50 protein-coding genes, 1 tRNA gene and 2 pseudogenes (2 of these 53 only partly in view) are annotated in these 57,671 nt (G+C 60.8%); 35 read left to right on the top strand and 18 right to left on the bottom strand.

The window, feature by feature from the left end; translation table 11 throughout:
- Together lplT and OKW37_RS16335 are read right to left on the bottom strand one after the other, a co-directional pair.
- Positions 1-402, bottom strand: partial view of a lysophospholipid transporter LplT gene (gene lplT, locus OKW37_RS16340; RefSeq protein ID WP_429405259.1) — the 5' portion only. 897 nt of this gene lie to the left of the window's left edge; the window shows 402 of its 1,299 coding nt (coding positions 1-402); it begins with the start codon at positions 400-402; the stop codon falls past the left edge of the window.
- Positions 403-615: 213 nt separating this feature from the next.
- The gene (locus OKW37_RS16335) at positions 616-1,419 is read right to left on the bottom strand and encodes an inositol monophosphatase family protein (RefSeq protein ID WP_184057275.1); all 804 of its coding nucleotides are present in this window, start codon (positions 1,417-1,419) and stop codon (positions 616-618) included.
- A gap of 409 nt (positions 1,420-1,828) precedes the next feature.
- Here OKW37_RS16335 and OKW37_RS16330 point away from each other — a divergent pair, with 409 nt between their 5' ends.
- Entirely contained in the window at positions 1,829-2,659 is an 831-nt protein-coding gene (locus tag OKW37_RS16330; RefSeq protein ID WP_429405262.1) for an RNA methyltransferase, read from the top strand.
- A gap of 253 nt (positions 2,660-2,912) precedes the next feature.
- Positions 2,913-3,749: a serine O-acetyltransferase gene (cysE, locus tag OKW37_RS16325; protein WP_184057273.1), complete on the top strand. Its 837-nt coding sequence runs from the start codon at positions 2,913-2,915 to the stop codon at positions 3,747-3,749.
- A 45-nt stretch (positions 3,750-3,794) separates the two neighbouring features.
- Here the strand turns inward: cysE and OKW37_RS16320 are convergent, their stop codons facing one another.
- The 4 genes from OKW37_RS16320 to OKW37_RS16305 all read right to left on the bottom strand — a co-directional run bounded on the left by OKW37_RS16320 (position 3,795) and on the right by OKW37_RS16305 (position 6,700).
- Positions 3,795-4,592 (bottom strand): UDP-2,3-diacylglucosamine diphosphatase, encoded by a 798-nt coding sequence (locus OKW37_RS16320; RefSeq protein WP_184057271.1) that lies wholly within the window; start codon positions 4,590-4,592, stop codon positions 3,795-3,797.
- 63 nt (positions 4,593-4,655) lie between these two features.
- Positions 4,656-5,150 (bottom strand): peptidylprolyl isomerase, encoded by a 495-nt coding sequence (locus OKW37_RS16315; RefSeq protein WP_090800697.1) that lies wholly within the window; start codon positions 5,148-5,150, stop codon positions 4,656-4,658.
- Between the two features lie 126 nt (positions 5,151-5,276).
- Complete coding sequence (locus tag OKW37_RS16310; RefSeq protein WP_429405265.1) at positions 5,277-5,858, bottom strand: peptidylprolyl isomerase; 582 nt, start codon at positions 5,856-5,858, stop codon at positions 5,277-5,279.
- Between the two features lie 50 nt (positions 5,859-5,908).
- Entirely contained in the window at positions 5,909-6,700 is a 792-nt protein-coding gene (locus OKW37_RS16305; protein ID WP_184057269.1) for a tetratricopeptide repeat protein, read from the bottom strand.
- 238 nt (positions 6,701-6,938) lie between these two features.
- On the opposite strand from OKW37_RS16305, the gene cysS reads away from it, so the two are divergent.
- The 9 genes from cysS (at position 6,939) to ilvC (ending at position 19,519) form a co-directional block, all read left to right on the top strand.
- Positions 6,939-8,336 carry a cysteine--tRNA ligase gene (gene cysS, locus OKW37_RS16300; RefSeq protein WP_429405267.1) on the top strand — a complete coding sequence of 466 codons (1,398 nt, stop codon included), beginning with the start codon at positions 6,939-6,941 and terminating at the stop codon, positions 8,334-8,336.
- A gap of 47 nt (positions 8,337-8,383) precedes the next feature.
- On the top strand, positions 8,384-9,493 hold the full coding sequence (locus OKW37_RS16295) for a DNA-3-methyladenine glycosylase family protein (protein WP_184057265.1): 1,110 nt from the start codon (positions 8,384-8,386) through the stop codon (positions 9,491-9,493).
- Positions 9,494-9,621: 128 nt separating this feature from the next.
- Positions 9,622-10,593, top strand: a complete 972-nt coding sequence (locus tag OKW37_RS16290) for an acetyl-CoA carboxylase carboxyltransferase subunit alpha (protein WP_184057263.1) — start codon at positions 9,622-9,624, stop codon at positions 10,591-10,593.
- A 53-nt stretch (positions 10,594-10,646) separates the two neighbouring features.
- Positions 10,647-12,122, top strand: coding sequence for a tRNA lysidine(34) synthetase TilS (tilS, locus tag OKW37_RS16285; protein ID WP_429405270.1), 1,476 nt, complete (start codon positions 10,647-10,649; stop codon positions 12,120-12,122).
- Between the two features lie 415 nt (positions 12,123-12,537).
- A complete protein-coding gene (locus OKW37_RS16280) occupies positions 12,538-13,788 on the top strand; it encodes an aspartate kinase (protein ID WP_090800687.1) in 1,251 nt (416 codons plus the stop codon).
- A gap of 180 nt (positions 13,789-13,968) precedes the next feature.
- Positions 13,969-14,062: transfer RNA gene (locus OKW37_RS16275), tRNA-Ser, on the top strand.
- Positions 14,063-15,838: 1,776 nt separating this feature from the next.
- Positions 15,839-17,380, top strand: a complete 1,542-nt coding sequence (locus OKW37_RS16270) for a Rieske 2Fe-2S domain-containing protein (RefSeq protein ID WP_429405272.1) — start codon at positions 15,839-15,841, stop codon at positions 17,378-17,380.
- Between the two features lie 67 nt (positions 17,381-17,447).
- Positions 17,448-18,446: a PDR/VanB family oxidoreductase gene (locus OKW37_RS16265; RefSeq protein ID WP_429405274.1), complete on the top strand. Its 999-nt coding sequence runs from the start codon at positions 17,448-17,450 to the stop codon at positions 18,444-18,446.
- Positions 18,447-18,505: 59 nt separating this feature from the next.
- Positions 18,506-19,519, top strand: coding sequence for a ketol-acid reductoisomerase (gene ilvC, locus OKW37_RS16260; RefSeq protein WP_429408381.1), 1,014 nt, complete (start codon positions 18,506-18,508; stop codon positions 19,517-19,519).
- Between the two features lie 54 nt (positions 19,520-19,573).
- Here the strand turns inward: ilvC and OKW37_RS16255 are convergent, their stop codons facing one another.
- Positions 19,574-20,248 carry a GntR family transcriptional regulator gene (locus tag OKW37_RS16255; protein WP_429405276.1) on the bottom strand — a complete coding sequence of 225 codons (675 nt, stop codon included), beginning with the start codon at positions 20,246-20,248 and terminating at the stop codon, positions 19,574-19,576.
- Positions 20,249-20,304: 56 nt separating this feature from the next.
- Positions 20,305-21,219, bottom strand: a complete 915-nt coding sequence (locus OKW37_RS16250; RefSeq protein WP_429405278.1) for a LysR substrate-binding domain-containing protein — start codon at positions 21,217-21,219, stop codon at positions 20,305-20,307.
- 164 nt (positions 21,220-21,383) lie between these two features.
- Here OKW37_RS16250 and OKW37_RS16245 point away from each other — a divergent pair, with 164 nt between their 5' ends.
- Both OKW37_RS16245 and OKW37_RS16240 read left to right on the top strand, forming a co-directional pair.
- On the top strand, positions 21,384-22,229 hold the full coding sequence (locus OKW37_RS16245) for a class II aldolase/adducin family protein (RefSeq protein ID WP_429405280.1): 846 nt from the start codon (positions 21,384-21,386) through the stop codon (positions 22,227-22,229).
- A 211-nt stretch (positions 22,230-22,440) separates the two neighbouring features.
- The gene (locus OKW37_RS16240; RefSeq protein WP_429405282.1) at positions 22,441-23,751 is read left to right on the top strand and encodes an MFS transporter; all 1,311 of its coding nucleotides are present in this window, start codon (positions 22,441-22,443) and stop codon (positions 23,749-23,751) included.
- 58 nt (positions 23,752-23,809) lie between these two features.
- Here OKW37_RS16240 and OKW37_RS16235 read toward each other — a convergent pair whose 3' ends face one another.
- Together OKW37_RS16235 and OKW37_RS16230 are read right to left on the bottom strand one after the other, a co-directional pair.
- The gene (locus OKW37_RS16235; RefSeq protein WP_429405284.1) at positions 23,810-24,478 is read right to left on the bottom strand and encodes a GntR family transcriptional regulator; all 669 of its coding nucleotides are present in this window, start codon (positions 24,476-24,478) and stop codon (positions 23,810-23,812) included.
- 329 nt (positions 24,479-24,807) lie between these two features.
- The gene (locus OKW37_RS16230) at positions 24,808-24,981 is read right to left on the bottom strand and encodes a hypothetical protein (RefSeq protein WP_429509879.1); all 174 of its coding nucleotides are present in this window, start codon (positions 24,979-24,981) and stop codon (positions 24,808-24,810) included.
- A gap of 989 nt (positions 24,982-25,970) precedes the next feature.
- Here OKW37_RS16230 and OKW37_RS16225 point away from each other — a divergent pair.
- From OKW37_RS16225 to OKW37_RS16200, 6 genes are all read left to right on the top strand, one after another.
- Positions 25,971-26,408, top strand: coding sequence for an acyl-CoA thioesterase (locus OKW37_RS16225; protein ID WP_429405287.1), 438 nt, complete (start codon positions 25,971-25,973; stop codon positions 26,406-26,408).
- Between the two features lie 186 nt (positions 26,409-26,594).
- On the top strand, positions 26,595-28,673 hold the full coding sequence (locus tag OKW37_RS16220; RefSeq protein ID WP_429405289.1) for a 3-hydroxyacyl-CoA dehydrogenase NAD-binding domain-containing protein: 2,079 nt from the start codon (positions 26,595-26,597) through the stop codon (positions 28,671-28,673).
- A 191-nt stretch (positions 28,674-28,864) separates the two neighbouring features.
- The gene (locus OKW37_RS16215) at positions 28,865-30,040 is read left to right on the top strand and encodes an acetyl-CoA C-acyltransferase (RefSeq protein ID WP_429405291.1); all 1,176 of its coding nucleotides are present in this window, start codon (positions 28,865-28,867) and stop codon (positions 30,038-30,040) included.
- Between the two features lie 223 nt (positions 30,041-30,263).
- Positions 30,264-30,527: a putative quinol monooxygenase gene (locus OKW37_RS16210; RefSeq protein WP_429405293.1), complete on the top strand. Its 264-nt coding sequence runs from the start codon at positions 30,264-30,266 to the stop codon at positions 30,525-30,527.
- Between the two features lie 155 nt (positions 30,528-30,682).
- Positions 30,683-31,450 (top strand): enoyl-CoA hydratase-related protein, encoded by a 768-nt coding sequence (locus OKW37_RS16205; protein ID WP_429405294.1) that lies wholly within the window; start codon positions 30,683-30,685, stop codon positions 31,448-31,450.
- Positions 31,451-31,562: 112 nt separating this feature from the next.
- Complete coding sequence (locus OKW37_RS16200; RefSeq protein WP_429408383.1) at positions 31,563-32,069, top strand: MarR family winged helix-turn-helix transcriptional regulator; 507 nt, start codon at positions 31,563-31,565, stop codon at positions 32,067-32,069.
- Between the two features lie 61 nt (positions 32,070-32,130).
- On the opposite strand, the gene OKW37_RS16195 is transcribed toward OKW37_RS16200, so the two are convergent.
- Positions 32,131-32,889 carry an SDR family oxidoreductase gene (locus OKW37_RS16195; RefSeq protein WP_429405296.1) on the bottom strand — a complete coding sequence of 253 codons (759 nt, stop codon included), beginning with the start codon at positions 32,887-32,889 and terminating at the stop codon, positions 32,131-32,133.
- Between the two features lie 182 nt (positions 32,890-33,071).
- A complete protein-coding gene (locus OKW37_RS16190) occupies positions 33,072-34,085 on the bottom strand; it encodes a LacI family DNA-binding transcriptional regulator (RefSeq protein WP_429405299.1) in 1,014 nt (337 codons plus the stop codon).
- A gap of 232 nt (positions 34,086-34,317) precedes the next feature.
- On the opposite strand from OKW37_RS16190, the gene hisD reads away from it, so the two are divergent.
- The 3 genes from hisD (at position 34,318) to OKW37_RS16175 (ending at position 37,476) form a co-directional block, all read left to right on the top strand.
- Entirely contained in the window at positions 34,318-35,631 is a 1,314-nt protein-coding gene (gene hisD / locus OKW37_RS16185; protein ID WP_429405302.1) for a histidinol dehydrogenase, read from the top strand.
- Positions 35,632-35,644: 13 nt separating this feature from the next.
- Positions 35,645-36,406 (top strand): SDR family NAD(P)-dependent oxidoreductase, encoded by a 762-nt coding sequence (locus OKW37_RS16180; protein WP_429405304.1) that lies wholly within the window; start codon positions 35,645-35,647, stop codon positions 36,404-36,406.
- Between the two features lie 110 nt (positions 36,407-36,516).
- Entirely contained in the window at positions 36,517-37,476 is a 960-nt protein-coding gene (locus OKW37_RS16175; protein WP_429509877.1) for a 3-hydroxyacyl-CoA dehydrogenase, read from the top strand.
- Positions 37,477-37,622: 146 nt separating this feature from the next.
- Here the strand turns inward: OKW37_RS16175 and OKW37_RS16170 are convergent, their stop codons facing one another.
- From OKW37_RS16170 to OKW37_RS16160, 3 genes are all read right to left on the bottom strand, one after another.
- Positions 37,623-38,555, bottom strand: coding sequence for a 3-keto-5-aminohexanoate cleavage protein (locus tag OKW37_RS16170; RefSeq protein WP_429408385.1), 933 nt, complete (start codon positions 38,553-38,555; stop codon positions 37,623-37,625).
- A 159-nt stretch (positions 38,556-38,714) separates the two neighbouring features.
- The gene (locus OKW37_RS16165) at positions 38,715-39,620 is read right to left on the bottom strand and encodes an alpha/beta fold hydrolase (RefSeq protein ID WP_429405308.1); all 906 of its coding nucleotides are present in this window, start codon (positions 39,618-39,620) and stop codon (positions 38,715-38,717) included.
- Positions 39,621-39,727: 107 nt separating this feature from the next.
- Entirely contained in the window at positions 39,728-40,759 is a 1,032-nt protein-coding gene (locus tag OKW37_RS16160) for an NAD(P)H-binding protein (protein WP_429509875.1), read from the bottom strand.
- A gap of 208 nt (positions 40,760-40,967) precedes the next feature.
- Here OKW37_RS16160 and OKW37_RS16155 point away from each other — a divergent pair, with 208 nt between their 5' ends.
- The 12 genes and pseudogenes from OKW37_RS16155 to OKW37_RS16100 all read left to right on the top strand — a co-directional run.
- Positions 40,968-41,801, top strand: coding sequence for an enoyl-CoA hydratase/isomerase family protein (locus OKW37_RS16155; protein ID WP_429405312.1), 834 nt, complete (start codon positions 40,968-40,970; stop codon positions 41,799-41,801).
- 2 nt (positions 41,802-41,803) lie between these two features.
- Complete coding sequence (locus tag OKW37_RS16150) at positions 41,804-43,090, top strand: CaiB/BaiF CoA transferase family protein (protein ID WP_429509873.1); 1,287 nt, start codon at positions 41,804-41,806, stop codon at positions 43,088-43,090.
- A gap of 18 nt (positions 43,091-43,108) precedes the next feature.
- Positions 43,109-44,434, top strand: a complete 1,326-nt coding sequence (fahA, locus tag OKW37_RS16145; RefSeq protein ID WP_429405318.1) for a fumarylacetoacetase — start codon at positions 43,109-43,111, stop codon at positions 44,432-44,434.
- On the top strand, positions 44,431-44,940 hold the full coding sequence (locus tag OKW37_RS16140) for a (2Fe-2S)-binding protein (protein WP_429405320.1): 510 nt from the start codon (positions 44,431-44,433) through the stop codon (positions 44,938-44,940). Before fahA ends, OKW37_RS16140 begins: the two co-directional genes overlap by 4 nt.
- A complete protein-coding gene (locus OKW37_RS16135; RefSeq protein ID WP_429405322.1) occupies positions 44,940-47,327 on the top strand; it encodes a xanthine dehydrogenase family protein molybdopterin-binding subunit in 2,388 nt (795 codons plus the stop codon). Before OKW37_RS16140 ends, OKW37_RS16135 begins: the two co-directional genes overlap by 1 nt.
- Entirely contained in the window at positions 47,324-48,190 is an 867-nt protein-coding gene (locus tag OKW37_RS16130; RefSeq protein ID WP_429405324.1) for an FAD binding domain-containing protein, read from the top strand. Before OKW37_RS16135 ends, OKW37_RS16130 begins: the two co-directional genes overlap by 4 nt.
- A 19-nt stretch (positions 48,191-48,209) precedes the next feature.
- Positions 48,210-48,464, top strand: a complete 255-nt coding sequence (locus tag OKW37_RS16125) for a hypothetical protein (RefSeq protein ID WP_429405326.1) — start codon at positions 48,210-48,212, stop codon at positions 48,462-48,464.
- On the top strand, positions 48,440-49,708 hold the full coding sequence (locus tag OKW37_RS16120) for a CoxG family protein (RefSeq protein WP_429405328.1): 1,269 nt from the start codon (positions 48,440-48,442) through the stop codon (positions 49,706-49,708). The genes OKW37_RS16125 and OKW37_RS16120 overlap by 25 nt, the downstream gene beginning before the upstream one ends.
- 474 nt (positions 49,709-50,182) lie before the next feature.
- Positions 50,183-50,905, top strand: a complete 723-nt coding sequence (locus OKW37_RS16115) for an OmpW/AlkL family protein (RefSeq protein WP_429405330.1) — start codon at positions 50,183-50,185, stop codon at positions 50,903-50,905.
- 70 nt (positions 50,906-50,975) lie between these two features.
- Positions 50,976-52,160 carry a thiolase family protein gene (locus OKW37_RS16110; protein ID WP_429405332.1) on the top strand — a complete coding sequence of 395 codons (1,185 nt, stop codon included), beginning with the start codon at positions 50,976-50,978 and terminating at the stop codon, positions 52,158-52,160.
- A 76-nt stretch (positions 52,161-52,236) separates the two neighbouring features.
- Complete coding sequence (locus OKW37_RS16105) at positions 52,237-53,271, top strand: XdhC family protein (RefSeq protein ID WP_429405334.1); 1,035 nt, start codon at positions 52,237-52,239, stop codon at positions 53,269-53,271.
- A gap of 160 nt (positions 53,272-53,431) precedes the next feature.
- Positions 53,432-53,596: pseudogene (locus tag OKW37_RS16100) on the top strand (IS5/IS1182 family transposase); the annotation flags it as partial.
- A gap of 10 nt (positions 53,597-53,606) precedes the next feature.
- On the opposite strand, the gene OKW37_RS16095 reads toward OKW37_RS16100, so the two are convergent.
- From OKW37_RS16095 to OKW37_RS16085, 3 genes are all read right to left on the bottom strand, one after another.
- Positions 53,607-53,975, bottom strand: coding sequence for a DUF1330 domain-containing protein (locus OKW37_RS16095; RefSeq protein ID WP_429405336.1), 369 nt, complete (start codon positions 53,973-53,975; stop codon positions 53,607-53,609).
- Between the two features lie 939 nt (positions 53,976-54,914).
- Complete coding sequence (locus OKW37_RS16090; RefSeq protein WP_429405338.1) at positions 54,915-55,583, bottom strand: TetR/AcrR family transcriptional regulator; 669 nt, start codon at positions 55,581-55,583, stop codon at positions 54,915-54,917.
- A gap of 217 nt (positions 55,584-55,800) precedes the next feature.
- Positions 55,801-56,553 carry an MFS transporter gene (locus OKW37_RS16085; protein ID WP_429405340.1) on the bottom strand — a complete coding sequence of 251 codons (753 nt, stop codon included), beginning with the start codon at positions 56,551-56,553 and terminating at the stop codon, positions 55,801-55,803.
- A 401-nt stretch (positions 56,554-56,954) separates the two neighbouring features.
- Between OKW37_RS16085 and OKW37_RS16080 the strand changes: the two are divergent.
- Positions 56,955-57,671: pseudogene (locus OKW37_RS16080) on the top strand (LysR family transcriptional regulator) (it continues 197 nt past the right edge of the window).

The following is a 57,671-nucleotide window of genomic DNA, read 5'->3' as shown; positions in this document are numbered from 1 at the left end:
CACCGTCGCCGATTCGAGCCACGCGTTCGCCTGCACGAGCTTTTCGGCGGGCAGCAGCTCGGTGAGGATGCCGTACTTGGCGGGCGAATACGCGGCTGCGCCGAAGCCGACCACGCCGTAGGCGATCATCGGATGAACGCCCAGAATCATCATCAGGCAGCCGCTCGCTTTCAGCGCGTTGGAGATGAACATCACGTGACGCTTCTGCATCGAATCGGCGAACGCGCCGACGAACGGCGCGAGCAGCACGTACGAGATCGTGAAAAAAATCTGCAGCAGCGGCGTAACCCACGCGGCCGAGCGCATCACGGAAAGCAGGGCGATGGCGGCGATCAACAGCGCATTGTCGGCCAGCGACGAAATGAACTGTGCCGCGATGATCGTATGGAAGCCTTTTTTCATGGGGCAGATTGGAGGCTGCGCCCGGGGCGAAAGTCGGGCAGGGTCAAAGCGGCATGGAGCAGGGAACGGTCCCGGCCGAGTACCGCCCCGAATGACTTCCCGCTTTTTAGCACGACGCTCCGGACACTGGAGCGCCGCCAACAGAAAAGCGGCCGAAGCCGCTTTTCTCTGCAACCGTTATGCGTTGCCGCGGACCGGCCGCGGCGGCGCGCCTTACGCCGACTGCTGACGCGTGCGGCTGTAGCGCGACAGGATTGGAACCATCTGCGCGTAGACCTTCGGGTTGCCCGCGACGACTTCGCCGACGTGCAGGAACTCCGAATCACCGGTGTAGTTGCCGACCAGGCCGCCGGCTTCGGTGATCAGCAGGCTGCCCGCCGCGACGTCCCATGCGTTCAGGCCCTGCTCGAAGAAGCCGTCCATGTGGCCGGCCGCGACGTTGGCCAGATCGAGCGCGGCGGCGCCCGGACGGCGCAGGCCGGCGCAGGCTTCGGTCATCTCGGCGAACTGACGGCCGTACGATTCGAGGCTGTCCTGCGCGCGGAACGGAAAGCCGGTGCCGATCAGGCAGTCGGCCAGGCGGTCACGCTTGGCGACGCGGATGCGGCGATCGTTGAGAAACGCGCCACGGCCGCGCGATGCGGTGAACAGATCGTTGCGGGTCGGATCGTAGACGACGGCCTGCGTGACGACGCCCTTGTGCGCGAGCGCGATCGACACGCAGTAGTAAGGGAAGCCGTGGATGAAGTTGGTGGTGCCGTCGAGCGGATCGATGATCCACTGGTATTCGGAATCGTGGTCCGACTTGCCCGACTCTTCGGCGAGGATGGCGTGATCGGGATAGGCGGTCTTCAGCGTTTCGATGATCGCCGCTTCGGACGCTTTGTCGACTTCCGTGACGAAATCGTTGTGCTGCTTTTTGCTGACCTGAATCAGGTCGAGATCGAGCGATGCGCGGTTGATGATCTGAGCTGCGCGGCGCGCGGCCTTCACAGCGATATTGAGCATGGGATGCATAAACTGATCCTTGTGCCGGGGCAGCACGGCTGCCGGCCGGTAAATAAGCGCGAAACTGCGCTGACGGGCGCCGCAACGACGCAAAAACAGCACGGAACAGCAGACCGGCTATCAAACCGGAGAGCATTCCGTCGACGGAGACGAATTGAATAAGAACGGTGCGACCGGTTCGACGCAAGCTTCAGCCAACGTCGGCGCCGGACGCGAAAAGCGGTATTTTACCTGAGTCCGGGCGCCCTCGCGCAGGTGCTCGCTCACGTGCGGCTGATGTACCGCACAGGCGCCCGCCGGTGCCGGTCCGATGCTGCGCCCTCGTCCGCGCGCGTGGCTCGCGCGTGCGCCTGATTCGGCATAAGTGCCCGTTGGCGCTACCATACGCGTCTTGAGTCCTAGCCAGCCGAGTTTCATCGTGGATCACACCCACCATTCCTCCGACCCCGCCGTGGCCGATTTGCGCGGCGGCTTCACGTCGACGCGTTTCGTGCTGGTCGAGCCCAGCCATCCGGGCAATGTCGGCGCCGCGGCGCGCGCGCTGAAAACCATGGGCTTTTCGCGGCTCGTGCTCGTGTCGCCGCGCGTGCCGAACGTGCAGAACGACCCCGAAGCGATCGCGATGGCGAGCGGCGCCGATGACGTACTCGCCTCCGTGCACGTGGTGCCGTCGCTCCCCGATGCACTGACTGGCGTGCACTGGTCGATTGCGCTGACCGCGCGGCTGCGCGAATACGGTCCGCCGCAATGGACGCCGCGTGCGGCTGCTGCCGCCGCGCACGCAGAGGCGATGCACGGTGAGATCGCGCTGGTGTTCGGCAACGAGCGCACGGGCTTGTCGAACGAGGACGTCGAGCGATGCAGCGCGATCGCGCATATTCCGGCCAATCCGGCCTATAGCTCGCTCAATCTCGCGCAGGCGGTGCAGGTGCTCGCCTACGAGCTACGCACCGCGTACCTCGGCGCCGACGAAGCGAGCGACGGCGCATCCACCGCGGGAGCACACGCGGCGCCGGCCGAATCCGCCGCTCAACGCGCGCAGATGGCGGCCAGCGACGAGATCGAGAGCATGTTCGCGCATCTGGAAAGCGCACTGGTCGCGCTCGAGTTTCTCGATCCGGCCAATCCGAAGAAGCTGATGTCACGGCTGCGGCGGCTCTTCGCGCGCTCGGGCCTCGAGCGCGAGGAGGTCAACATCGTGCGCGGCATCGCCAAGCACATCCTGCTCAAGACCAGGCGGACCGGCTGACGGTCCGTTGACCAGCCCGTGACGGCGCACCTGATGCGCCGCCTTCGTCTGACGACAACCTTGCAGGTGACGGGGACTTCCGGCAGGTTTCGCGCAATCGCCCTACAATCCACGAAACGTTAGAAGCAAAGCTGCCGCCGTGCTAAGCGGCAGCGATGCCGTTAGCTATGGCGCGAAACGCAGAGTCCCGCATGCGCAAACCGCGCGGATTCGCTCACGCAGACGGTTTTCCCCCAACAATACAGTCCCTGCCATGTTCACGAGACTTCGCGAAGATGTTGCCACCATCCGCGAGCGCGATCCCGCCGCCCGCAGCGCATGGGAAGTGCTCACGTGTTATCCGGGGCTGCACGCGCTCGTGCTGCATCGGATCGCTCACGCGTGCTGGCGCGCGAAGCGCCGCTGGCTCGCGCGTTTCGTGTCCCAGATGGCGCGCTTCATGACCGGCATCGAGATTCATCCGGGCGCGAGCGTCGGGCGGCGCGTGTTCATCGATCACGGCATGGGCGTCGTGATCGGCGAGACCGCGCAGATCGGCGACGACTGCACGATCTACCAGGGTGTGACGCTCGGTGGCACGTCGCTCACGCGCGGCGCGAAGCGGCATCCGACGCTCGAGCGTGGTGTGATCGTCGGTGCGGGCGCGAAGGTGCTCGGCGGCTTCACCGTCGGCGCGGACGCGAAGATCGGATCGAACGCGGTCGTGACGAAGCCGGTGCCCGCGCGTGGCACGGCGCTCGGCAATCCGGCGCGGATCATCGTGCCGGCCGCGGCGGCTGCGAACGGTGCGAACGGTGCGAACCCGAATGCGAACAACGCCGCGCGTGACGCGAAGCGCGGCAGCGAAATCAGCGCGTTTTGCGCATACGGCATCACGCCCAACGCGGACGATCCGGTTTCGCTCGCGATTCACGGTCTGATCGACCATGCGGCTACTCAGGCGCGACGTATCGATGAAATCGTCGATGCGCTCGAGCGGCTCGGCACGAGCCTCGAAGGTCTGCAAGGCGCGGATGCGGCGTTGCTCGATTTGCGGCGGCTATCGGCGGCGATCGCGGGGAAGGTGGAGGGGCTGGCGGGGGAGCGCTAGGTATCGGCGCCTCGGCAGCGCGAAGCGCACGCCGTACCCACGAGGTCAATCCAGCGGCAACGCTCGAATCCCGTCGGCATCGATCTTCAGATAGCCGCCCCGGCGCTCGCCGTGATCGAGATCCCAGTCGGGCAGAACCCAGCGCGTGCCGCCCGGCTCGCGATGCCGCGCGGGCAGATGGGTATGCCCATGAATGATCGTCGCGGTCTTCGATTTCCTGAACAGCGCGGCGACACCTTGCGGGGTCACGTCATACTTGATCGGCATCGGCCGCGTGCGGCCATGCTCGCTCTTCGAGCGCATGTTCTCGGCGAGCTTGCGACGCCAACGAAACGGCCACGCGAGAAACAGAATCTGCGCGAGTCGATTGCGCGCGAAACACCTGAACAACTGATAGCCGCGATCCGCGGTGCACAGACCATCGCCATGGGCGAGCGCAATGCGCGTGCCGAACGCGGTAATCACGAACGGATCGGGCAGCCAGATCGCGCCGGCCGCTTTCATGAAGCGCTTGCCCAGCAGAAAGTCGCGGTTGCCGTGCATGATGTAAAGCGCGATGCCGCGCTCGGACAGCGTGTGCAGCAGCGCCGCAATATGGGCGACGAACGGCTCGCTCAGCATGTCGTCGCCGACCCAGTACTCGAACAGGTCGCCGAGGATGAACACCGAGTCGGCCGCTTCCGCGCTCACGCCGATGAAATGCTCGAACGCGGCGACCGTGCGCGGAATCGCCTCGCTCAGATGCAGATCGGAGAGGAAGAAAAAAGGGCGCGCGGCGTGCGGGCGTTGGCCCTCGCCTGGCACGCCCGCGGCGACGCTTCGCAGCGGCGTCTCTTGCAGCATTGAAGGTGCTTGATTTCAGTTCAAAGGAGTCGACGCCCGCATGAGGCGCGACTCACTCACGGTTTAGCCGACGACGACAGCTTTTTCGATCACGACATCATCGACCGGCACGTCCTGATGGAAGCCCTTCGAACCGGTCTTGACCTTCTTGATCTTCTCGACCACGTCCATGCCTTCGACGACCTTGCCGAACACCGCATAGCCCCAGCCTTGCGGCGTCGGCGACGAGTGGTTCAGGAAGTCGTTGTCGTTCACGTTGATGAAGAATTGCGCGGTCGCCGAATGAGGGTCGTTGGTACGCGCCATCGCGATCGAGCCGTTCTCGTTCTTCAGACCGTTGTTCGCCTCGTTGGTGATCGGCTCGGCCGTCGGCTTCTGCTTCATACCGGGTTCGAAGCCGCCGCCCTGGATCATGAAGCCGTCGATCACGCGGTGAAACACCGTGTTGTCGTAGTGGCCGGCCTTCACGTAGTTCAGGAAGTTCTCGACCGACTTCGGCGCCTTTTCGGCATTCAGCTCGAGTTTGATGAGGCCGTGGTTCGTATGCAGTTCAACCATGATGGAATCCTTTGATGAACAGGTGGATAAAAGGCGCGGCGCGTCGTCATGTGCTGACGACCGGCCGCGCCGGGGCGTTGGTTGGGGCCGGACTTCGGCCGCGCGGGTTCGCTTGCCCGTTCGTTTTTACTTGCTCACCACCGTCGCCGACTGGATCACGACCGGCTTCTGCGGCACATCGCTCATCGGGCCGCGCGTGGTGGTGGGCGTGGCTTCGATGCGTTTCACGACGTCCATGCCGCTCGTGACCTTGCCGAATACCGCGTAGCCGTTGCCGTCCGGCTTCGGGTAGTCGAGATTGGCATTGTCCACCGTGTTGATGAAGAACTGCGCGGTGGCCGAATTCGGGTCGCTGGTGCGCGCCATCGCGATCGTGCCAGCGGTGTTCTTCAGACCGGTGCGGCTCTCGAGCGGAATCGGCGCGCGCGTCGGCTTCTCGACGAAGCTCTGCGTATAGCCGCCGCCCTGGATCATGAAGCCCGGAATCACGCGATGGAAGATCGTGCCGCTATATTGGCCGGCTTTCACGTAGTCGAGGAAATTGGCGACCGTCTTTGGCGCTTTCTCGGGATACAGCTCGACGCGGATGTCACCCTCCGACGTCTTCAGCAGCACGGAAGGATGAGCGGCCTGCGAACCGGACTGCGCAAAGGCGGGTGCGTTTGCGATCAGGGCGGCGCTGCCGAGCGCCAACATCAACCATTTCATGAAAGTCCTCGGGGTTGGAGAAAACTTGCGGCAGGCAACGAGCCCGGCGCTCAGCGCGACGGCGCCATGTACGGCGGCATGGCGAGCGAGCCATTCGGGCCGCCGAACTGGAAGCTCGGGCTGTCCGTGATGTTCGACGTGGGGTGCGCAGCGGGCACGGTCGTCTGCTCGGCGGCAGGCTGTGACGCCGCGGCAGCGGGCGTTGCCGGCGACACGACCTTCTGGATATCCGCGAGACGCTGCGCGGTCCTCGGGCTCGCCTTGCCGAGGCTCTCCGCGCGACGGTACGCGGCATCGGCGAGGCGCAGATAGAGGTCACCGAGGTTCTCGAACGCGAGGCCGTAGTTCGGATTGACCTGGGTGGCCATCTCGAGCGCCGCGCGCGCTTCGGTCAGACGGCCTTGTCTCGCGAAGAGTGTGGCGAGGTTGTTGTACGGCTCGGGCAACTCGGGATACAGCTGCGTGAGTTCGGTGAACGCCGTGATCGCTTCGTCGTCGCGATTCAGATGCACGAGCACGTTTGCGCGTTTGAACTTCGCTTGTGCGTCGCGCGGATTCGCGGCGACGCGCGCATCGAGTTGGGTCAGCGCGGCTTGCCAGTTTTTCTGCGCGATCGACGCGTCGATTTCCGGCGTATTGTCACGCACGGCGGGGCCTTGCGGCATCACCGCGGTCTTCTGCGCATAAGCGCTCGCGACCGGCACCGCGGCAAGTGCGGCAACGACGGTGACGCGCCACGCGAGGGCACGCGCCGCTTCGAAAGTAACGCCACCGACAACGTTGCCAAACGCAGTCGCGGCGAGGGTCGCAGCGCTGTGCGCGCGGCCGCTTGAGTGTTTCATAGGCTCAGGTCTGGATGTTATACTCCGAGCCATTCTAACAAAAGGTCTGCGCGTTCCGTCGAACCGCCGACTGTCTTTTCGCCACTCGTGGCCGTCTCCGCCCGGTTCGCAGCCTGATCGCCGCACGAGGTGCGCCGGTTTCAGCTGTATGCGATGCACCCGTTATCCTGTTCGTTTCGCGGGTCGCGGCGCGCATGAAGCACAATGCGGACTTCTTTCGGCCCACGCACCGCTCTCTATGGAATCTCTGCGCATTTACAACACGCTCGCGCGTGACAAACAGACTTTCGTGCCGCTGCGCGAAGGTGTCGTGCGGATGTACGTCTGCGGGATGACCGTGTACGACTATTGTCACGTCGGTCATGCGCGCGTGATGGTCGTGTTCGACATCGTGCAGCGCTGGTTGCGTGCGCTTGGCTACAACGTGACTTACGTGCGCAACATTACCGATATCGACGACAAGATCATCAAGCGCGCAGTCGAGAACGGTGAAACCATCAAATCGCTGACCGATCGCTTCATCGCCGCGCTGCATGAAGACGCGGACGCGCTCGGCATCGAGCGTCCGGACATCGAGCCGCGCGCGACCGACTTCATTCCGCAGATGCTCGGCATGATCGAGACGCTCGAGAAAAACGGCTACGCCTACCAGGCGAGCGACGGCGACGTCAACTACGCGGTACGCAAATTCGCAGGCTACGGCAAGCTGTCGGGCAAGTCGCTCGAAGACCTGCGCGCTGGCGAACGCGTGGCGGCCAACGACGCGAAACAGGACCCGCTCGACTTCGTGCTGTGGAAGCAGGCGAAGCCCGAGGAACCGGCCGACAGCGGCTGGGATTCGAAGTACGGGCGCGGTCGTCCCGGCTGGCACATCGAGTGCTCGGCGATGGGCTGCACGCTGCTCGGTGAACAGTTCGACATTCACGGTGGCGGCCAGGATCTGCAGTTTCCGCACCACGAAAACGAGATCGCGCAAAGTGAGGCCGCGACCGGACAAACATTCGTCAATTACTGGATGCACAACGGCTACGTACAGATCGACAATGAGAAGATGTCGAAGTCGTTGAACAATTTTTTTACGATTCGCGAAGTGCTCGCGCAGTACGATGCAGAGGTGGTGCGTTTCTTCATCGCGCGCGCGCATTACCGCTCGCCGTTGAACTACAGCGACGTACATATCGACGACGCGCGCAATGCACTCGCGCGTTTGTACACAGCGTTGAAAGACGTGACGCCCGATAGCGCCGTGCTCGACTGGAACGAAGCGTACGCGCAGCGTTTCCAGGCGGCAATGAACGACGACTTCAACACGCCGGTGGCCGTGTCGGTGCTGTTCGAGCTGGCCACCGAAGTGAACCGCACGCGCGACCCCGCGCTGGCCCGTCAATTGCGCGCGCTTGGCGCGGTGCTCGGGCTGCTCGGACGCGAACCGCGTGCATACCTGCAGCAGGCAGCGGGTGCTGCAGCCGAAGGCGCGCTCGAGCCCGTCGCGATCGAAGCGAAGATCGCCGCGCGCATCGCCGCCAAGCAGGCAAAGGACTATGCGGCAGCAGACCGGATCCGGGCCGAATTGCTCGATGCCGGCGTTGCCCTTGAAGACAAACCCGGCGGGTTGACCGAGTGGCGGCGCGTGTGAGCGCACCTCGTACTTCCCTCTGAACGACTCGCCAGGCAGGAGGCAGGATGGCAACGGCCACGAAGACGCCGGCTAAACGCGCGGCGTCTCAAACCAGTGCGGCAGCCGCGGCATCGGCTGCCGCAGCATCGGCTGCCGCAGCTCAGTCGACTCGTGCGGGCGGCGGCGCGGTAGACAAAGCGCCCTCGAAAGCGGGCGGGGCGGCGGCGAAAGCCGACTCGGCCGCGGCAAAGAAGAACGCGGCCAAACGCTCGCTCAATGGCGCGGGCACTGAAGCTGCGCACGCGCCTGCGAAACGCGCGAAAACGGCGTCGCGGGCGAAGGGCAACGGTGCGTTGCCGGCCAAACTCGCGGCCGAGCTCGCCGGCGACGTGCAGGAACTCGCGCGCGACAAGAACGCGGGCGAAGTCGTGCGCAAGACGCGCGTATCGGCCACCTCGGCGAGCACGGAAAGCGCGGGCGGCGAAGCGGCCGGTGTCGCATCGCTCGCGAACGAAGTCGCGGTGCCGGTGCAGATCGGCGGTCTCGCGCCTGAAGTCACGCGTCCCGCGTATTGGGACAAGGCGTGCGCGGATCTCGTCAAGCGCGATCGCATTTTGAAGAAGCTGATTCCGAAGTTCGGCCCCGTGCATTTGCTGAGTCGTGGCGATCCTTTCGTCACGCTTGCGCGCTCGGTGGTCGGCCAGCAGATCTCGGTCGCGTCGGCGCAGGCCGTGTGGGCGAGGGTCGAAGTCGCGTGTCCGAAGCTCGTGCCGCAGCAGTTCATCAAGCTCGGTCTCGAGAAGCTGACCGCGTGCGGTTTGTCGAAACGCAAGGCCGAGTACGTGCTCGATCTCGCGAGGCATTTCGTGTCGGGCGCGTTGCACGTCGGCAAGTGGACGTCGATGGACGACGAGGCGGTGATCGCCGAACTCACGCAGATTCGCGGCATCGGCCGCTGGACCGCGGAGATGTTCCTGATTTTCAACCTGTCGCGTCCCGACGTGCTACCACTCGACGACCTCGGCCTAATCCGCGCGATCAGCGTCAACTATTTCAGCGGCGAACCCGTCACGCGCAGCGAAGCGCGCGAGGTTGCCGCGAATTGGGAGCCGTGGCGCACGGTGGCGACCTGGTACATGTGGCGTAGTCTCGATCCGTTACCGGTCGACTACTAAAGAAGAACAGGAAACGAAGCCGTTTCAGAGACTATCGCGTATATGATATCGATAGTTGAGAAATGGTTTTGACATCGGCGCACGCGGTTAGAATACGCGCTGCCCGGTAAGTCCAAGGATTACAACCAATGAAGACCACGTTTCTGGATTTCGAACAGCCGATCGCTGAACTCGAAGCGAAGATCGAAGAATTGCGCTTCGTGCAGGACGACTCGGCCGTCGATATTTCGGAAGAGATCGAGCGGCTGTCCAAGAAGAGCCAGCAGCTCACCAAAGATCTGTATGCGAACCTCTCACCGTGGCAGGTTTCGCAAATCGCCCGTCATCCGCAGCGTCCGTACACGTTCGATTACGTAAGCGAGCTGTTCACCGACTTCCATGAACTGCATGGCGACCGCAACTTCGCGGACGATCTGTCGATCGTCGGCGGTCTCGCGCGATTCAACGGCCAGGCGTGCATGGTGATCGGTCATCAGAAGGGCCGCGACACCAAGGAGCGCGCGCTGCGCAACTTCGGCATGCCGCGTCCGGAAGGCTATCGCAAGGCCGAGCGGCTGATGCGCCTCGCCGAGAAGTTCGGCCTGCCGATCTTCACGTTCATCGACACGCCGGGCGCGTACCCGGGCATCGGCGCGGAAGAGCGGGGCCAGTCCGAAGCGATCGGCCGCAATCTGTACGTGATGGCCGAGCTGAAGACGCCGCTGATCGCGACGATCATCGGCGAGGGCGGCTCGGGCGGCGCACTCGCTATCGCGGTGGGCGACAGCGTGCTGATGTTGCAGTTCTCGACCTACTCGGTGATCTCGCCGGAAGGCTGCGCATCGATCCTGTGGAAAAGCGCCGCCAAGGCACCGGAAGCAGCGGAGGCGCTCGGCCTGACCGCGCATCGTCTGAAGGCGCTCGGTCTGATCGACAAGATCGTCAACGAGCCGCTCGGCGGCGCGCATCGCGATCCGAAGGGCATGGCGGCGATGCTGCGCCGTGCGCTCGCCGATTCGCTGCGCCAGTTCCAGGGTATGAGCACCAACGACCTGCGCGAACGCCGTTTCCAACGGCTGATGGCGTACGGCAAATTCAAGGAAACGACGCCGGGCGCATAAGCCCGCGCGTTGGCCTGTCTCTTTCGTCCACCGGCGCATTCCGCGCTAACGACGTGACCACCACCGCCGACTCATCCGCCGAGCGCCTCGTGACCGAGGCGCTCGGCGCCGCGCTGTCCGGGCTCGATTCGAACGCGCGCATTGCGGTGGCATTCAGCGGCGGCGTCGATTCGAGCGTGCTCCTCGATGCGGCGGTGCGCGTCGCGGGTGCGTCGCGCTGTATCGCGCTGCACGTGCATCATGGTTTGAGTCCACATGCCGATACGTGGCTCGCGCACTGCGAGGCTTTCGCGCGCGAACGTGGCGTCGAATTCGACGCGCGACGCGTGGATGTTTCGCGCGCGCCGGGCCTGAGCATCGAGTCCGCGGCACGCGACGCGCGTTATCGCGCGCTCGAAGCGATGTGCGCAACGCACGGCATTGGCACGCTATGGCTCGCGCAGCATGCGGACGATCAGGCCGAGACCGTGCTGCTGCAACTGCTGCGCGGCGCGGGGCTCGCGGGTCTCGCGGCGATGGCGCCCGGCTCGCTGCCGACAGGTGCGTCGACGACACGCGTGCGGCCGCTTTTGCATCTGCTGCGCGCGCAGCTCGAACACTATGCGAGCGCGCGCAAGCTGCGCTGGATCGACGACGAATCGAACGCGGACACGCGTTATGCGCGCAACGCCTTGCGTCATCAGGTGATGCCGGTGCTCGCGGTGCACTTCCCGGGCTATCGCGATGCGCTCGCGCGCACGGCCGCGCATTCGGCATCGGCGCAGCGATTGCTCGACACGCTCGCGCGCGCCGATATGGAAAGCGCGTCGCGCGATGAAGGACGCGCCCTCGCGCACGACGTGCTGCTCGCTCTCGACGACGATCGCGCGCTGAATCTGCTGCGCTACTGGATGCGTACGCTCGGCTTCGTCGCGGCATCGAGCGCGCGTGTCGCGGATGCACTGCGGCAGTTGCGCGAAGTGGCAGCGGGGCAGGACGGACATCGGCTGCGCATCGATCATGCGGGGCATGCGTTGCGCAGCTATCGCGGCCTCGTCTACTGGGAAGCCGGCGATAGCAGCGAACCCGCCGACGAAACCGCGCTCGTCGAGCGCGAGATCAGTGAACTCGCGTGGCAAGGGCAAGAGATCTGGCATTTGCCGCAATGGCGCGGCACGTTCGTGTTCGCGATGGTGGATGCAGCCGCTGCTTCCGACGTAGCCGACGCAACGCACGCAGCGCCACGTAACGAAGCATGCGACATGGTTCCCGTCAGCGTCCTGCAACGAGCCTCTCTAAGCGTGCGGGCGCGCCGCGGCGGAGAACGCATGCGCATCGGTGTGCCGAACACGCCCAGCCGCACGCTGAAGAACCTGTTTCAGGAGCGCGGCATTCCCGCATGGAAGCGCGACGTGCCATTGCTTTACGTTGGCGATGAACTGCTGTTCGTGCCGCTGATCGGCGTGAATCGCGGGACCGTGCGCGACGCATCTCCGGAGCGCGAAGCGTGCGTGAAAATCGTCTGGCGCGAGGATCTGCTGATCGCCTGAGCGCCGGTCGGACAGTCGCGCAAGCCGTGCGTGCAGATGTCGAAAGCGTGAAACAGGGCGCAAATCAACGATAAAACAGGCCATTGCAGGCCTGATTCGACGCATTTGAGCGCTCGTTGCGTCTTGTCTTTTTGCGCCTAATCAGGTACTTTAGCTTGTTTGCCCGACCCGATTTCGCCGTCGCTTTTGTCGCTATCGGTCGTTAGTGCCGGCAGGCGTGCGTGATCCGTCGTCGCCGTTCAATTCCGATCAGCCATTTGCGATTTCATCCCGGGCAAATCCGCGCGTGCTGCACGCGTGCTGCATCTACGCCGCCACACACTTTGCCGCCGTTCACGAGACGTTGCGCCCCTGTGCTTTCTGTGCGGTCGTCTCCAGCGCGCCAGCGCGGTTTCTCTTCCAGTTCAGAACGACAATGGCACTCATCGTACATAAATACGGCGGCACCTCGATGGGCTCGGTCGAGCGCATCAAGAACGTCGCCAGGCGCGTCGCGAAATGGCACAAGGCCGGCCATCAGATGGTCGTCGTGCCGTCGGCAATGTCCGGCGAAACCAATCGCCTGCTTGGCCTCGCGAAAGAAATCACGACTCAACCGAGCCCGCGTGAACTCGACATGATCGCCGCCACCGGCGAGCAGGTCAGCTCGGGTCTGCTCGCGATCGCGCTGCAGGAAGCCGGCGTCGAAGCGGTCAGCTACGCAGGCTGGCAGGTGCCGGTCAAGACCGATAGCGCGTTTACGAAAGCGCGCATCAGCGACATCGACGGCGAGCGCGTCATGCAAGACCTCGCAGCCGGCAAGGTGGTCGTGATCACCGGCTTCCAGGGCATTGACCCGGACGGCCACATCACGACGCTCGGCCGCGGCGGCTCGGACACGTCGGCAGTCGCGGTCGCGGCCGCGCTGAAGGCCGACGAGTGCCTGATCTACACGGACGTCGACGGTGTGTACACGACGGACCCGCGCGTCGTTGAAGAAGCGCGCCGGCTCGACCGCGTGACGTTCGAAGAAATGCTGGAAATGGCCAGCCTGGGTTCGAAGGTGCTGCAGATCCGCTCGGTGGAATTCGCCGGCAAATATCAGGTGAAAACGCGCGTGCTGTCGAGCCTGACCGATCCGCTGATGCCACTCGACGAAGAAATGAAGTCGGGCACCCTGATTACTTTTGAAGAAGACGAGACCATGGAAAAAGCAGTCATCTCGGGTATCGCGTTCCAGCGCGACGAAGCTCGTATCGCCGTGATGGGCGTGCCCGACAAGCCGGGCATCGCGTATCAGATTCTCGGCCCGGTGGCGGACGCGAATATCGATGTCGACATGATCATCCAGAACCAGAGCGTCGAGGGCAAGACGGCATTCACGTTCACGGTTGGCCGCGGCGACTATGCGCGTGCAATGGAAATCCTCACCGGCACGGTAAAGGCGCACGTCCAGGCCGAGCAGGTGCTGGGCGACCCGAAGGTGTCGAAGGTGTCGGTGGTCGGCGTCGGGATGCGCTCGCACGTCGGCATCGCCAGCAAGATGTTCCGCACGCTGTCGGAAGAGGGCATCAACATTCAGATGATCTCGACCTCGGAAATCAAGATTTCGGTGTTGATCGACGAAAAGTACATGGAGCTCGCGGTACGCGCGCTGCATAAGGCCTTCGAACTCGATCAGGCATAAGTGGCGGGAAAAACGGGGCGCTCTAGAGCGTCCTGTTTGTTTTGTGGCGTTCATGTGAATGAATTGCGTGATGAGACGCCACGTTGGCACAAATAATGTTCGTCAGACATTGACCTTATCGGCCCGGCCCGCTATGATCTTGGCTTCGTCGCACTGACTCCCTGTGCGACAGAAAGTTTGGGAGACGTGGCCGAGAGGTCGAAGGCACTCCCCTGCTAAGGGAGCATCTGGGCCAAAACCTGGATCGAGGGTTCGAATCCCTCCGTCTCCGCCAATCTGGTCTGTAAGTGCTTGATTTTAAAGCGCTTCATAAGGCGGAACATGCGGTACCCACGTTTCTACCCATGCGGGGAAATGTGGCGCAGTAAAGAAAAAAGGCCCTGTCCGTTTCGGTGGACAGGGCCTTTTTCTTTGCGCGTCGAATATGGGCGCACTCTTGTGAAAGCCCCGCCGCGAATTGATCACGGCGAGCGAAGCGCAACTGCGTGAGGGTGGCTGGCTGCAGGGAGGAAGCGTCGGGCGGAACTGCGAACTGATGAACAAGAAGCGGATCGAAAGCGTCGTCGACTAGCGCGAGCGCACAAAGCAGCGCAAAGCTCTCGAGATCGTGAGTCGTGGACCTAGATTCCGGCGGTTGCGTAGTGAAGGAGGCCGTTTAATCCTCTGGGACTTGTATCTACTGATCGGACCAGAGGGACGCGTTTTATCGAGCCACAAAACCGGTCTGTCCATGTTGGACGGTACTATTGACGCAGCGCTGCGGATCCGCGGGTCTTTGGGGCAAGAAATGATGGCTCATGGTTTCCTCTCCACTGGTCGTACTCTCATTCTAGAGCGCGTTGAGTCTGACAAGGAAATCGTTGAGCGACATCTCGGTCACGTCCGCGACGAGGAGCTCCGGGACGCATGCGATCGGACTCAATTCATCGAGCAGCGACAACGAATGAGTCCAAGGCCGGGCCGACTATCCCCCTCGCCTTGCGAGTAGCAAGGACAAACATGACGATATGTCGTCGGCCATGCGCGCTAGGGAAAGCACATTGCCGGCGGGCGTCGCGATGACTGCCGACGAGTTGCAACCAAGGCATGCGCCTATCGAGTTGGCTGCTGAGATACCGAGTACTTGGGGACGCGTTTCATTGCATGTCAGTGTCGGGTAATCATTTCTGTTTTGCCATTGAGTTTGAGAATTAATGTGGATTGCTGATTAATTTGTACCGCTTAAGCTTCGAGCAGGAGAGGACTCACATAATATTTCTATGCCATTGAAAATAAAGGAGAGTCCCAGCATAAGTGGTCACCGATGTACTCGTCAGCGTACTCAAAGGCGTTCCTCTAGAACCATTTCTCTACGTTGTCGCGAAGACGCTACTCGGTCGTAGGTGGGGAGAAGGTCGCGGTGGGATGTCTTCAGTAGGGGTATTCAAGCCGTTGGCAAAGCCGAGCACCGCGCCATTCGTACATTCGGTTCAATCTCATCACGATACGCACCGCGATACGCTCATCCGGCGGGAGCATCATGTTGATCTTGGCCTCTTTGACTGGTCGGCGATCGAAACATAAAAAATCGGCGGCCAACCACCTACCTAGCCGGAAATGGAGTTCCAAACGTTATCGCTGCAGCACAGAAACCATCAGGCTGCCTCGCGATATTTGCAGTCCCCTATGCCGCGGCTATGGGCGGCCGGGGCGCCGTCAATAAAAAAGACTTCATGCACGGTATCTCGACCGGCGAGTGCGAAAAGGATTTTTCTCTCGAGAACCGAGGCCGTGCCCCAATAGTTCGTCTGCGCCGCAGTCGGACTGGCCTTCGCGTGATGATGCCTCTTCGCCGCCGGCCGGTGATGTCCGCATGCACGACCGGCTGGGACCCTAGATCTCTAGGCCCGCCACCGATCCGACACACGTTTGCATCGGTCATCCCAGTGTTTACCCATAGAGACAACGGCCCTATAGTTTCGTACTCTGTATACAGAGTACAGAGAGCTGAACCTGAGGCCGAAATACTTAGTTCGAACAAAGCCCCTGTTAAAACACTGGAGAAATCACCATGAGCGTTAAATCTGACAAGCTGGACGGGCAGAAGAGCGGCGGTGGCGCACCGACCGTGAAGAAGTTGATTCCGTTTGGTGGTTACTACACGAGTAAAGTGCCCGGCCACGATCCGGAACTCACCGAAACGGGCCCGGGCACGCCGATGGGCGAATTCATGCGCGCGTTCTGGCATCCCGTCTGTATGTCGATAGAACTCACCGATACCCCGCGCTTTTTGAAGATCCTCGGGGAAGAACTGGTCGCGTTCCGCGACGGCAGCGGCCGCGTCGGCGTGCTGCACGCGCACTGCGTGCATCGGGGCGCATCGCTCGAATATGGCGCGATCCAAGAACGTGGGATCAAGTGCTGCTATCACGGCATGGTTTTCGACGTCGACGGCACGTGCCTTCACGTGCCCTATCCAAAGGGAGAAGAGAAAGAAGCCGAGCGCTATGCGTGCTCAATCCAGCAGGGTGCGTACAAGGCGGTGGAACGCCACGGGCTCGTATTCGCATACATGGGACCGCCCGATGCGGAGCCGCCGTTTCCCGAGTGGGAGGGCGATTTCACCGTGTTGCCGGGCGACGAACTCGTGCCGTACAGCAATTTCCAGCATTGCAACTGGCTGCAGGTCCAGGACAACGCCGCAGACAACTTCCATCCGACCGCGCTGCATGCAGCGAAGAATGTCGTGAACGGCAATTTTCAGCAGACGACCTTCGACGAAGTCGGCGCGGCTTCCATGGAAGTTGCGCCGGACATGCACTTCGTGCCGGTGCAGCAGGGCCGCAGCTTGGCTTGCGCGGGCGCGCGCCGCGTCGACAAGGACCGTCTGTTCGTGCGCGTTCAGCATCAGGTGCTCCCGAACCTGAGCCTGCATGCCTACACGTCGGAAGACGGCTCGGCGAAGAAGCTCTTCAGCCGTTTCCATATCATCCGCTGGACCGTGCCTGTCGATGACGAGAACAGCAAGATGATCGGCTGGCGCGTGATGGGCCCGGGTATCGACACGCGCGGCGTCGGCCGGAAAGATCTTGTCGGCTACGAGAGCATCGACTTTCTCGACGGCCAGGTGGCGATGCGGCGTCCCGAGCGCTTCGGGCAATACAAGCTCGAAGATCTGCCGCCCATCCCGCCGAATCATCGGGAGCGGTCGAACTATAAGAGCGCGCAATACGCACCGGGTGACTACGAGGCGATCATCAGTCAGCGCCCGATTGCTGTACATGCACTCGAAAACCCAACGAAGTTCGACGCGGGTCCCTATCAGTTCCGCAAGATGCTGCGCGACGCAGTGCGTGGAACAAACCCTGCCGCGTCGGCACGGGAGTTCGCCGAGTGGTTTCGGCAGCAGGGCGGTGCGCCGAACAGTTACTGCTCAGGCAACGTATTCGACATTCAGGAAGGGGAGACGGTCGAACAGGAAGTCGCGCAACGACGCGCAGTGACAAAGCGCATCGTCGCGATTCTCACGGAAAGCGAGAGCCTCAAGGGCAAGGAGCGCAGCGAGTTCGTGAAGGCGCGGTTCGACGAGTTGGAGCGTTCGATCAAGGGCTAACGACGACTACGGGTACATGATGCGCGGACATTGCGTGTCATGGCCCTGAATTATGCAGGAGCATGAAATGGAAACCGAAGAAGCCGTGGCCGCGCACGGCAGCCGCACGCTCGAATTGCAGGTGCGTCAGATACGGTTCGAAGGCAAGGGCATCAACTCGTATGAGTTCGTCGATGCCGAGGGCAGCGACCTGCCCGCTTTTGATGCAGGCGCACACATCGACGTTGATCTCGGCGATGGGCTGATTCGTCAATACTCGCTTTGCAACGATCCTGCCGAGCGGCATCGTTACGTGATTGCGGTACTGAAAGACGAGAACGGGCGTGGCGGGTCCAAAACGCTGCATCAGAAACTACGCGTGCAAGACACTGTGCGCGTGAGCCGGCCGCGCAACAACTTTGCACTTGTCCGAGATGCGGAGAAGGTGATTCTGCTTGCTGGCGGGATCGGCGTCACACCTCTGAAGTCGATGGCGCATGAACTGGAAAAACTTGGTATCGACTACGAATTGCACTACTGCGCGCGCGATGCGTCGTGTGCGGCATTTAGCGGCGAGTTCAAGACACTGCGCGAAGCGGGTCATCTGTACTATCACTTCGACGGCGGCGATCCCGCTGCCGGCCTCGACATTGAGCGGCTGCTGAGCAAGCCGTCGCACGGCGCGCACATTTACTACTGCGGTCCTGGCGGCTTCATGAAGGCGTGTGCGGCCGCAACCGCGCACTGGCCCGCAGGCACGGTGCACTTCGAGCATTTCAAGGCGCCAGAGCGGCCAGCCGTACCGGCGACGGGCGAAGAAATCTCGGAATGCTTCGATGTGCGCATTGCCAGTACTGGGCAGACAATCCGTGTCCGGCCGGGTCAACCGATTACGGACGCATTGCAGGAAGCGGGCGTCGCTATCGAAACATCCTGCTGTGCCGGCTTGTGCGCAACCTGCAAGGTCCGCTACCTCGAGGGCGAAGTGGATCACAACGACTTCATTCTAGGCGACGACGAGAAGACCGAATACCTGACGCCTTGCGTATCGCGGGCAGTCAGCAAACTGCTGGTGCTCGATCTCTAACGAGCAATGTCGCGCACCGTCACGGGTCGTGGACGCTAACTCAATCAACCGGAACATCAATGAAGATCTTCTACGACAAAGACGCCGATCTCTCGCTTCTGAAGAACAGGCGTGTCGCCATCATTGGCTATGGCTCGCAAGGCCACGCCCATGCCTTGAATCTAAAAGACAGCGGTATTGACGTGACCGTCGGCTTGCGCAAGGGGCCGTCGTGGATCAAGGCGGAAAAGGCGGGTCTGGCTGTGCGGCATGTTGCCGACGCCGTGAAAGATGCGGACATCGTCATGATGCTGCTGCCGGACGAGCACATCGCCGAAGTGTATCGAGCGGAAGTCGAACCTCACGCACGGCAGGGCGCGACACTCGGTTTCGCGCACGGTTTTAACATTCACTACGGTCAGGTTGTGCCGCGCCCAGATCTCGATGTTGTAATGATCGCGCCCAAGGCGCCAGGGCACACAGTTCGCAGCACTTATGCGCAAGGCGGTGGCGTGCCGCATCTGATCGCCGTCGCGCAGGACGCATCGGGCACGGCGCGCAGTGTGGCGCTCGCCTATGCGGCCGCCAACGGTGGAGGACGTGCCGGAATCATCGAAACGAGCTTCAGAGAAGAGACCGAGACAGATCTGTTCGGCGAGCAGGCGGTCTTGTGCGGCGGCACCGTGGACCTGATCAAGGCTGGCTTCGAGACACTGGTCGAGGCGGGTTACGCGCCGGAGATGGCGTATTTCGAATGCCTGCATGAAGTGAAGCTGATCGTCGATCTGATCTACGAAGGTGGCATCGTCAACATGAACTACGGCATTTCCAACAATGCCGAGTTCGGTGAATACATGGCGGGGCCACGCATTGTGACGAACGAAACGCGCAAAGCGATGAAGCGGATTCTGGGCGATATCCAGACGGGCGAATACGCGAAGAGCTTCATTCTCGAGAACCGCGCCGGAGCGCCCACATTGCAGGCCAAAAGGCGTCTGACGGCAGAGCATCCGATCGAGAAAGTCGGCGCCAAATTGCGCGCGATGATGCCGTGGATTACGAAAGGCGCGCTTGTCGATAAGTCGCGCAACTAAGGGCCACGCGTTGCTTTGCGATAGGCCGGATTGCTGAGCAATCCGGCCATCTCCTCAGGAATGCACTGTTGAGATCACGTCCTGAAGCCCTGTCCGAAGATGTTCAAAAGCACGGGCGGTATGAAACTCTGACAACTCCATCGCAATTTTCACATTGCCTTCGGCAATCGCTCTGGCGATCGACGCATGTTCCTCCCAGATGGACGCACGCTGCCCGGCTACCTGCAACATGGCGCCCATCACGCGGCGCAAATGCACCCAGTGAACACGCGCCGTCTCCGCGATGAGCGGGTTGCCCGATGCCGCATACACGGCAAAATGGAATGCGATGTCGGCGTCAATCATCGCGTGCACGTCGCCGTCGTGTGACGAATGCCGTCCACGTTCGATTAACGCCGGATTTAGCACGGCGCGGCGCTGGGCGGCAAGGCGCGCGGCAAGCGAGTCGATGCTGCCGCGAATTTGATAGATGTGAGCGAGAGAATCTTCTCCGAGCGGTGCAACGAGCACGCCTCGGCCCGGCGCATCCTTAATCAGGCCATCTTTCTTCAACAGGCGCAATGCCTGCAACACGGGCGAGCGTGAAACGGCGAGCTGATCGGCGATTTCTTCCTGCGTGATACGCACGCCCGGCGCGAGCGATCCATCGCAAATAGCATTGACGAGTGCGCCGTAGACCTCGTCGACGAAATCGGTGCGAGCCTGAATCTTCAGCAGTTTCGCAACCATGATGACGCCCTTTGTTTGTATACGGAGTTCAGCATACAGTCATGGGCGCGTGCGCGTCAACCGGCCTCCACGTCAGGGACGACGGTATTACCTGTGCGTGTGAGCAACCATTCGCGAAACAGGCGTACTTTCTCGATGTTCTTCTCGCTGGTGCGGAACGACAGAAAATGTGTGTCCCGCGCAAGCGGCCTGAACTCGGCTGCGCCGAGTTCGATCAGGTCTCCGCGCGATAGTTCGCGCTCAGCAAGCCGCACCGATTCGAGCGCGACGCCCATACCGTCGACGGCTGCGGACAGCGCGAGCGCGGCTCGATCGAAAGAAGGCCGTGGACGCGCGGGCAGCGCAAGGCCATTCAGCGCAAACCAGTCGGCCCAGGTGACTCGGCTTAATTGTGAATCGATCAACGTCAACTCACCGATCAACTGCCTAACGGGCACGCCGGCTTTAAGCAGCGATGGCGAACAAAGCGGCACGATGCGCTCCGGGCCTAACCCAAGCGTCGCGATGCCAGGACGTTCTCTCGCAAAGCCGTAGGAGATCGCGATATCGACCTCGTGCAGCTGCGTCATGTCGACCGGGTCTGGACCTGACGTGAGCCGGATCGTGATGTCCGGATGAGTCTGCATGAACTCGGGCAGGCGCGGTCCGAGCCATTTGGCCGCAAAGCTCGGTGCGGCATGAACGGCGAGTATCTGTGCATTGGGCGACAACGAGACTTCGTTGCACGCCGCTTCGATCACGTCGAACACGCGCCCAAGGCTTTCTTGCAAGCGGGAGCCTTCCGACGTGGTTTCGATACGTCGGTTGCGCCGATGAAACAGCTTGCGGCCGAAATACTCCTCCAGCTCTTTCACCTGATGGCTGATTGCCGACTGCGTGAGATGCAGTTCCTCCGCCGCAAGCGTGAAGCTCTGCAGTCGCGCCGCCGCTTCGAACGCTCTGAGCAACACGAAGTTCGGGATCCGTCTCATCGTTCCACCAAAGGATGAATGTGGTTCATCTTTCTATGAACAGTCATCGTTTGTCAATGACATCGGCGAACGCGAAGATCACTCATCAATAAGCCAATCAGCCGCGAAGAAGGTTCGTCGCCAACTTCGCCACCAATAATCCTCAACTCATCAAGGAGCATGCAATGTCAGACGCTATCATCGAAGGGCGCCAGGAGCCGATCGTGAAGCCCGGCAAGGTATCGATCTATCAGCCCGATCAGAAAGGGCTTATTTTTCCGGAACAGCCCGCGTTCGATTCGCCGTCGGCGCATCGCCAGCATTTGAAGGAGCGTCTTGTCGGCGCTTGCCGTGCATTCGCGCTGCAAGGCTTCGACTATGGTTTCGCGGGCCACCTCACGGTACGGGATCCGGAGAATCCTTCGCTGTACTGGACCAATCCCATGGCCGTTCATTTCGCGCAGGTGAAAGTGTCGAACTTGATCTGCGCGGACCACGAGGGCAATGTCGTGGAGGGCAAGTATGCAATCAATCGTGCGGGCTTCGTTCTGCATGCGGCCGTGCACGAGTTGCACCAGGACATCGTCGCGATGTGTCATGCGCACACGGTGTACGGCACCGCATTCGCGTCGCTCGGCAAAAAACTCGAACCGATTTCACAGGACGCCGCCGCGTTCTACGAAGACCATGTCGTGATCGGTGATGAAGCCGGCAAGGTCGCTGTCGAAGTGAAGGGCGGCAATCGCGTCGCGAACGCCTTTGCAGGGGTCAAGGCGGCGATCCACCAGAACCATGGACTGCTGACCGCGAGCCGTCACAGCATCGAGTCCGCCGCGTTCTGGTTCATCGCGCTCGAACGTTGCTGCCAGCAGCAACTGATGATCGAGGCGACCGGCGCGGCTCCCAAACTCGTGATACCGGAACGTGCGCGCTATAGCCGCGAACATGTCGGCAGTGACTACATCGGCTGGTTGCATTTTCAGACGATCTGGAGCGACTTGGTGGCAAGTCAGCCGGACATGTTTGACTGACGAGGCCGCGAGCGCCTGGCGTATTGCGAGGGCGTTTGACCTAAGCACGATCGACGCGGCCATGGGACACCATGTGGCAATGGCCGCTTAGAGGACGGCAGCGAGAAGAGCGCACAGCGCCAATGCTGGACTTCCACCAGCAACACCAATGTTGCATGGGACCAGAGCAAGACGCTAACGCGTCAGCTTTGGTCGTCACAGGAGACAAAACATGAGTTACTCGAGTCCCGCCGCAGTGTTTGGCAGTGAGGAAGCGTCCACCTACACGAAAGTGATGTGGCGTTTGCTGCCGTTTCTCTTTCTATGCTACTTGTGTGCATACCTCGACCGGATCAACGTTGCCTTTGCCAAGCTGCAAATGCTGAAAGATCTCGGTCTGAGCGATGCTGTCTACGGTCTGGGCGCCAGCGTCTTCTTTGTCGGCTATCTGCTGTTCGAAGTGCCTAGCAATCTGATACTTCTACGGGTCGGCGCGCGACGCTGGATCGCGCGTATCATGGTTACGTGGGGGTTGGTATCGGCAGGCATGATGTTCGTGTCGACGCCCACCAGTTTCTACGTCATGCGTTTTCTGCTTGGCGTCGCCGAAGCGGGTTTCATTCCCGCGATTCTTCTGTATCTGACCTACTGGTTCCCGGCTTCGCGCCGCAGCAAGGTCACGGCGCTATTCCTCACTGGTATCCCGATGTCCGGCGTGGTGGGTGGGCCGCTGTCTGGGCTGATCATGACGCACCTGAGCGGCGCGCATGGCCTTGCTGGCTGGCAATGGCTCTTTCTTCTCGAAGGCGTGCCGACAGCGATCTTCGGTGTGCTCGCATTCTTCTTTCTCGACGACAAGGTCGCCGACGCTAAGTGGCTCAGCGATTCACAGAAGACGATGATCGAGAGCAATCTGCGCGCAGAGAAGCCCGAACACAGCCTCCATTCGGTCAGGGACGGCCTGCTCAACCCGAAGATTCTGCTGCTAAGTGCGATCTATTTCTTTTTCACGATGGGGTTGTATGGCGTGAGTTTCTGGCTGCCGACGCTGATCAAGGCATCAGGTGTGGCCGATACGATGAATATCGGTCTATTGACTGCCGTTCCCTATGCTGCGGCCGTCGTCGCAATGGTGCTGGTGAGCCAGAGCGCGGATGCGCGCGGCGAACGCCGCTGGCATCTCGCGCTGCCGGGCGTGATCGGTGCCGCGGGCCTCTTCTTCAGTGTTGAGTTCGCTCACTCAACGCAGATCGCGATGATAGCGCTGACGATTGGCACGATGGGTGTGATGACGACGATCTCCCAGTTTTGGGTCCTTCCTCCCGCCATTTGCAGTGGCGCTGCAGCCGCGGCCGGGCTCGCGCTTGCCAATTCTGTCGGAAGCATTTCCGGCGTGGTCAGTCCATCCGTGATCGGATTCCTGCAGACGATCACCGGATCGACGGCCAGTGGTGTGCTGGGTCTGGCGGTGAGTCTGCTGATCGGAAGCGCCATGGTGTTCGCGGTGCCGGCGAAGCTGGTGAACAGCCAGCGGCGGAGCTGAGGAATAGCGAGTGCCAGAGCACAGCCTATGGAATCAGCGGCGGCTTGCAGCCGCCGTCTTAGGCCTGCCGAGCGGCCAGCATCTCATCGATGCGCGCGACGAGATTGTGCCGCGCAAGTTGCGTATGTTGCTCGCTCAATGCCGCGGCCTTATCGGCGTCTTCATTCGCGATCGCATCGAAGATGGCAGCGTGCTCGTCCCAGATCGTTTTACGTTGCGCTGAGGCCTGAAGCACCGCACCCATTACGCGACGCAAATGAACCCAATGCAGATGTGCGGTCTCTGCAATCAGCGGGTTGCCGGACGCAGAGTAGATGGCCGAATGAAATGCGACGTCTGCTTCGATCAGTGCTTTCACGTCGCCGCTTTTCGACGCGCGCCGGCCATTCGTGATCAGGCTCTTGTCGAGCTTGACGCACCTGGTCGCCGCAAGGCGGGCGGCCAACGCATCGATAGCGCCACGAATCTCGTAGAGATTGGCAATCCACGTGGCATCGAGCGGCGCGACCAGCAGACCGCGCCCCGGTGCGTCGAGCACGAGTCCGTCTTTTTTCAACAGGCGCAGCGCCTGAAGAACAGGGGAGCGCGACACTTCCAGTTCGGCAGCGATTTCCTCCTGCGTGAGGCGGCTCCCTGGCGCCAGAGAGCCGTCGCTGATGGCGTCGAGCAGTACTTTGTACACCTCGTCTACATAGTCGGTGCGCGCCTTGAGTTTAACCAGTGACATGAATGCCTTTCACGTATACCGAATACAGTGAGATTACCGCTAGGCGCCAGGTGAAGCAAGTCGAACCGCGCCATCGGTGTTTACCTAGGACGACGTGTTCGTTATGCGAACCTACAATGGATACGGAGTTCTGAACACGATATCCCGCCTCGTCCGTTACGGAGAGCTACGCGCAATGAAGATTCCGAGGTTTCTATTGGCCTTATCCCAACCGGCCAAAACTAGCCCTGCGACGCTGATCGGCGAGACCGGATTTTCTTTCCCGATCCTCGCATGCGACCTGTAATTTCGGCTGGTTTCTCTTGACATGCACGAGTCCATGCACGCCCTTAGCAAAGCAAGCGCCAGAGTTTTTTGGGGCAATGCGGCGTATCCAGTGTGAACACGCGGCCAGGAAGCACCATCGATTCAATCAATGCCTGTGCAGCCGCGATTTCGTTGAACTTCTTCGACACTTCAACGCGGCCGAGCACAATCAGATCATTCTGATCGAAGGCTGACACCATTTGCCTCGCTGCGAGATCAGCGCACGTAAGGCGCTTCAGTTGCCGTCGATTGCGATGAACTACCGGGCGGCCGGCGGCGCGGCTACTGCGATGAGCCTAGGCAGGAGTCACGATCTCCAGTTCGTTGTCTTCTATTTCCAACAAGAACCCGTCCGAATGTCATCCAGCGTGGTGCCTTGCGCCATTTTGTATCGACCAGTTGAATCGGCTGCTCCAGCCGCTCGTCGGTAAACGCCTCGATCTTCCTAAGCGAACTCGCGCCTCATGGGGGCGCCAGTACTACAGCGCACAGCAGCGGTTCGAGTTCATATCGCTTTACCGGCGCCTCGCGACGGTCACCCAGCTCCGAAAATATGCCACCAAAAATCATCGTTCTCTTGCGTGATGATGGAATGCCGAGTTAACAGCCGTGGCATCCCAGCCACCGCCTAATGCCCGCAAGAATGCGAGTGCGCTCGGCTTAAGTTGATTGCGCAATGTACGTCGTTCGAGCCGCGCCCAAAATCATCCCCGGTCACGTCGCGCCACACGCGTCTGCCAGCGCGGGTACCGACGAGAGCTGTCGGGAATACCCTGATTGTGCGAAACTTAACTCCGATAAGATGATGGCGTAAGCGTTGCATGGCTCCATAAACGACTTGGCCTCCGGCGCGGCGAATACGGTGAGCGAATGGCGCGTCATCGGCACGGCCCTGGTCGAGCGGTTTTGTTAGGCGCCTGGCCGACTTGTACTGCGACGACGGCTATTCGAGCGGACTTGTCACGCAAGTGTGCGTGCAAGCGGTGGTGGTGCTCGTCCTGGCCATGGCGTTGCCGCTAGAAAACGTTCTTCGTCAAGAGGGGGTGTTCGTCTCTACCTCTGCGCTTCTACTGCTAGCGGCCTCCGATTGTGCCCTCGGCCACGGTATGTCGCGAGCCAACATCCGGCGCTTGCGACCAAAGACGATCATCTAACTGAACCGTTCTGACTTTCGATAGCTATTGCCATGTCTGAAAAGCCCCAACCGCGTGCACGCGATGCGTATCTGCACTTCCTGAAGATCCCAACTCGATGGATGGACAACGACGTGTATGGGCACGTGAACAACGTCGTCTACTACAGCTATTTCGACACTGTCGTCAACGAGTATCTGGTCGGTGCCGGTGTGCTCGACTTCGAGCGCGGCCGGACGATCGGTCTCGTCGTCGAGACGAAATGCAACTATTTTTCGCCGATCGCGTTTCCGCAACAGGTCGATGCGGGGCTGCGCGTCGCGCGGCTTGGGGCGTCGAGCGTGCGCTACGAGATTGGCCTGTTCGCGACCCGTGACGCGTCGCCCGCCGCGCAGGGGCATTTCGTGCACGTGTACGTCGATCGCGACACGCGACGGCCGGTGCCGTTGCTTGAGCCGATGCGCTCCGCACTTGCTGCACTCGTTGTCTGACATCGCTGTTGGCGCAGACGCAAATGGGGCACAGGCCGCGTGTTTATCTCGACGTAGCGATTGTGGGAGGCGAGCCGAGCGAGGGGACTATCCCGACCTGCGACAAACCTGTCTGATTGGCTTCAAAGGTCGCGGACGAGTTCCATTCGGTCATTCGCTACAGCTTCAAAAGGAAAAGGAAACAGCATGACAGCACAATATCAGGACCGTGGCGGCGTGGTCGTCATTACGCTAGACAATCCTCCCGTCAATGGGCTCAGTCACCGCACGCGAAAGGGAATCTTGGAGGCGATGGTTCGTGCGCTCGATGACGATGGCGTCACCGCTGTCGTCATCGCAGGCACGGGTAACGCATTCTCGGGCGGCGCGGATATCCGTGAGTTCGGTACGCCGATGGCGTTCCAAGCGCCTACCCTGCAGACGGTGATCGACACTATCGAAGCTTCGCCCAAGCCCGTCGTGGCGGCAATTCATTCGGTGGCCATGGGCGGAGGGCTCGAGTTGGCGCTTGGTTGCCATTACCGCGTTGCGGCTAAAGACGCGCTCATTGCGCTGCCGGAAGTGAAGCTAGGACTGCTGCCGGGAGCCGGCGGGACGCAGCGGCTGCCACGCGCTATCGGCCTTGAAGCAGCATTGAACATGATCGTGTCCGGTAAGACGACGACCGCCGGTGCGTTAGCAAATACTCAGCTTTTCGACCTGGTCGTCGAAGATGGTGTGCTTGAGGCTGCCGAAAAATATGCGCGCAACGTAGCTCATTCGCCGGGCGCACATCCGCGCTTGCGGGATCTTGCCGTGCAACACGAGAGCGCTGAAGCCTATCTCGGATACGCCGGAGCTACTATCGCCGCTGCGGGAAACTTGCCGGCACCACTGAAATGTGTCGAGGCCGTGGCGGCATCTCTTAAGCCGTTCGACAAAGGCATGCGGGAGGAGCGCGACGCTTTCCAGTATCTGATGTCCACACCGGAGTCGCGCGCGCTGCGGCATGCGTTCTTTGCCGAGCGAGCCGCTAGCAAGATTCCCGATGTACCCGCCGATACGCCTGCCCGCAAGATCGCTAAAGTCGCGGTGATCGGCGCAGGCCTTATGGGAAGAGGCATCGGCATGAGCTTCCTGAACGCTGGCCTGCCGGTTACGCTGCTGGAGACGAATGCCGACGCGCTCGCACGCGGCGTAGAGACCATTCGACGTGGTTACGAAGACACGGCAAAAAAAGGCAAGCTTCGTCGAGATCAGATTGCGGAACGCATGTCGCTGCTCACCACGACGCTGTCCTACGACGACATCAAAGGCTCCGACCTTGTGATCGAGGCTGTGTTCGAGGACATGAGCGCCAAGGAGGCCGTAGTCAGGAAACTCGATGAAATCATGAGGCCTGGCGCGATTTTGGCATCGAACACGTCCACGCTGGACGTCGACGTTATCGCATCGTTCACCAAGCACCCGCAGGACGTAGTCGGCATGCATTTTTTCAGTCCCGCCAACGTGATGAAGCTACTCGAGGTAGTGCGCGGGAGGAAAACGGGTCGGGACGTTCTCGCCACGGTGATGGCGCTCGCAAAGCGGATCGGGAAGACCGCGGTGGTATCGGGCGTCTGCGACGGTTTCATCGGTAACCGGATGATCGAGCAGTACAGCCGCCAAGCCGGCTTCCTGCTGGACGAAGGGGCGCTACCCGATCAGGTCGACCGCGCCGTCGAGCGATTCGGTTTTGCCATGGGGCCGTTTCGCATGATCGACATGGCCGGCAACGATATTGCATGGGAAATTCGAAAGCGCCGCGCTGTCGAAAATCCAGCGTTCAATTACTCAAAGGTCGGCGATCTACTTTGCGAGATGGGGCGCTTCGGCCAAAAGACGAGCAAGGGCTGGTACGACTACAAACCAGGTGATCGAAAGGCGTATCCCAGCAAAGAGGTGAATGACATGATTGTTCGGCATTCAGAGGATCTGGGTATCGCCCGGCGGCGAATCAGCGATGAGGAAATCGTCGAACGCCTCGTGTACGCGCTCGTCAATGAAGGTGCGCTGATTGTCGAGGAAGGCATCGCGTCAAAGGCCTCCGATATCGACACCGTCTACCTGAACGGCTACGGTTTCCCGCGGTTCCGCGGCGGTCCTATGCGTTATGCAGACGAGGTGGGACTTTACAACGTCGCGCGTTCGATCCGGCGATACGCACGGGGCTACCAGGGGCAGGCATGGCAGCTCGCACCGCTCTTGAAGAAGCTCGCCGACTCGGGCCAGGGGTTTAACGATTGAAAAGCTATGGTTGCCTGATGCCTGAATGTTGCGCCCGGCGCCACATTACGTAATTGTAAACAGAAGTAGTGAACAACGCAGTGATCATCTCCACGGCGAGGGTCGAGTCTGCGTTTGGATACCAGCGCCGCTAATCAAACGGTTGCTGGCGGAAAGCAAATCGTTTAGCTGATCGAATACAGGAAACCGAGATGAGCAACGCAGTGATCGTATCTACCGCCCGAACTCCGCTGACCAAAAGTTGGAAAGGCGCGTTCAACATGACCCATGGCGCCACCTTAGGGGGGCACGTAGTTCAACAGGCGCTGGCGCGTGCGGGCATCGACGGAGCCGAAGTCGAGGACGTGCTGATGGGCTGCTCGGCACCGGAAGGTGCCACCGGCTACAACATCGCACGCCAGAGCGCGATCAAGGCGGGGCTGCCCGTCTCCGTGCCGGGGCTAACCCTTAACCGCTTTTGCAGTTCGGGCCTGCAATCCATCGTGCTGGCCTGCCAACGTATTGGCATGGGGGAAGGCGAGGTCTATGTAGCCGGTGGAGTGGAAAGCATTTCTTGTGTGCAGAACCAATCGAATCGGCATATGTCGATCGACCCTTCGTTGGAACAGATCAAGCCTGAGATTTACTGGAGCATGCTTCAGACGGCCGAAGAGGTAGCCAAAGTGTACGGCATTGGCCGAGAGGCGATGGACGTGTTTGGCGCGGCGAGCCAGCAAAAGGCATGTGCGGCGCATGCAGCCGGGCGCTTCGAAGCTGAAATTGCGCCGATCACCGTCACGAAGGGGCTCGTCGATCCAGAGCTTGGTTTCGTGACGGGCGAGGTAGATGTCTCGCGCGATGAGGGGCTACGCGAAGGCACCACGGTGGAGAGTATTGCCGGAATCCGGCCTGCGCTGCCAGGTGGTGTCGTAAGCGCGGGTAATGCAAGCCAGTTTTCTGATGGCGCGGGTGCGTGCGTGGTCGTAAGTGAAGCCTACGCCGAGCGGCACGGCCTGGCGCCGCTAGGGCGTTTTCTTGGCTTCGCAGTGGCTGGCTGCGAGCCAGGCGTGATGGGAATCGGGCCAATCTTTGCCGTACCCAAGGTGCTAGGACGCTTGGGCTTGAATACGGACGATATCGACCTTTGGGAGCTTAACGAGGCGTTCGCGGTTCAGGTGATTTATTGCCGTGATTTCCTTGGCATTCCAGACGAGAAGTTGAACGTGAACGGAGGTGCCATCGCGATTGGCCACCCCTACGGCATGTCGGGCCAGCGCCTGACTGGCCACGCGCTGATCGAAGGCCGGCGGCGCGGAGCCAAACGCGTCGCCGTGACGATGTGCATGGCCAGTGGCATGGGGGCAGCGGCCATTTTCGAAGTGCTCTAGGGAGCCATGCAAGTCGTGATCGCCGTTTTCACCAGTACACATGCCGTACGTTTGTGAGGTCGGCTCTGTTCAAACGGGCAAGCCGCTCGCCGCATTTTCGCTCAAGGGGCCCAGGATGGAATTTCCGCTGAAAGCTGAGGAGGATGGAGCGATTCTTCTGCCACCTCTTACCTGATTCTTCTAGACAAAAACCGGTTGCATAACGCACAAAAGGATGTTTTCGATGATCGTGATCTTGGCGAACCTGAAAATCAAACTCGAGACATCCGAGGCGTTTGTCTCGACGGCCCGGCAGTTGGTCGATGCCTCGCGCGCCGAACCGGGATGCATGGGCTACGAATTGCTCAAAGGAGACGCGGAGACGTCGTACTCGTTCCTTGAGCGCTGCCGCGATGAAGAGGGCGGCGCCGCCCATCGAAAGTCTGATCACTACCGCGTTCTCGGAAGAAAGCTCGGGGACTACATCGATGGCAAACCTGAAACTTAAATTGATCGCATCATGGCTGACGCCGATGCGCTCATTCGGTACCGGTTCGGTGATCTGTTCTGATAGGCCGGTGTGCGCCGCGCTGTCGAGTGCCTGCGCCTGCGAGAGGACTTGGCTGGTTGGGCCGGCAAACACCTTATGGAGAGACGTCAATCATGTCTGAATTCATTACAAAGAGAACTGAGGATGGCGTCCTCGTCGTGACGCTTAACAGGCCTGGCAAGATGAACGCGATCACCGAGCCTATGTACGCTGCGCTGGCTGATCAGATCGATACTGCTCAGGGGGATTCGGAGGTTCACGTCGTTCTCCTCCTATCGGAAGGGGATACATTTACGGCTGGAAACGATATCTCGGCGTTCGCAGGCTGGGCGCAAGCTGAACGTAACGATCTCCCAGTTCCCGTGCACCGCTTTCTGACAGCACTTGCCACGGCGCGTAAGCCGCTCGTCGCTGGCGTGCAAGGACAAGCGATCGGCATAGGTGTGACTTTGCTGCTTCACTGTGACTTTGTCGTCGTTGCGCACGATGCGAAGCTTGTCGCCCCTTTCGTCAATCTCGCCTTGGTGCCAGAAGCTGCATCTACGTTGTTGATGGTTGCACGCGTTGGGCACGCGAGAGCGTTCGCACTTTTCGCAATGGGCAAACCCATGGATGGAGACACCGCGGTATCGTGGGGCGTTGCGAACCTGGCTGTCGAGAGGGGGAGGGTGCGCGAAGAAGCATTGTCTGCCGCAAAGCTCCTGGCGTCTCGGCCCTTGGGTGCGATGATGGCCACCAAGCTACTCATGCGGGACCGGGAGTCAATCCTTGCACAAATCACGGCGGAGAGCCAACAGTTCGCAAGGCAGCTCGGGTCCCCTGAGGCCCGCGAAGTCTTCCATGCCTTCCTTGCGCAGCGGCCACCGAAGGACCTCGATTGAACCTGTGGCCCCTGCGCCGAGATCGAGCGGACGGGGCTCTTTTAATTTTTCACGTCAGACGCCCACCTTTTCGTGCGAGTGTTGGCTTTTCACGTCAGGAATAAACGTGTATATGACCCCATGCCTGAGAGGCGCAATTATTAAGGTTGAGGACCATCTGCAAACCACGCAGGACAGCGGGGGGCGGTCGCTTGAGGGAGTTATTGAACACACTCTGGAGGAGGACTACTGCTTCGCAGTTAATCAAGCGAAGCGCTATGTTTCGAGAATCTACAACCGGCACTTGGCGCAGGCATCGGTTACCGTAGGGCAGTTAGAGATACTTATGGTATTGCGAGAACATGAATTCATGACGATGATTGACCTCGGCGAGATTCTAGTCATGGAGCGTACGACGTTAGCGCGCGCCATCAAACCCCTTATCTCCGCGAGACTACTGTTGAAAGCACGCCATGCACAGTACGGCCGACGCTGTGTACTTTCGCTAACCGAGGCCGGCCTTGACAAGGTAGAACAGGGTGAAGTGCACTTGAGGGCCGCACAACTGGAGCTTGAAAAGCTCTATGGCAGCGCGAAGGCAGCACGATTGCAGGCAGAATTGCTTTCTCTTATTCGATGACGTTCCTGTCCCGCTGGTTCGGCTTGACAGCGGACCACGATGTGCGCAGAAAAGTAAGGAGTCAGGTAGGACGAACCGACGATGACGGCCAACCCCCGTTAAAATCGATAATCGCGCCAGTAAGGAACCGTGCTTCCGTTGAAGCCAGAAACCTGATGACATCGCCGATTTCATCTGGTCGACCGAGCCTTCCAGCCGGAACGTTCTTGGTCACATAATCTTTCCCTTTCTCGTTGTCGATGAATATTGCTTTCGGATAGTAGGCTTCGCTGTACAAAAAGTTGGGAGAGACTGCGTTAACCGCGATCGCATCCGGAGCCAGCTCTACCGCCAGCGACTTTACCAGCGCGTTGGCTGCAGCCCTTGCTGCGTCAGGAATGGCGCCGCCTTGAATAGGTGCGTGCGTGCGGCACGACGTGATCATTACAATGTTCCCACCACCTTGATCCCTCAAAAGAGGAATTGCTGCCTGCAGCAATGCGAACGGATTGAGCACGAGAACTTCGAGCGTTTGTCCAAACTCGTCTAACGACGCCTTTTCGGATGAGATTTGTACCGCTGGGTAGTGGTCGTTGCAAACGATCGCGTTGATCTTCCCGGCCGTCTTCCACGCCTCGGTTACGAGTGTCGCAGGGTTGTCCGCGCAAATCACTTCTGCTGCCGGATGCACTTGGAGGAATTGGGCTATTGCTACAGGGTCCGTGAACGTCGCGTCATGTACGAAAACCCTAAATCCAGCGTCGCTCAGTGCGGTCACGGCTGGCGGTCCGGCATATCCGGCAGCGTTCGTCACAAGCGCTGTTTTCTTCTCATCTGACATAGCGGTCTCGATATAGATCGTCGGCGGTCGCATCTTAGCCTACGAGATACCCAATTGGACAGTTTGCCTTGTAGCTGTCGCGCTTGATCTGATCGCTCAGGTCGATAAGCATGGAGCGGACTGCCACATGACCGAGTCCTCCCGAGCTCGGTGCAGCTCCCCCCGCATGAACAGCAGGCCATCTACTCGAGCTCGAACGTCAAAGCGCAATTGCCTCGAGGGCCCGTGGTGTCGCGACGCACCAACTGGATCGGCAGCACATCATGTGTATACGCCCCCATTCCCCCCGCGCGGATCCGCTCAACGAGCCGGCGCGCAGCCGTGCGGGCCATTGCCTCGACGGGCTGGCGTATCGAAGTAAGCCCCACTAGTGGCGACCCCGAGAGTGGCATGTCGTCGAAACCAATGATGGAAAGTTGGTCCGGCACGCGAATGCCTTGCCGCTTCGCGGCCTCCAAGACACCCAGCGCGATCATGTCGTTCCCGGCGACGATAGCTGTAACCGGATCGGCCTCACGGAGCATCGAGATCGTGCTGGAATAGCCAGACTCGGTCGTGTAGTCGCCCCAGACGAGCGATATCGACTCCGGGGGCAAGCCAATTTCCTTCAGGCAGCTCGATACACCGATCGCACGATCACGACTCGTGGACGTGTTTTGCGGTCCCATCACGAGGCCGATTCGCCGATGACCCAGCTCGTACAGATGCTCGGCCGCGACCGCTCCAGCGTAAACATTATCGATCTCCACGGTGTCAACCATCACGTTGTCCACTGAGCGGACGACCAGCACAATTGGGATTCCTCGCCGTTGCATCTCGGCGACTACCGGTGAATCTAGCGTCGCTGTGGCGAAAATCAGACCGTCCAGATAGCCGTCTATCAGGGGCCGGAAGGCCAGGAGGTTTTCAGAGTCGTTCATCGAATCGATCATTAAGGTGATCTGAAAACCAAGTTCCTGCAACGCGTCGTGCAGATGTGTCAGCAGCACGGTCATGAATCGGTTATGAAGCGCACCGACCACAACACCGATCAACTTGGTCGCCGATTTCTTCGCTCGCCGCCCTTGTGCAGGAAACCGGTAGCCTAGTTCGGCAGCCGCCGCCTGCACTGAACCACGGGTCTCGCTGCTGATTGCGGGATGGCCTGCCAGCGAGCGTGAGACCGTCGACACTGAGATGCCCAGTTTTTCGGCCACGTCCTCGAGCCTTACTTTGACGGGTTTCGCGTCGGCAGGACGTTTTGCACTAGTTTGCATAATGAATGAATCGCTCGTCTGGAGATGGCCCAACGACAGTGCCTTTAGGGTAATCGTCTACCGTTTGCATCCCTTTGCACAAAATATTTGCGATAGATTTGCATCGATGGTAGCGCAAGCCCTCCGTCACCGGGAAGGCAAATCTGGTCAACCATCCTGACAGGAAAAGCAAATGGCAATCCAATATCTGAAGCACGGCCGCAGCGCTGAAGAATCGTCCCAGGACGCAGCAAAAGTGCGCGACACGGTCACTGACATCCTCGCCGATGTCGCCAAACGCGGAGATGCAGCGGTGGCGGAGTTGTCGAAGAAGTTCGATAACTGGTCTCCCGAAAGCTTCCGGCTCTCGGAAAGCGAAATCGCAGCTTGCGTCGGTGCTTTGTCGCAAGGCCAACTGGACGACATCAAGTTTGCGCAGGCGCAGGTGCGCAATTTTGCGCAGGCGCAGCGCGAGGCGCTCCGTGACATCGAGGTGGAGACCCTGCCGGGTGTCGTCCTCGGCCACAAGAACATGCCGGTGGACAGTGTCGCGTGCTACGTGCCCGGCGGAAAATTCCCGCTCGTTGCGTCGGCGCACATGAGTGTTGTCACTGCGAAGGTCGCCGGCGTGCCGCGCGTCATCACTGCCTCGCCCCCAGTGCACGGCAAGCCGAATCCCGCAGTGGTCGCGGCGATGCACCTCGGTGGCGCTGACGAGATTTATACGTTCGGCGGTGTGCAGGCGATCGCCGCGATGGCGCTCGGCACCCAAACAATCGATCCGGTAGCGATGGTGGTGGGGCCGGGCAACGCATTTGTTGCCGAGGCGAAGCGTCAACTGTTCGGTCGCATCGGTATCGACCTCATCGCTGGTCCGACGGAAACGCTCGTTATTGCCGACGACAGCATTGATGCCGAGATGTGCGCGACCGACCTGCTCGGTCAGGCTGAACATGGTTTCAATACGCCGGCTGTCCTCCTGACGAACTCGCTGGCGCTGGCGAAGGACACGATCGCCGAAGTCGAGCGCTTGCTGAAGATTCTGCCGACTGCAAACACCGCGGGTGCTTCATGGCGCGACTATGGCGAAGTTATCGTCGTCGACACGCTGGAAGAAATGGTGCAGGAAGCGGACCGCATCGCTTCCGAGCACGTCCAGGTGATGACTCGCGATCCGGACTATTTCCTCACCAACATGAAGAACTATGGTGCGCTCTTCCTTGGCCCGCGAACGAACGTGGCCTTCGGCGATAAGGTCATCGGCACGAACCATACGCTGCCGACTGGCAAGGCCGCACGTTATACAGGCGGTCTGTGGGTTGGCAAGTTTATCAAGACCTGCACCTATCAGAAGGTTCTGACCGACGAGGCCAGTGCGATGATTGGGGCTTACTGCTCACGACTTTGTGCCATTGAAGGCATGATTGCTCACGGCGAACAAGCGAACATTCGCGTCCGCCGGTATGGGCATCGCGATGTGCCGTATGGTTCCGCCGTGCTCGCGTGAGACGCATAAAAGAATGATACCGACGCTTCCGAGTTTCAGACTCGATGGGAAGACGGCGCTGGTAACAGGAGCCGGCAGGGGAATTGGCCTCGTCGCCGCGGCTGCCCTTGCGCAGGCCGGTGCCCGTGTCACATTGGCCGCGCGGACGGCGCAAGAGCTCGAAAAAGCATGCGAAGCGATCAACGCCGCCGGCGGCGTCAGCGACTACGTCGTGCTCGACGTTACGGATTCCGCCGCGGTGACCGATGAAGTCTTCGCGCATGGGCCGTTCAACGTGCTTGCCAACAGCGCGGGAATGAACCGGCCGATGGACCTCGTAGCAGTGAAAGACGAGGACATCGAAGCAATGATGGCGCTGAACGTGAAGGCGGCATTTTACGCGTCGCGTGCCGTGGCAAGGGGGCTGTTGGAGGCCAGGCAGGGCGGGTCGTTCATCAACGTTTCGTCGCAGATGGGGCACGTGGGAAGTCGCGGGCGCACCGTTTACTGCGCGACCAAGCATGCGATCGAAGGGATGACCAAAGCTCTCGCCTGGGAACTCGGGGCGCACGGGATCCGTGTGAACACGGTTTGTCCGACCTTCATTGAGACGGTATTTACCGAAGAGATGTTCAAGGTGCCGGGATTCCGCGATTGGGTAACGTCGAAGATTGCACTCGGCAGGGTGGGGCGGGTCGAGGAGGTCATGGGTGCCGTGGTGTTCCTTGCGAGCGAAGCCTCGTCGCTCGTGACCGGTAGCGCACTCATGCTGGATGGCGGCTGGACCGCCGCCTGACGTGTATCGGAATCACGCGATGGCGCCGGCGTGGGCATCGACGAAATACGCAACCCGGCCGGCCTCGCCCTGGTAAGTCAGACCGATCTGCTCTTGCAACAGAGGAAATGATGAAAGCTATTGGATCATTTATCGGCAAGCCGGTGGCGATCGTCGGTGCCGGACTCGTCGGTGCAGGGTGGGCCATCGCCTTCGTTCGCGCCGGAGTCACCGTCCGGCTGTTTGACGCCAATCCCCGTGTTTCAGATAAGGCGCTCGCATGGGCCGCGGAACAGTTGTCGGCGCTAGATGCCCATGGGCTTCTCAGTGAACCGCCACAGGTGGTCGTGAGCCGTCTTGTGGGCGTCAGTTCCCTGAAAGAGGCGATCGATGGTGCCGCGTATGTACAGGAGTCGGTGCTTGAGCGACTGGACGTGAAGCGCCCGTTGATGAAGGACCTCGATGCGATCGCGGATGCCGACGTCATCATCGGGAGTTCCAGTTCGGGCATCCCGGCGTCGGCGTTTGCCAACGATCTTCAAATTTCACCGCGCGTGCTGATTGCTCACCCGGTTAACCCGCCTCATCTTGTGCCCGTAGTCGAACTGGTCCCGTCTACACAAACATCCGCACACACGGTCGAATTCGTTGACCGACTGATGGTTGCAATCGGCCAGAGCGTCGTTCATGTCCGCAAAGAAGTCGAGGGATTCGTGCTCAATCGCCTTCAGGCAGCGCTGCTTCGAGAAGCATGGGCATTGCACCGCGACGGGGTAGCAAGTTGCGAGGACATTGACAAGACGGTAAGAGACGGGCTCGGATGGCGATGGTCGTTTATGGGGCCGTTCGAGACCATCGACCTCAATGCGCCGGGCGGCATTGCCGACTACGCCAACAGGTTCGGCCCGCTCTATTACTCGATCGCCCGCTCGCGGGTTAATGATGGTCCGTGGAATGCGGAGGTGATCGCGCAAGTGGAAAAAGATCGGCGACAGCATCTCTGCGCGGATGACCTCGCGGCGCGACGGGATTGGCGAGACGAAAAGCTGATGGAGTTCGCGGCGCGAAAATCTTCGATCACTGGCCAGTGAGTCAGTCAACGCGATGGTGCGACAGGCGCTCAACGCTGAACGTGCGATGCCGATCAGATCATCCGCCAGAAGAAGAAAACAGCGTCGTCGAGCGCGATCATAGCGTCATCAAGCGTTGCACCCGGCCGACGCCTTTCCTTTATGCTTTATAGTCGCGTCTTGTCCCGGCCCTTGAGGCCGATCATCTGCCGCGCTTCCGCGGGCGTCGCGATTTCAAAGCCGAATCGCGTCAAGATATCCCGAATCATCTCAACCTGTTCGGCATTCGACTTCGATAGCCGGCCCGGTCCGCTCGACAGCGAATCCTCCAGACCCACGCGGACGTGTCCGCCCATCAAGGCCGCCTGCGTGACGAGTGGCATCTGGTGCCGGCCGGCGCCGAGCACGGACCACTGATGGGTATCGCCGAAAAGCTTGTCCGCGATGCGTTTCATGTGCACGAGATTCTCCGGATCCGCGCCGATTCCGCCGAGGACGCCCAGCACGAACTGCAGGAAAAGCGGCCCTTTGATGATCCCGCGATCGACGAAGTGCTTCAGCGTGTACAGGTGGCCGACGTCGTAGCACTCGCATTCGAAGCGCGTGCCATGTGCCTCGCCGAGCCGCGTGAACACCTCTTCAATATCGGCGAATGTGTTTCGGAAGATCGTGCGGCGTGTGCCTTCGATGTGGTCGTGCTCCCACTCGTGTTTGAACGTTTTCAACTTGTCGAGCAACGGAAAGGTCCCGACGTTTAGCGACCCCATGTTGCACGAGGCCATTTCCGCGGAAACATCGATCGCCCCCGCAAGCCGTTCGTCGAGCGTCATGGCGTACGAGCCGCCCGTGGTGATATTGATCACCGCGTCGGTCGCCGCGTGAATCTGCGGCAGGAATTGCCGATAGATCGCCGGGTCGAACGCAGGCCGTCCATCTATCGGATTGCGCGCATGCAGATGCAGGATGGCGGCGCCGGCCTCGGCGGCAGCGATCGCCTCGTGCGCTATTTCGTCGGGCGTGATGGGCAGGTATGGTGACATGCTCGGCGTATGGATCGAGCCTGTCACGGCGCAGGTGATGATGACTTTTCGTGCCACGATTTGATCCTCCTATCGGGCCGGTTCGGCCACGAAGCGTTCTCGATGGGGCCCTCGCTCTCGACCGCGCATGGCGTCGCCGCAAGGGCCCAGGTTGCTTTGGTGGTTTGGATAGCGAAATAGGCAGGGGCGGCCCACGGACCCAACGTGGCCTGCCTGCAATCAGCGCCCGAGGAAACGCGCGATGCGATCCCCGATCTCGTTCGGCCGCTCGAGATGAAGGAAGTGACCCACGCCCGGGATGATCTCCCGTTCCAGGCCCTTTGGGAACAGCGGCTCCATGTCCTCGCTGAGATACGTCGCCATGCAGCCGTCTTGCTCGCCGTGTAGGTAGAGCGACGGGACGTCGATCGGCCCGTTCGCACGCGCCTCGAGATCCTGGAGCGTCGGATCCTCTGTCGGTGGCGCGAACAACTGGCGGTAAAAGCCGAACGTCTGGGTCAGGACACCAGGCTTCGCAAGCGCCTCGTTCAGCAATGCGCGCTCGCCATCGGGCAAGACGTAGTTCGGCGACCATTCGCGCCAGAGGCGGTGAATGAACGCGAAGTCATCGCGGGGTACGGCGACCTCGGCAAGGCGCGTTTGGAAGTAGAACATGTACCAGCTGCGGCGTTGTTGGTCTCCATCGGCAAGGAGGGAAGCGACAAACTTCTGCCCGTATGCCACCGCCATGCCGACCAGCTTACCGACGCGGTCCGATCCAAGGCTCGCGGCGGCATAGGCAGCTCGCGCGCCGATGTCATGTCCGATCAGGTGTGCGGTTTCACGTCCAAGAGCCGCGATTAGCGCTAACACATCCTGCCCGCTGGCCGAACTACGGTAGCGGCCGTCGGGCGCAGCACCACCCGGCCAGTATCCCCTCATCGCCGGTGCCACCGCCCAGTAACCTTCCTTGGCAAGTCGCCGGAGAATCGGAACCCAGCTACGCGCGTGGTCGGGAAAGCCGTGCAGGCAGAGTACGAGTGGGCCGTCACCCGCCTCGAGAATGGGGAATTCGAGGCCATTGGCGGCGACTGTTCGCTGCCTCACACCCTCGTCGTTCCAAAGACCTGAATTTGTCAGCAACATCCGGTTATTCCTTTTTCATAGGGTTAGGCTCGATCGCCGGTCTGCACTGATGTTGCGGCGCCTGACGCTCGAGGTGATGCTACGGGCGAGAATGACGAGGCCTTCGGTTAGCTGGCGGTGAAACGCTGTCGCTTGAAGTCCTTTAGATCCCCGTGCTGGAGCTGATTCGGCACGCCCTTCTCGAAGCGCCAGGTTTCCGCCTCGATCACCGCCTTCAGCGGGGTCGCGGGGCGCTTTAGCAAAAGCTCCACGTCGTTCCTGGCGTTCGCGACGTACTTGCCGCCGCCGTTTTGCAGGGCCAAGTTCTCGAGGTGGAGTGAGACATGCTCGGGAAGGCCCGGCGCGAGCGTCCGCAGTTGGTTACGAAAGTCGTCGATTGTCGTGGGGACATAGGTGATCTTGCGCCCGAGCGCCGCCGAGAAATCTTCGGCGAACTCGTACCAGTTCTTCCGCGTAGGGCCAGTAAGCACGTAGGACTTGTGCGCATGACCCTGAGGTGCGGCGAGGACCTCGATGCAGACGTCAGCGACGTCGGCCGTGGCTATGGGCGCGGTCTTGGCGTCGCCGAACGGAAGCCGGATCGTGTCATCTTCTTTGATCGTCGCCGCCGTCATCCACAGCGTGATCGGGTTCTCAACGAAGATCGCAGCCTGAATGTGGCAGACGGGAAGGCCGGACCAGTCGAGGGCGCGCTCTGCCGCCCAATGCACGCGCTGCTGCGGCGACCACTGCACATCGGCGCCAAGGATCGCGATGCGTTCGGCGTCGGGCCGAGACATGTTGTCGAGGGTCATATAGCTTTGCTCGACGTTCGACATATTCACAAAGATTTCGCAACTGCCTTCGCGCTTCGCCGCTGTCGCCATGAGGATGGTCGCGTCGGCATAGGAGGGGTTGGGGCTCATGCTGAAGTAGATGCGCCCCACACCCTGGACTGCACGCGTCACGTCGCGCGGATTAAACAGATCCCCGACGAAGACCTCGGCGCCCATGTCCCGTAGGTCCTGGGCCCGCCTGTCGTCGGTGCGCACGAATGCGCGGACTGGGAGCCCGCGTGCGCGAAGGCCGCGTACGATGCTTCGTCCGATGGAGCCGGTACTGCCGCCGGCGCTGGTTACAAGAATAGGGGCGTCAGACATGGTTTGTGCCTCGCTCTTTTTTGAGTATATGGGCATATGAGACTATCATTTGGTGAGCATGGAAGCAACGCTGATTTCCCTAACGTCCTTATGGGTGAAAAAAGTGCTTTTTCTAGGGGAAAGCCCGCTGTTGACCAGGGTCCGACTGGGGCATAGAGTTACTCAATCTTATCAGCGATAAAATCACCGCACAGTCAGGAGTGATCGAATGAGTGAAGACGTTGTTATCAAGGAAAAGCATGGGTATGTGACCGTGCTCTCTATGAACCATCGCCCATATAACCTTATGAATGCGACGCTGATGGACCCCTTGTTGTCGGCGATGCAAGAGGCGGTCGAAACGGGCTGCCGCGCAATTGTGCTGCGAAGCAATCTGAGACACTTTTGCGCGGGTGCGGACGTCACCCAGTTCAGCGGCCTCATGCAGGCGGCCACGGAGGTCAAGACCGATGGCGCGACTGCGAGTGCTGAGCAAGCGCCCGTTGCCGACGGACCGCGTGCATTCGCCCCCGTCGACGTACTGCGTGCGTTCGAGACGTTGCCAATCCCGATCGTAACGAGCGTACACGGTGCCTGTTTGGGTGGGGGGCTCGAACTCGCGCTCGCTTCGGACTACATCATCGCTGCGCGATCGGCGAAGATCGGCTCGGTCGAAAGTGCACTCGGGTTGCATCCGCTGATGGGGGGGATTCAGCGGCAGGTCCAGCGTATCGGCGTGGCACGTGCGAAGGAGATGTCGATGCTGGGGCGCCGCTACGACGCCGAAACACTTGAGCGATGGGGTCTCATCAATCTGGTCGTCGCGGACGAGGAGCTCGAATCGGCGACCCTCACTGTCGCTCAGGAGCTTGCAAACGGGCCGACGGTTGCACACCGGGTGACAAAGCAGATCGTGACGATTGCAGCCAACGAGGGCGTCGAAGCGGCTGACCTGGCGATGGGCGAATTGCAGAAGGCGATTTGGGCATCCGAAGATGTGGATGTCGGGCTCAAATCCTTCCTTGCGGAAGGCCCCGGCGCAGCCAAGTTCAGGGGGTGCTGATCATGGCTGGACCACTGCAAGGCCTGAAGGTCGTTGATCTTTCCCGCGTGTTGGCGGGTCCGCTGTGTGCTCGCACGCTGGCGGATCTGGGTGCGGAGGTGATCAAGGTCGAACCGCCGCGGCCGGATGTCTCTCGCTTTGCCTTCCCCAATACGGATGGCATGTCCGGCTACTACGCGCAGCAGAACGTCGGCAAGCGCAATGTCAGCATTGATCTGAATGTCGCGGGCGCGCGGGAATTGGTCCTGAAGCTCTGCAAGGATGCGGACATCTTTGTCGAGAACTTCCGTGCGGGCACACTCAAGTTCTTCGGACTTGACTACGAGGAACTTTCAAAGATCAACCCGAGGCTGATCTATGTGTCGATCTCGGGCTATGGCCAAGGGGGGCCTTGGGCTTCGCGCATGGCCTACGCACCCACGGTTCAGGCGGAGGTCGGGTTCACTCACAACACGCTGCGTCATTACGGTGACGCGCTTTCCAAGCTGAGGTCGGATCCGCTGTCGCATGCCGACGTCTATGCCGGCCTGCAGGCCGCGGTTGCGGTGCTGGCTGCGGTGCACCGGCGCCAGAGCACCGGCCGCGGCCAGTACATCGACGTTGCTATGGCCGCCGTCATCATGGCGATCAACGAGCGCGCGCACGTGGACATTGCCGGCATCGATACGGGCGCGGAACCGGCCATCATTGGTGCCGCGGACGGCTCGTTCTTCGTTGGCCCTCACGGCAAGCGCATCCTCACCCCCGCAAGCCTGGTGGGCAGCCTGACCTTCCCCTCGTATCTGCACGCCATGCGGCGCCCTGATCTGGCAGACGATCCCCGTTTCGCTACGGCTGCACTTCGGGCTCAGAACATCGATGCCCTTCATGCGATCGTCCAGACGTGGATGCTGACGTTTCGCGACATGGCAGCACTCGACGCTCAACTCGACGAGTCCAAGATCGCGATTGGGGAGATACGCACCACGCAAGAAGCGGCGCAGACCGAATGGGCCGAGTACTGGGGCGCCGTGCTGGAAGTGCCTGACAGGTTCGGCGGCACCTATCAGCTGCACGGGCGCCCGTGGCGATTCTCCGAAGACACGTTGGATGCCCCGTCCGCCCCTGCATTCCGGGGCGAGCACAACGCCGAGGTGTTCGCTGAACTGGGCATGAGCGCATCGGAGATTGGCGCCTTGATTGGGGCGCAAGCACTGGTCGAACACCCGCGCCAAAGCCCGCCCTTGGTTAGTTCGGCGTCGGATGCGACGCCGGCAGCCGAAGCGGCTGCTGGCTCAGTCACTGCATAGCGTGCAATAGGTGTCATCATGAGCGAAGCGATCGACCATACTCACGACCCGCGTGCACGCAGTTGGGTGCAAAGCGCCAATTCACCGGATACAGAATTTCCGATCCAGAATTTGCCGCTCGGCATCTTCGAGCACGGCCAGTCCCCGGAGGGCAGGATCGGAGTAGCGATCGGGGATAAAGTCCTCGACATCGCCGCTGCCTTGGACAAAGGTTTGCTGCCTGAGTTGGCGGAGTTCACAGCCGAGTTGCATATGTCCGCGCTCAATGCGCTGATGACGCACGGCCGCCGCGCAACCCGTGCACTGCGCCACGCCGTGTTTGCACTGTTGCAGGACGGCAGTGAGCATGAGGCTCCGGCCTCGATGTGCTTGCTGTCCGTGCGCGAGGTGCGAATGCAGGTGCCGGCGCACATCGGCGACTTCACGGATTTTTTCACTTCGATCCACCATGCGCGTCGCACCGGCGAGCTGTCGCGACCCGATATGCCGGTGGCGGCGAACTTCAAGCACATGCCCATCGGCTATCACGGGCGTGCGTCCAGCGTGGTCCAAAGCGGGGTCCCGTGCATACGGCCCAGAGGGCAGGCGGCGCCTTCTTCCGGCGAGGCGCTTGCGGCGCAGGAATATATGCCCACGCAGTTACTCGACTTCGAGCTTGAGGTCGGTTGCCTGATCGGGAAGGGCAACGCGCTGGGATCGACAATTCCGATCGATGAAGCCGAGGACCACATGTTCGGGCTCTGTCTGGTCAATGACTGGTCGGCGCGCGATATCCAGGGCTGGGAAAGCTACCCCTTAGGGCCGTTCCTCGCCAAGAGTTTCATGACCACTGTCTCGCCGTGGTTGGTCACGCTGGAGGCGCTGGCACCGTTCCGGGTGGCCGCCCCCACTCGGGCCACGGAGGATCCTCCTCCGCCACCGGCCCTCACGTCGGCGAAGCATGCGGCAGGAGGAGCCATCTCCATCTCGCTTGAGGTTCTTCTGCAGACAGCCGTCATGCGGGAACACGGGCTGGAACCCGTGGTCCTGGCCCGCCCGCAGTTCAGCGAGCAGTACTGGACGCTTACGCAGATGCTCACGCACCACGCCAGCAATGGATGCAACTTGCGTACGGGGGATTTGCTTTCCAGCGGAACCGTCTCCGGTGTGGAACGTGAGAACAGCGGATGCATGGTGGAACTCACTACGTTAGGCAAGGAACCCGTGCTCTTGCCTTCAGGAGAAACGCGCCCCTTCCTGGAAGACGGCGACGTCGTATGGCTGCGCGGCGTCTGCTGCCGGGACGGCTATCAGTCCATCGGATTCGGCGAATGCACGGCTCAGATCAAGGGGGGAGCGAGATGACGCGGCAACAAGTCACCATCACGGTCAACGGAGCCTCGGTGAGCGCGGTCATCGAACCGCGGGAGCTGCTCGTGCATTTCCTGCGAGACCACGCAGGCATGACGGGAACCCACATCGGGTGCGACACGTCGCAATGCGGCGCCTGCACCGTTCGGATGGACGGGAAGACGGTCAAGTCATGCACGGTCCTGGCGGTGCAGGCGCAGACGCACGGCGTAACGACCATTGAAGGTCTGGGCACGCCGAAGAACATGACGCCGCTACAGCAGGCATTCACGGAAGTGCATGGGCTGCAATGCGGCTTCTGCACGCCGGGCATGATCTTCGCCGCGCAGGCGCTGCTGGATCGGGTCGCAAACCCGACCGAAGCGCAAGTGCGCGAAGCTTTGCACGGCAATCTGTGTCGCTGCACCGGGTATAAGAACATCGTGGATGCGGTCCTGCTAGCCGCAAGCCGTGCGAATCAGGCGGCCGGCGACGCCGGCAAACCGAAGGGGAACGCGTAATGAGCATGCTCGATCACGCAGCGTCTTCGCGCCTCGTTGGGCAATCCATCACTCGGCGCGAAGACCCGCGCTTGCTAACTGGCCGCGGTCGGTTCACCGATGACATCGCGATCAAGGGGCTGACCTGCGCCATGGTATTGCGCTCGCCCCATGGTCACGCATTGATCAACTCGATCGACACGTCCGCGGCATTGGCCATGGAAGGGGTGGTGGGCATCCTGACCTATGAGGACCTGCGTAGCAAGGTCGGGGACATCCGTCCGAACTGGGTCGTGGGCGGCGCCAAGGTGCCCCCGCATCCGCCACTGGCCGATGGACGTGTGCGTTATGTCGGCGAAGCGGTCGCGCTCGTGGTGGCCCATACGCGCCAGCAAGCGGCCGATGCACTCGAAGCCGTCATTGTCGACTACGACGTACTGTCGGCGGTTGTCGACGAGGAGACTGCCCTCCAGGAAGGCGCGCCGCAATTGCACGACAACGTGCCCGGCAACCTCATCGGAGTCTACCGGGGCGGCGGCGGCGACTACGAAGCAGCAGCGGAGCGGGCCGACCACCTGATCAAGGTGCGACTGGTCAACAACCGGCTGATTCCGAGTCCCATCGAGCCTCGTGCGGTGCGCGCGGTATTTGACGCGAACGACGACAGGCTCACCATCTACCTGCCGTCACAGGTTCCGCACATGTCCAGGCGCTGGCTGGCCGAAACCCTAGGCTGGCCCGAACACAAGATTCATCTTATTGCACCCGACATTGGCGGCGGGTTCGGGTCAAAGATGCACTTGTACGCCGAGGAGATACTCGTCGCGTTCGCTGCTAGGCACTTCGGGCGGCCCGTGGGCTGGACGGAGACACGTAGCGAGGCGCACACAGCCACCACGCACGGTCGCGCTCACACAGAGTATGTGGAAGCAGCGGTCAGAAAAGATGGCCGTGTGCTCGGCATCAAGATGCGCTCACTGGCCAACTTGGGCGCCTATCTGTCCAACATGGCGACCGGCATCCCGACCATCAATACGGTTTCATTCGCCTGCGGCAACTATGACATCCCCGCGCTCGATGGAGAGATGCGGCTTGTGACGACCAACACTACGCCGGTGGACGCCTACCGAGGCGCCGGTCGGCCGGAAGCCGCGTATCTGATCGAAAGAACGATGGACGCAGTCGCTGCCGAGTTGGGCATGGATCCGGTCGAGCTGCGCCGGATCAACCTAATCCGAAAGCACCAGTTTCCCTACCACCCGTATGAGACCCCGGTCTTCACCTGGGACACCGGCAATTACGAGGGCTGCCTCGAGGCTGCTGTGGAGGCAATCGGCTACAGCGAATGGCGCGAGCGGCAGGCGGCGTTGCGGGCGCAGGGGCGCTATGTCGGCATCGCCGTGACTTGCTACTTGGAAATGGTGGGCTTGGGCAATTCGATTCCGCTCAAGTGGGTCGGATTTGACCGCGGCGGATGGGAAAGCGCGCTGTTGCGCGTCCACTCCGATGGGAAGGTGACGCTCTTCACGGGCTCAATGCCCCAAGGACACGGGCACGCCACCGCCTACTCACAAATCGTCGGCGATGCGATGCAGTTGCCCATGGACCACATCGACGTCGTTTATGGCGACACGGACAGGGTCCCGGCCGGGCATGGCACGTTCAATTCGAGGTCCATGCCGGTTGGCGGTGCAGCCGCGCACCTGGCGGCCAAGAAGGTGGTGACCAAGGCGACCGCAATCGCGGCCGCGATGCTGGAAGCGACGCCCGAAGAGATGGGTCACGCCTCGGGAACGTTCTTCGTGAGCGGACAACCTGAGCGGCGAGTCAGCTTCGGCGACGTCGCACGGATGGCATACGTGAGCTCCGAACTGCCGTTCGGCATGGAGCCCGGCCTGGAAGAAACGGTGTTCTTCCAGCCGGAAGATGGCGTTACAACGTTCGGTAGTCATGCCGCCGTGGTCGAGGTCGACATCGAAACAGGCTTGGTGAGCATTCTGGACTACGTCGCAGTCGACGACGTCGGCAATGTTATCAATCCCATGCTTTGCGATGGGCAAGTGCACGGCGGAGTCGCACAGGGAATTGGCCAGGCCTTGTACGAAGGCGCCGAATACGACGAGAGCGGGCAACTCCTCACGGGTTCGCTGCTGGATTACGCGGTGCCGAATAGCGAACAAATTCCACGCGTGCGTACGAGCTTCCAGGTGACGCCTACTCCCATGAATCCGCTTGGCGCCAAGGGCATCGGTGAAGCCGGCTGTGTCGGAGCGCCGCCGGTCATCGTTGGGGCCGTTTGTGATGCGCTTAGCAGTTTTGGCATCACCCATATCGACATGCCGTTGACGCCGCCCAAAGTATGGCGCGCTATCCGTGCCGCACAAGTCGACAAAAGGAGCTCAGCATGATTCCGCGTGCATTCGAGTATGTACGGCCCGACAGCTTGTCAGAGGCAATTCGTCTGCTCGTCGACGGCGGCGAGGAGGCGAAGTTGCTGAGCGGAGGCCATTCGCTGCTGCCGATGATGAAGCTGCGCTTGGCGAGTCCAAGCAAGCTGATCGACGTGAGCGAACTAACCGACCTTCGGGGCATCACCATCGACGCGAACGAGGTCGTCATTGGCGCTGCGACCACGCATGCCGAGCTTGAGCACCACGTCGAGCTGAATGGAGTGTTGCCGATGTTTGCGACTGTCGGCCACCAGATCGCAGACCCGACGGTGCGCAATCGCGGCACCCTGGGTGGCGCGTTAGCGCACGCGGATCCTTCGGCGGATTGGCCGGCTGCGATGCTCGCCCTCGACGCGAAGCTCGACGTCATGGGAGCGAAGGGCACGCGTTCGATTGCCGCAGATTCGTTCTTTAAGGGGCTCTTCGAGACAGCGCTGGAGTCCGACGAGATCATCGTGCGCGTACGTGTCCCGGTGGTGCCGGACCGGCGTGTGGCCTATCGCAAGTTCCGCCATCCGGCCTCGGGCTACGCCGTCGTCGGCGTGGCCGTTGTCCTCGCTCTTCAGGCCAGTCAATGCACCGGTGGACGAATCGCAGTGACTGGCTTCGCCGATCACGCGTACCGTGCGAAGCACGCCGAAGAGATGCTGGCAGGATACGCCGGCCAACCGGCGCAGACGGAGCAGTTGCTGGATCTGGCGTTCTCTGAGGTCACCCCGTTGGAAGACCGCTTCGTCGATGCCGACTACCGCATCCAACTCGGCCGAACGATGCTTCGGCGCGCGCTGGCTGATGCGATGTCGACGGACGGTTGTCATTGATTCGCGTTAGAGACGCAACATGAGTCAACTAGCTGGTGATTTGCTCGAATTGTTGCGCCTTGGCGCGAATAAACCGGGCGCGCTTATCGAACACTTGTTGCGCGAACTTGCGTTGAATCTCATATCACCGGGCTGCGCTGCCGTGCCGGCCGCTAGATGCCGAGCCTGGCCTCGCAATGCATTTTTAGGAAGTGATATCCGTGTCGAAGTCGCGTGCCCGACCGAACGGAAATATGCCGGAGAGACTGAATGGAACTCGTTGGAAAAAGACTGATTCCCGCGCCGATTGCCACTACTTGGGAGGCCTTGAACGACCCCGAGGCGCTCAAGTCGTGCATCGCAGGATGCGAGTCGCTGGAACAAGTACAGCCGGGCACGCTAATGGCCGTACTGGCAGCGCGGGTCGGGCCGGTCGCCGCACGCTTCAAGGGAACGGTGACATTGAGCAATGTCCAGGCGCCGCGCAGCTATATGTTGTCCTTCGAGGGGCAGGGTGGGGTCGCCGGCTTTGGCAAAGGGTCGGCGGACGTGTCGCTGACGGAACTGGGGAATCAGACGTTGCTGAGTTACACGTCTCGAGTTCAGGTGGGAGGTCGCTTGGCTCAGGTCGGCTCCCGCTTGATCAATGCGGCCGCGTCGAAGATCACGGAGGATTTCTTCTCGGCGTTTGAAGCCCGATTGAGTCCGGCAACGGCCGAATCGGCCACTGGAGAGGTCGTTATCCTCAGCGAGACCAACGTGCCGACGATTTCACGCCATGTCGCTACTGCTGCACCGAAGCACACCGGGAGCCTGCCGTCGGTGGCCGAGGCGCGATCGCAGCCGGAACTGGACGAAGCGATAGCGAATGTGCCAAACATGCTCCCCGAGACCGCGGCGCCTCTAGCGAAACCGCGGAATGTGGATGCTGGTACTCCGATCAAGCTTATCGGAGAAAGACTGATTCGGGCGCCAATATTTGCAACCTTCAACGCACTCGCCAATCACGAGGTGCTCAAGTCGTGCGTTCCCGGAATCGAGTCGTTAGATCCGGTGCGGTTGGATATGCTTAGGCAAGTCCTGGCGCCGATGGGGCGGTTCGGTGTGCGCTTCAAGAGCACGCTTCGAGTGCATAACGTCGACATGCCGACGAGCTACATGGTGTCGTTCGTCGGGGACCAGGGGACAACAGGGTTGGCCAAGATCACGTTGATCGAAGAGGGCAGGCACACGCGTGTGTGCTACGACCTGCAGGCCCAGGTTCGCGGTTACGTTGGCAAGGGTGGATCGCGGCTGATCGAGTTCATCGGCTTGACGATCGGCAACCAATTTTTTTCAGCTTTCGAGGCTCGGTTGCGCGCGTCGATTGCCGGGGTGGCAGCGGACGCGGACCGCGGCAAGCGCGGACCGTGGGCAAAGCGAGCGTTGTGGGCTCTGTTGGGAGTGAGCGCGACCGCGGCCGTGGCTGGCTCCGCTCTGTGGACACATTGCTCATGGGCGCCGACGATCTTGCACGCTTTGCGCGCTTGTGCCGATTAGCTCGTGGAAAAGCATGCGGTCTTGCCGGTCACCGTAGTTGCGTACCTCAGGTTCGTCCCTCGTCCTGCCGGGTGCAATGAGGATGTTGCAAGACGACGGCGGGGTGGTCCGGCGCAGTGTCGGGCGGTTGCATCGAGGACGACTTGATTCCCACCGTGCAATTACGCGGCTTCGATGCGCTGGTTCCACACGGCTTGCCGCCTTTGTCGCCTTAGGTGTGACAACTCAGCATACAAGTTCGGGCTGCACTGCGGCAGGGCCCGCTGGAACGATTCGGGCATAGCGACGTCATTGGGGGGCTGCTGAGCCGCGAGAGGCGACGACCTTGCCGGCATTACCGCAGGTTGCGCCATTCGTCGTAACGCAAGTAAAGACCCATGTGGAGCAACTCAAGAAGGCAGTTGCCGAACCATGGTTTTAAAAACCACCTTGTTGCGCGTTCGGCAATTGTATAAATGACGGAGACGGAGACAAATGAAACAAAGCCAAACTATCACTGCCCTGGCCATGGGGTTATCCATTGCTTTCGCATGCGAGGGCGCTCGAGCTGACGAATCGGCAAACGCGCAAGTCGACGAACCTGCAAACACTGTAAAGATGGGATATGTCGGTGTCATCTTCAACACCAAGTCCGGCAACATGTCGGGTCCGCCGGGCACCACCCCTCCCGGTCTTCAGGTGGACCTGAAGAATACAAGCATACTGGGCTTGAGCTATCAGCGGAGGCTGTCCGACCACTGGTCTGTCCTGCTCCAAATGGGAAGTCCTGTGAGCATACGCAGCGAAGGAGCGGGCAATGCAGCCGCCCTAGGGGAGCTCGTAACAGCCAAGGCCTGGTTCCCGGCCGTTATGGTTGATTACACCTTCACGGACTTCCATGGCATTCGGCCTTACGTGGGGCTTGGTGTGAACTACACTTTCTTCACGGATCAAAAAGCCAATGCCGCCTACACGAACGCGTTCCAAGGGACGCAGACTTCGGTCAAGACGAAAAATTCATGGGGGCCTGTCGCGCGACTAGGGGTCGAGTATCTGTTCACCAAGCATTGGCTCGTCGATTTTTCCTATTTGCACTACTGGACGAGAACGACACTCACCCTCACCACTGCGACACCCGGATTCGGCAACATCACCCGGACCATCGGCGTCAAAGCCAACCCCGATCTCTTGGGTTTGGTGATCGGTTACCGGTTCTGACGATGCGTCTCCATTCACTCAAGTGGGGCCGCTGGATAACTGAAATAATTCAAGCGGAGTAATCATCACCATGAGCAAGAACATCGTCATCTGTTCCCCCGTTCGCACAGCCATTGGTGCTTTTGGTGGATCACTGAAGAGCACACCCGCAGCAATGCTGGGCGCGCACGTCATTGCCGCGACACTGCGCCGCTCGAAGCTCGATCCGGAGCGTGTCGACTCGGTTGTGATGGGCAACGTGGTGCAGGCCGGCAACGGTATGAACGTCGCTCGGCAGGCGGCAATTCACGGCGGATTGCCGGTGAGTGTCCCAGCGATGACGGTCAACCGGGTTTGCGGTTCCGGTGCGCAGGCCGTGGCCAGTGCGTATGCGGAGATCGCGAGCGGACTCTCGCGCCTCCTGATTGCTGGCGGGACGGAAAACATGGAGCGCGCGCCGTACCTGTTGCCCGGCATGCGTTTCGGGACTCGCATGGGCAATGCGGAAGCTATCGATTCCATGTTGTTCGATGGATTGAACGACGCCTTCTCGGGCAAACCTTCGGGCTGGCATACCGAGGATCTCGCGATGAAGTTTGGGATCACTCGCGACGCTCAGGATTTGTTCGCTGTGGAAAGCCAGCGCCGTTTCGCCAAGGCGCAGGCGGCCGGTTGGTACGAAGCAGAGATTGAACCTCTGACCGTGAGAGGACCGAAGGGAGTTGCGATCCACTTTTGCGCGGATGAATCGAATCGGCCGGATACCACGATGGAGACCCTTGCGAAGCTGAAGCCTGCCTTCCGCCCCGAAGGAACGATTACCGCGGGCAATGCTCCGGGCGTCAATGCCGGTGCTGCCGCGATGATCGTTTGTGATGAGGTCATGGCTCGCGACAACGATATGCAGCCCATGCTCGCGATTCGCGGTGTGGGTGTCGCCGCGGTCGAACCCGCGTTCTTCGGGCTGGGGCCGCTTCCTGCCATCCGTCTGGCACTCGACCGAGCAGGGTGGACGGTCGAAGACGTGGATCGCTACGAGGTCAATGAAGCCTTTGCCGCCATCGCAATCGCCGTGCGAGACGAGCTGAAGATCGATCCGTTGAAATTCAACATCGATGGCGGCGCGATTGCCCATGGACACCCAATCGGCGGCACCGGTGCCATTCTGATCACGAAGGTCGCGCATGCGCTCGAGCGCACCAAGACACGTAAAGCAGTGGTCTCGCTGTGCATTGGTGGCGGGCAGGGGATCGCCTTGTGCCTGGAGCGGATCTGATGCCAGGTCCAAGTAGTGGATAGGGATTTCGACGACAGCGAGCGCGCTACTCGCCATCATGGAAGTAGGACAACTCATGGATGCGGAAGACTTGCAAGTTTTGCGTGACTGCGGTTTGTGGATGTCTCAAAGGCATGCGGTGTTGCTTGTTACCGTGGTCAGGACGTGGGGATCTTCTCCGCGTCCGCCTGGCGCCATGATGGCCATTCGTGACGATGGCCGCGTAACGGGTTCGGTGTCGGGGGGCTGTATCGAGGATGACTTGATCACCCATGTGCGCGAACGAAGCATCAACGGACTTACGCCGCAGAGTCTGCCTACGATCGTCTCTTATGGCATCAGTGCTGACGAGGCACATCGCTTTGGGTTGCCTTGCGGCGGGACACTTCAACTGGTTCTCGAGCCTCTCTCTCGTATCAGTCGCATCGACGAATTGGTGGACAGGCTTAACTCGCGGCGCCTGACATGTCGAGCCTTGAATCTGAAGACGGGTACGGTCGAGTTGTCCGATACGGATCGTGGGGCTCAACTCGAACTCTGGGAGGACCTGCTCCGAACGGTCCTCGGTCCCCGCTATCGCCTCCTGGTCATTGGCGGCGGTCAGCTTTCGCGTTACCTCTGCTCAACAGCCATCGGGTTGGGCTTTGAGGTCACCGTTTGCGATCCCCGCACGGATTACCTGGATGACCATGAGTTTGGGCCCGTTTCGATCACACGGGAAATGCCGGATGACGCGGTACAGGCGTTTCAACCGGATGCTCAAACGGCGATTGTGGCGCTGACGCACGATCCCAAGCTCGATGATCTCGCGCTCATGGACGCCCTGAAGACGCCCGCCTTCTACGTGGGGGCACTCGGCTCGCGATTAAATAACACCAATCGGCGAGCGCGGATGAAGGAACATTTCGAAATGACCGATGAGGAGTTGCAGCGACTCGATGGGCCCGCGGGGATCTACATCGGCAGTCGAACTCCATCCGAAATCGCGCTGTCGATTCTCGCCGCGATCGTGGCGGCCAAGAATGGTGTGAAGCTGCCTGAGCAGGCGATGGTGTCCTCAGCCAAGGATGCCGCATCGATGGCAACGCCGGGTGCCGTTTGCGGCGTCTAGCGGGGCGTGGTTGACACGCCAAACTCCGCTTCAGGTCACTACCTTCGCGATGGCGGCGCGACTGTCAGGCCCGGCTGAGCCAGGATCAGTGCGGCCAATCCATGTTCGGCCGAGCATGCGGCATACGACGAGATTTAGATCTTTTTTAGTGCAGCCCTTCGTCCTGCCACGTTGCCGGGTCGTAGAGCGCACCTTCGGAAGGATGACTTGCCGGCGCCGCCTCGCGCGAGACTATGAAGAGCGCCTCGAATGCTCCGAGGCCATGGTCCACGTCGCCCTCGGAAGCCTCCTCCTCAGGCGCACTGTTTACCAGCAGGTGTTCTAAAAAGGGACTCTTAAGGCTTGAGTACCGCCAGTACATCGTCGAGCGAACGGTCGGGGGCGGCCATATCGGGACCATCGAACGTCTGCCATAGATAGCGCGCCGTCCCGTTTTCCCGCAGCGGGTGCAAGTCGGCCAAGTCTGGATCGTCACGGAACCTGTTGAATGCCTCTTCGGACTCCCATTCGACGAGAAACAGAACCTGCCGTGGCGCGAGATCGCCAACGACGTTGTTTCGGAAACGGGCAAGCGCCACCATTCGGCCGCCATATCGCGGGGCCGCTTCAGGCAAGCGGCGGAAATACGCAAGGTATTTCTCCACGTCGGTCACGTCGAACATATTCAGCGCGTAGAACTTTTTCTTCTGCGAACTTTCGCTCATTGCCAATACTCCTTTCGATGAACAGAATTACGGTGGGTTGGCGACGGCGCGCTGGGCGGCACGCGCCGCCAGCGCGAACTCGGATCTAATATATGCAAATGAGACGGAGCGGATACAAGTCGGCATCTTTTCTCTGCAGACGCATGCAATTCATGTGCATATGAGACTAATAGTATGCGAAAGAGTGGGGTCACGCAACTCTATTGAGCCGACTATGGAGAAGAATTGCGATTGCGTCATGGCGGCACCGACACCGCCGTGGTCGGTCGCCTTGTTGCCGAATAGCTTGTCAACAAGGTCTTCAGGACGCCGTTGGAGCAGGAGACCATCGATGCCTTGTTCACCGGCTCGTGGAGCGACTCGACAACAGAAACGACATTTGCGTTCGCGAGAACTCGTCTGGCAAGATGGTCGGCCGTCTTTGTAGGGAACCGGCGAATCGAAGTCGAAGTAGCCGCTTCGGTGTTGCATAGCGCGGCGATTGCGTGGCGCTATGCGGGCGACGATCGAAGCGTTGGGCGCGCATTAATGTTTCGGCTCGATGCCGAGTTACGGGCCTACCTGCACCGCGATGCGATCGATTTCCGAGTCGGTATCAACAGCCTCGTAATGCTGGTGGTCCGATCGATGCAGTTCGATCCGTTCGCGCACGAGCGATATTCGCGTTCCGCTCGCATCGCAAGCGCAATCGGGTCGCGTTGCTGCTGTACGACCGCGATGAGTAATTGCAGCGACTCGATGGGCCTCCGGGGATCTACATCGGCAGTCGAACTCCATCCGAAATCGCTGTCGATACTCGCCGCGATCGTGGCCGCCAAGAATGGCGTGAAAATGCCTGACCAGGCGATGGCGTTCTCAGTCAAGGAAGCCGCGTCGATGGCCGCGGCTTACTGTTTGCGGCGTCTAGCGCGGCCTAGCTAACACGCAAAACGCTCGCCTTCAGGTCGCGACCTTCGCGATCGCAGCGCGAAGGTCAGGCCCCGCTGAGATTCCGCTCAGCATGGTCGATATCGAGAAGTTGATCATCTGCTGCACGTCGACTGCGTGCCCGGGAAAGGGCACGCGCTGAGCCAGGATCAGTGCGGCCAGACCGTGCTCTACCGACCATGCGGCGTGCAGGACGAGATCGAGATCTTTTTTAGCCCAACCCTTGGTCCGCGCAAAGTCGCACACGGTAGACGCGAATAGCTCGAACGATGCCACTGAGGCAGCCGCGAGATCCTCATATGCCATGGCCGGGAGGCGCGTGCCCACCATAAGATCGAAGAGTCCCCTTTCGCGTTCGGCGAAGCGCACGTAGCACTGCATCATGCGGAAGACCTTGATCATCGGGTCGACCGTCGATGCGGCGATCTCGCTGCGCAGTGCCGCCAGTTCGTTGAATCCCTCGGCCGCGATCGCCGCGAGCAAGTGTTCCTTGCTCTCGAAGTGATATGAAGGCGCCGCGATGGAGACGCCTACTGAGCGCGCGACATGCCGCAGGCTCAGCTCGTGCGCTCCCAGCTCCTCGAGCAGGCGCCGGCCTTCTGATATCAGCGCGTTCCGCAGGTCGCCGTGGTGATACGGAGTCGGTGCGGACTTGACAGCCCGAGTGCGTGATCTTGTCATTGAATGATACGAACGAATGGTTTTGTTGGAGCCTGTTACACGCTACACCGTCCGTGATCATATCAGTGCTCACCCGAGCTTGTGATCAAACTTGGCGAAGATAAGATAAATTCATTCTCATCGAGAGACGCTCGGCACCATGGCGAAGCGTCGGCGCGGGTCATTGGGACGGACGAAAACTGGTCAGAACCCCATGGATCGCGCGCGACCCCGTTCCTTACCGTCGATTTACGAGCCGGGCGCCGCTTTCGTCGGTTGACGATTTGGTTGCGAAATGCGCTGGTATGCGCATTCGGCCACAAAAAATCCCACCGTAATGAGTGCCGCGCCGACGAGGCCAAGGGTGTGGCGATCGAACCAGGTGATGGCCGCTCCGTATGACCCCCGACATGGATACGCCGATATAGATGGCGGTCGAGTTCAGGCCCAACAGCACCGGCGCCGCAACGGGTGCGATGCTGATGAGGCGGTGCTGCTGCGGCACGAGCAGGCTCCAGCCGCACATGCCCCAGACGACGAGGGCTGGTGCGGCGGTCGCGATCGACGCCGAAGTCCAGGGCAGCAGCGCGAAGTCCAAAGCGACGATGGCGATGGCCGCGTTGATGATGCGGCGGCTGCCGAAGTGATCAGTCAAGCGACCGGCGGCGAAATTGCCAACCGTAGCGGCCACGCCCCAGAGCAGTAGCAGACCGGCGAGCACGCGCGCGTCGCCGCCGGTGGCGCGGTCGAAGGTCAAGCCGATGTACGTGTAGGTCAGAAAGAGGCCCGCATACACGAGCCAGGTGGTCAGGAGCGTAAGCAGCACGCGTGTATCGCCGAGCGGCGTGAGCCTGCGCTCGAGACTGACGGCCGGCGCAGTCGGGATGTCTCGGAGGCGCCATGCCACGCCCATCGCGGCCACAGCGCCGACCGCGGCGACGAGCGCCGGTGGCATCTTATCGTGCCGGGCCTGGTCGCGGCTTTCGGCCAATGGAACTCGAGCCCGAGTTTCGGCAGCAAGGAGAGCAGGGCAGTGGCCAAGCTCGCCAGCTCGATGACTCGGTACTGCGGGGCCCTTAAAGAAGTGCAATCGAGCCTCGATAGTTGCGCCGGTGTCTGGGGCATGCTCCGAGCGCTAGATGGCGCACACGCCTCCGCCAACAAGTCGGCCAACGACGTTCACAGACGATTTCGTCGCAGGCTGGGCGACGTATCTCGAGGAACTGGACGCAAATCGAACGCTGAGTCAGGATGAGTCGAGGTTGGCTAAAAGCACGTTTGGCGTTGCGATGAGTCAGATTGAGCTTTTCGCTCGGAGGAGGCTGGAAATCTGATGATGTTACGGCCGACTCAGAACAAACCGAATAATCGCAAAGTCCACAAGGAAGTCGGATGGATACCCTCAGCCAGATGCGCGTCTTCGTGCGCACATTGAATGTGGAAGCTTTACTGCCGCCGCCAACACATTGAGTACCAGTCCTGGTGCAATGTCGCGGGCCATCGCTGACCTTGAAGAGCGGCTACAAACAAGGCTGCTCAATCGGTCGACGAGGAAAGTGGCGCTGACGCAGGCTGGCGAAATCTATCTCGCAAGGTGCAAGCAGATTCTGGAAGACGTCGAACGTGCAGATGAGGAAGCAAGCGAGGCGCAGTCGCGACCCATGGGCAAGCTGCGCATCCACAGTTTCGCAAGCGTAGGCATGTCATACATCCTTCCAGCGATAAAGGAGTACCGCGCCAGCTACCCGCAAGTCTCGGTCGACCTGACGCTTTCTCAACGGATTCCGGAGCTCTTCGAGGGAAGTACGGACGTTGCTATCGTAGCCACGTGCTCGGTGCTGCCGGATTCTGACCTTATCTCTCACCTGCTTGGCAACTCCTTCAGCATTCTTTGCGCGTCGCCTGAGTACGCGCAGGAGAAAGGCATCCCGTCGGTGCCTGCCGTTGCGGACGCCTGCCTTTCCAGCATTCGAGTGGCTGCTCGAGAGTCATGGCCGGACGGAATCAGTGAAGGTCGCGGGACCCGTCGAGTTGAATACGGCGGAAGCAGTTGCCATGGCTGCGCGTGCGAGCATGGGAATTGGGGTCGTCCGGTCTATACCGCGCTCG

This window comes from Paraburkholderia sp. MM5482-R2 (assembly GCF_050436125.1).
Taxonomy (GTDB): domain Bacteria; phylum Pseudomonadota; class Gammaproteobacteria; order Burkholderiales; family Burkholderiaceae; genus Paraburkholderia; species Paraburkholderia tuberum.
This window is presented reverse-complemented; position numbering and strand designations above follow the sequence as displayed.

Excerpts from the sequence above, each read along its gene's own strand:
- OKW37_RS16240 (WP_429405282.1), top strand. The coding sequence starts at position 22,441 with ATGAGTTACTCGAGTCCCGCCGCAGTGTTTGGCAGTGAGGAAGCGTCC.
- OKW37_RS16090 (WP_429405338.1), bottom strand. The coding sequence starts at position 55,583 with ATGACAAGATCACGCACTCGGGCTGTCAAGTCCGCACCGACTCCGTAT.
- OKW37_RS16290 (WP_184057263.1), top strand. The coding sequence starts at position 9,622 with ATGAAGACCACGTTTCTGGATTTCGAACAGCCGATCGCTGAACTCGAA.
- OKW37_RS16165 (WP_429405308.1), bottom strand. The coding sequence starts at position 39,620 with ATGTTGCTGACAAATTCAGGTCTTTGGAACGACGAGGGTGTGAGGCAG.
- cysE (WP_184057273.1), top strand. The coding sequence starts at position 2,913 with ATGTTCACGAGACTTCGCGAAGATGTTGCCACCATCCGCGAGCGCGAT.
- OKW37_RS16110 (WP_429405332.1), top strand. The coding sequence starts at position 50,976 with ATGAGCAAGAACATCGTCATCTGTTCCCCCGTTCGCACAGCCATTGGT.
- fahA (WP_429405318.1), top strand. The coding sequence starts at position 43,109 with ATGAGCGAAGCGATCGACCATACTCACGACCCGCGTGCACGCAGTTGG.
- OKW37_RS16200 (WP_429408383.1), top strand. The coding sequence starts at position 31,563 with ATGACCCCATGCCTGAGAGGCGCAATTATTAAGGTTGAGGACCATCTG.
- OKW37_RS16130 (WP_429405324.1), top strand. The coding sequence starts at position 47,324 with ATGATTCCGCGTGCATTCGAGTATGTACGGCCCGACAGCTTGTCAGAG.
- OKW37_RS16120 (WP_429405328.1), top strand. The coding sequence starts at position 48,440 with ATGGAACTCGTTGGAAAAAGACTGATTCCCGCGCCGATTGCCACTACT.
- OKW37_RS16295 (WP_184057265.1), top strand. The coding sequence starts at position 8,384 with ATGGCAACGGCCACGAAGACGCCGGCTAAACGCGCGGCGTCTCAAACC.
- OKW37_RS16135 (WP_429405322.1), top strand. The coding sequence starts at position 44,940 with ATGAGCATGCTCGATCACGCAGCGTCTTCGCGCCTCGTTGGGCAATCC.
- OKW37_RS16180 (WP_429405304.1), top strand. The coding sequence starts at position 35,645 with ATGATACCGACGCTTCCGAGTTTCAGACTCGATGGGAAGACGGCGCTG.
- OKW37_RS16125 (WP_429405326.1), top strand. The coding sequence starts at position 48,210 with ATGAGTCAACTAGCTGGTGATTTGCTCGAATTGTTGCGCCTTGGCGCG.
- OKW37_RS16310 (WP_429405265.1), bottom strand. The coding sequence starts at position 5,858 with ATGAAATGGTTGATGTTGGCGCTCGGCAGCGCCGCCCTGATCGCAAAC.
- OKW37_RS16220 (WP_429405289.1), top strand. The coding sequence starts at position 26,595 with ATGACAGCACAATATCAGGACCGTGGCGGCGTGGTCGTCATTACGCTA.
- OKW37_RS16095 (WP_429405336.1), bottom strand. The coding sequence starts at position 53,975 with ATGAGCGAAAGTTCGCAGAAGAAAAAGTTCTACGCGCTGAATATGTTC.
- OKW37_RS16225 (WP_429405287.1), top strand. The coding sequence starts at position 25,971 with ATGTCTGAAAAGCCCCAACCGCGTGCACGCGATGCGTATCTGCACTTC.
- OKW37_RS16245 (WP_429405280.1), top strand. The coding sequence starts at position 21,384 with ATGTCAGACGCTATCATCGAAGGGCGCCAGGAGCCGATCGTGAAGCCC.
- OKW37_RS16315 (WP_090800697.1), bottom strand. The coding sequence starts at position 5,150 with ATGGTTGAACTGCATACGAACCACGGCCTCATCAAACTCGAGCTGAAT.
- OKW37_RS16205 (WP_429405294.1), top strand. The coding sequence starts at position 30,683 with ATGTCTGAATTCATTACAAAGAGAACTGAGGATGGCGTCCTCGTCGTG.
- OKW37_RS16155 (WP_429405312.1), top strand. The coding sequence starts at position 40,968 with ATGAGTGAAGACGTTGTTATCAAGGAAAAGCATGGGTATGTGACCGTG.
- cysS (WP_429405267.1), top strand. The coding sequence starts at position 6,939 with ATGGAATCTCTGCGCATTTACAACACGCTCGCGCGTGACAAACAGACT.
- OKW37_RS16105 (WP_429405334.1), top strand. The coding sequence starts at position 52,237 with ATGGATGCGGAAGACTTGCAAGTTTTGCGTGACTGCGGTTTGTGGATG.
- OKW37_RS16335 (WP_184057275.1), bottom strand. The coding sequence starts at position 1,419 with ATGCATCCCATGCTCAATATCGCTGTGAAGGCCGCGCGCCGCGCAGCT.
- OKW37_RS16160 (WP_429509875.1), bottom strand. The coding sequence starts at position 40,759 with ATGTCTGACGCCCCTATTCTTGTAACCAGCGCCGGCGGCAGTACCGGC.
- OKW37_RS16210 (WP_429405293.1), top strand. The coding sequence starts at position 30,264 with ATGATCGTGATCTTGGCGAACCTGAAAATCAAACTCGAGACATCCGAG.
- OKW37_RS16115 (WP_429405330.1), top strand. The coding sequence starts at position 50,183 with ATGAAACAAAGCCAAACTATCACTGCCCTGGCCATGGGGTTATCCATT.
- OKW37_RS16235 (WP_429405284.1), bottom strand. The coding sequence starts at position 24,478 with ATGTCACTGGTTAAACTCAAGGCGCGCACCGACTATGTAGACGAGGTG.
- OKW37_RS16265 (WP_429405274.1), top strand. The coding sequence starts at position 17,448 with ATGGAAACCGAAGAAGCCGTGGCCGCGCACGGCAGCCGCACGCTCGAA.
- OKW37_RS16150 (WP_429509873.1), top strand. The coding sequence starts at position 41,804 with ATGGCTGGACCACTGCAAGGCCTGAAGGTCGTTGATCTTTCCCGCGTG.
- OKW37_RS16280 (WP_090800687.1), top strand. The coding sequence starts at position 12,538 with ATGGCACTCATCGTACATAAATACGGCGGCACCTCGATGGGCTCGGTC.
- OKW37_RS16305 (WP_184057269.1), bottom strand. The coding sequence starts at position 6,700 with ATGAAACACTCAAGCGGCCGCGCGCACAGCGCTGCGACCCTCGCCGCG.
- OKW37_RS16140 (WP_429405320.1), top strand. The coding sequence starts at position 44,431 with ATGACGCGGCAACAAGTCACCATCACGGTCAACGGAGCCTCGGTGAGC.
- OKW37_RS16175 (WP_429509877.1), top strand. The coding sequence starts at position 36,517 with ATGAAAGCTATTGGATCATTTATCGGCAAGCCGGTGGCGATCGTCGGT.
- OKW37_RS16255 (WP_429405276.1), bottom strand. The coding sequence starts at position 20,248 with ATGGTTGCGAAACTGCTGAAGATTCAGGCTCGCACCGATTTCGTCGAC.
- OKW37_RS16195 (WP_429405296.1), bottom strand. The coding sequence starts at position 32,889 with ATGTCAGATGAGAAGAAAACAGCGCTTGTGACGAACGCTGCCGGATAT.
- OKW37_RS16250 (WP_429405278.1), bottom strand. The coding sequence starts at position 21,219 with ATGAGACGGATCCCGAACTTCGTGTTGCTCAGAGCGTTCGAAGCGGCG.
- OKW37_RS16270 (WP_429405272.1), top strand. The coding sequence starts at position 15,839 with ATGAGCGTTAAATCTGACAAGCTGGACGGGCAGAAGAGCGGCGGTGGC.
- OKW37_RS16215 (WP_429405291.1), top strand. The coding sequence starts at position 28,865 with ATGAGCAACGCAGTGATCGTATCTACCGCCCGAACTCCGCTGACCAAA.
- OKW37_RS16320 (WP_184057271.1), bottom strand. The coding sequence starts at position 4,592 with ATGCTGCAAGAGACGCCGCTGCGAAGCGTCGCCGCGGGCGTGCCAGGC.
- hisD (WP_429405302.1), top strand. The coding sequence starts at position 34,318 with ATGGCAATCCAATATCTGAAGCACGGCCGCAGCGCTGAAGAATCGTCC.
- ilvC (WP_429408381.1), top strand. The coding sequence starts at position 18,506 with ATGAAGATCTTCTACGACAAAGACGCCGATCTCTCGCTTCTGAAGAAC.